We start from the raw sequence: 57,671 nt of genomic DNA, 5'->3' as shown, positions 1-57,671 counted from the left end.
ATTACTTTCACGGTACAACAGACATTACGCGGACTGTACCCCTTGGCGCATTAACCGACGAAGAAATGATAGATTATACGCTGGTCCTTTCCGCGATGATCTCCGGTTCGATGGCTAAGTTTCCTAAAGGTACCCGCGGATACCAGATTGACGGCATTTGCCGGAAACAAATGTGGGAGCATGGCATCAACTACGGGCATGGTACAGGGCATGGGGTAGGTTACTTTCTCAACGTTCATGAAGGCCCACAGAATATCGGACCATCCAACGTACCTGTAGCCATTGAAGTCGGCATGTTAACCTCTATGGAACCCGGGATATATCGTGCGGGAAAACATGGGGTTAGAATTGAAAATCTGATCCTGACTGTTGAAGACCACACCACTGATTTTGGAGAATTCCTAAGCTTCGAAACCCTTACCCTTGCACATATTGATACCTCCTGTATTGTGAGAAGCCTGCTCGACAAAAAACAGATCAGTTGGCTCAATGAATATCATCAGGAAGTGTACCGCCAGTTAAGTCCGCTTTTAAATTCAGAAGAACAAAGCTGGCTTTCAGAGAAGTGTAAGGCAATTTAAGAAAATATCAGCATTCCGTAGCCGCTCCCGCTATCGGCAGTTCAAGTATCTGGTGGTCTGCCCATTGCCTCAACTGATCAATGATCGGAATAAGCGCTGTGCCGGCAGGTTGCAAAGAATACTCTACTTTCGGCGGTACTTCCAGATATACCTCTCTGAAAACCAATCCGTCCTGTTCCAGTTCCCTTAAGGTTTGGGTCAGCATTTTAGTGGTAATGCCTTTCAATAAACGTTTAAGCTCCCCATATCGTAAAACCTTGTGCTCATTCAGATACCATAATATCCTTCCACGGTATTTGCCACCAATGCGTTGAAAAGCAAAATCAACTGCACAGTAGGCTTTAACATCTTCATTTTTCATGACAGACAAAAATTAATTTGCTGATAATCAGCAATAGATTACAAAAGGTATGTAGGTTACAAAAAAGTACATACTTGATGCAAATATACCAATATGCTAGTTTTGAAAGAAAAAAAGATGGACAGAAGAACTGCAATAAAACAATCTGCGCTACTCGCTTTAGTGGCAATGGTTAATACCAAAGTAATTTATGCCATGTCTGAAACAAAGCAGGAGATCAGGGGTTACAGCCGATTTAAGCTTGGCAAGCTTGAAATTACACTAGTTACGGATGGTCACATTCCGATGACCCCGGTTCAACCCAACTTCGCTCCCGGAATTGACGCTAAAAAAGTTAATCAGGCGCTTGAAGCTCATTTTGCTTCGAAAAAAATGGTAGACCTCGGTATAAATATCATGCTCATCAAGTCAGGAAACCGGATGATCATGATCGACAGCGGCTGCGGAAGCAGTTTTGGTGCAAACTCAGGGTGGCTGGTCCCCAATCTTGAAAAGGCAGGCATCAAGGCTTCCGATATTACCGATGTAGTCATCAGCCATGCGCATCCCGATCATATAGGTGGATTGACTAATGAGGCTGGCAAACTGGTGTTTCCGAATGCTGAGATCTATTTATCACAAATCGAACACGACTTCTGGATGGCAGACCAACAGGATTTCTCAAAAAGTAAAATTAAAGATGAAGAATTGAAGCGTATGGTAGTTTCAGTAGCCAAAAAGAATATTACTGCGGCAAAATCCCGATTACATCTGGTCGGAGATGGTGATGAACTTTTCTGCTGCATAAGGGTTCATCTCGCCCCGGGTCATACGCCAGGGCACTGTATTTTGGAGGTGTATACTGGTGGCGACCGGCTTTTTCACCTGGCCGATCTGGTGCATTCCGCAGCTTTGGTTATCGAACATCCGGAATGGGGTTTTGAGGGGGATACTGATTTTGAACTGGCCATCACATCCCGAAAAAAGGTGCTGGGTCAGTTAGCTGCAGAGAAATCCCTGCTATTTTCCTACCATTTGCCGTGGCCGGGCTTAGGACATTTGAAACAGAAGGGCCAGGCCTACGAATGGTTGCCTCAGCAATCCGCGCTCCCAGACTTGCGATGATGGAAAAGGGAAGAGCGACCGTAAAAATCAAAAACGGGGGCAATGTTTAGTCGCAAATTATCCGTGTTTGGTTGCAGAATCTTTGCCCTTTGTCGCTTTTATAAAATAAATTTCCATCTGGTTGGTATTTTTCCGCGGCTTATCATCAGGCAAAGCCTGGGCATAACTTATCACCATGGAAAATATACTTTTTTTAGAACGGGAGGGGGTAGTGCGTGAAACCATCCTTAAAGGAATGCTTGACCGGCAACTTCCCGTTGTTGCTTTTCAAAGATCAGAAGATTTATTAAACAGCGGGGAAAACCTGAAAGCAAAATGGTGTATCCTCGATATGGATGTCCCTGACCACAATCCTTATTACATAGCTGGGAGAGTACGCAGGAAACATCCTGATGCAATTTTGCTTTTTTGGGGAACTATGCCACCAAGTAAAACCGTATTACTTGAACTGGGCATTCTCGGCACGGGTTACATTAAGAAGACGCTCGATCTCGATGAATTTATGCCAAAATTGCTTCACTACCTGAATGACGATCACAAGCGCCTGTGGCAGACCAGTGAGGCCGCATTCAATTTTGGAAACAGCAGGTTAAGCGTTGGCGATCAGCAACTATCAACTCCCGTAGATAATTATCACCTGACTTTAAAAGAAACAGCCTTGCTCGAAATGCTACTGCTACATAAAAATGATGTTCTGCCGAGGGAAAAATCACTCGGTTTGATTTGGGGAAGATTGGATTATTATACGGCCAGAAGCATGGATGTTTGCGTTTCTAAACTAAAACGCAAGCTCTCCGGCGACAGTGCCATTTCAATTGTTAACCTGAGGTCTATTGGGCATAAACTATTGATTTCGGGAAATTAGTATGATGGCCGGTGTCGACCACTAACATAGCGTCACAATAGTCTTCAAAGATCTGAATCAAAAATCGTCAGTTCAACCAATAATAATGGTACAAGTACGACTGCTTAAGCAGTCGTGCCTGTATCCTTTAGTTTTTGGAAACAACAATTGAAGATACATTGTCGTTGAAACCAATGTCTACCAGACATTTTTTGCTCGATGTAAGCACAGTTGATTCACCAGTTAAATCTTCGCTTTTGTAAAGCGTTACCTTAAGGCCATCAGGCACAGTTACAGACGATATCTGGTTTTTAGTTACACCTGCTTTAACCAGTTCAGCTAAAGTATACTTGCCTACGCCAAAGGATGCAGACCAGCCGCCGTTACTGCAGCCCTGGAATACCGTTACTTTGGGTTCCTCTGGTTTTGTAGCCTTCCCCGGGTTTGTTTCCTGGTATGGTTTTACATCTACTCCGGTAACGCTTGCCTTTGGCACTGCATTTTCCATAGTATTGATTACTTTGCCGGCCGCTTTCGCCGCATTCATTTGGGAGTATCCTGCCAAGCCTAGTGCCAGCGATACAATCATCATTTTAGTTTTCATTTTTTGTTTTTTGATTTATCGGTTATTCTCCACTTTTATCAGTGTTGAATAATCTAAATTTAGATACGGACCTTGAGCAAATAGGGCTAATATTCTAACTATTTAGGGGGAAAATTGCTGAAGATAGCTCTGTAAGATCACACATGTATTTCTGCCAGGCAAGGGTTTCCTCCTGTATTCCTTCGACCACAAAGGCACCACGACATATAACCAGTACGTTTCAAAGACATGCCTGAAGCTGAGGTGAAACGTGGCAGGAACATCAAAACACGTAGCAGACACGTTCGAGACACGTTCAAGACACGTACGAAACACGGACAAGTTATACTGTATTTAAGGTGAATTATGCCTTGAATATGCCTTCATACCTAGCCCAGGCCCACAGAATATATCCTGATGAAGTTTTATATCATTTAACCATTTATCACCCTAATTACTTAGGATTTTCTCCCATTGGATTGAAGCGCTCCAGATAAATTTGCTAGTGACAAATCAGCAACAATATGAGTAATCAGAAACCCCCGCGCAGAAGTTTCCTAAAAAAGTTATCCAACCTAGGCTTGGCAGGATTTCTAGGTACCACATTACCTGCATTTTCTCAGGTCAAATCCAGTCAATCCTTAACCAATCACACTGATGGGGATTACCACTTCCTTACGCAACCCTATTTACAATGCTTTTCCCCAAATGAAATCATTATTCGATGGATAACCAATAAACCCGGGAAGAGCTGGGTGGCTTTTGGGGAAGATAAAAATTTGAATAACATCGCTACTCCACAGACTAAACTCGGATTTGTAGAGGCCGATAATACCGTAAATTCAATCATACTGAAAAATCTTAAACCGGGTAAAACTTATTATTATAAGGTTTGCTCCAAAGAGATCAGCAGCTTTAGCTCTTATCCAAAATACGGCATTACAATTGAAAGCCAGGTGTTTTCTTTTACTGCGCCTGATGAGCATGCAAAGGAAGTTTCGATGCTGATCCTGAACGATACGCACGACCGGCCTGAATCTATCCCACATCTGATCACCCTCAATAAAAATAAACCATTCGATTTCACTTTTTTCAATGGTGATATTTTCACCTTTGTGCATAACGAACCGCAGATCATTGATCACTTCATCAACCCGGTTTTACAATCGCTGGGCTCCACAAAGCCTTTCATGTTCGTGCGTGGAAACCACGAAACCAGGGGGCGCTATGCCCGTCAGTTTGACCGGTACTTCCTAACCCAAAACAACAGGTTCTATTTTACGTTCAACTGGGGGCCAGTGCAGTTTATTGTGCTTGATACTGGAGAAGACAAGGCAGATACCCACAATGAATATGCTGGTGTGATAGATTTTGATGATTATAGAATAGAACAGGCCACATGGGCTGAATCGGTGATGAAGACCAAGGCATTCAAAAAAGCCAGATACCGTGTCGTACTGATGCACATTCCGCACTTCAATTCCGACGAAAAACACGGAACCACTCATGTGCGGAAACTGTTTCACCCGCTTTTCGAGAAATATAAAGTCGATATCGTACTCTCCGGGCATACCCATAAGTATGGCATTCACCCGCCCGATGAGCAGCACAGTTATCCGCTGATTATTGGTGGGGGACCTGAAGACGGTAAACGTACGCTGATTCAGCTCCACGCCGATGCCAATGAGTTAAAAGTCAATATGCTCAGGGATGATGGTGTGGAAGTTGGGAATTATATAGTAAAACCCTAAAACCGGATTTTTACCAGTTTTGTAGGATATCTCCCCCTTTTTAAACGGAATTTTCACCCCTTTATCATTTTAAACCACACTAACTTAGTTAATGAATTTAGGGTAAGCCACAACCAAGAAAAAATAACTATGAAAAAATCAATTCTTTTAATCACCCTGGCTATCTACGGTCTGGTGTTTTGTTCCTGTCAGAAAACAGTGCCTGAAACAGTTGAAGAGTTAAAACCTCAGGCCATAAGTGCTACTGCTGGTGATCCTGTATTACTTGCATCAAACGGACTAACAATTGAAAGCCTGAATGGTGCAATCACAGCGAATGAAATTTCAGGTTTTAAAACTTACATGAATAGCCAAACCGTAAATTCATATGGCGGAAACAACATCTGGGTTTTTGGCGGTCCCAGTTCAAATGTTGAAGCCTTCGGAAATATGTACGAAGCCACCGGAGATGTGGCCATCCTGGATCGGATGATCTATTTCTGCGATGGGATTTTATCTACCAGAAATGATAAAGCCACAGCGGCTAACGGAGGGCAAAAAGCCACCTGGACTGGAAACATTGATCCCATCTGGCCATCATCGGCTAAAGATACGGTTATTGCACAGGCGGGGATAGAGCAGGGAAGAGTACTCGCCCACATGGCCTATTGTGCAAAACTTATTCTTGAACATCCGGCGATATGGAATACGAATGTGGGAATCGGAGATTCAAAGGGCTATGGAGCAACTTACAAAGCCAGGGCATTGAAATACATTACCGAATGTAATTATGTGATTGATAACTGGATTATTCCCCGTTTTGTCCGTACTTCGGATAAGTTACTTTATTTTCCAGGTGCACCAAATACCTATATGGCCAACGGCCCTGCGCCATGGAATCAATTGGTGATGGTAACTGATGTGATGATCAGGCTGGTTCAATGCCATGTGTTACTGAATAATGAGGCATCGAGGATAACTCAATATGATGCGATTGTTCAGGCCAATATCAACTGGTTTATTGCAAATTTTACATCGGTTACCTCAGCCCAGGGCAGTGCCTGCTGGAGGTGGATGTATTCGCTTACCAGTGCCTCACTGGAAGATTGTAACCATTTTGCCTACGATGCAGAAGGATTGTGGATGGCATACAATAGCGGCCGTTACAATATACCGCTGCTCACCGTCACTAAAATGGCAAATACCCTTTTCGATATAGTACTTAAAAACCAGAATGCAGATGGTAGTTATGCCGGGCGCGTAAACGGAACTACAGGGATTAATCTCGCCGCGGGCTTTTTCTCATTAAAACATGAGTATTTTTATCTGGCAGATATTCGTCAGGATAAATATTTTACCGCCGCAAATATCAACATTTCATCTGGCGATGCAGCGAGTACAGGCGCTACCACAGCACGTATTCTTTGGCTTAAAAACCGCAGATATCTTGCAGGCGATGGCAATGTTGAGCTTTACCAGGGCTGCGACTATAGCGGGTGGAAAGCCAGCTTCGGTTCAGGCAATTTTTTATTGTCAGCACTGGTTGCCAACGGGGGCGTAAATGATGATGCCTCGGCTATTAAAGTACCCCCTGGTATGCAAGCCGTTCTATACAGCAGCGATAACTATGGCGGAACAGCCGTAACTTTCACCGCAGATGCTGCCTGCTTAAGTGCCAGTGGAATTAATGATGCCGTTTCATCTCTAAAAGTGACTACAATTCCATAACAAAGGAGGTGTTCACACCGTACCTGAATAGTAAATCATAAACCATTTAAACCAATTTTTAAAATTACATGAAAAAAACAACTTCCATTTTTGTACTGCTCCTTTTATGCGGAGTCTTTACTTTTGCCCAAACTGCTAAACCGGATATGACCTGGTTTAAAGATGCCAAATTCGGCCTGTTTTTACATTGGGGTCTATATGCAGAAGCTGCGGGCGACTGGAACGGTCATGCATCTAAAGGCGGTGAACATTTCATGTTGTATGAGCGTATACCCGTAAAAACCTACACAACAATCGCAAAGAAATTCAATCCAAGCCAGTTTAATGCCGAAAAATGGGTAAAGCAGGCAAAGGACGCAGGAATGAAATACATCGTATACACTACAAAACACCATGACGGTTTTGCGATGTACAATTCCGCAGCAAGCGATTATAATATTTACAAGTTGACACCATTTCACCGCGACCCCCTGGCTGAACTGGCCGCAGCCTGTAAAAAATACGATATCAAATTGTGTTTGTATTATTCTTTGGGCAGAGACTGGGAAGATCCCGATGTTCCTACCAACTGGCCTGTAAAAGCCGGAAGGAGCAATACCTGGGATTTTCCTGATGAAGATGCCAAAGTATTTAACAGGTACTTCGAGCGCAAGGTGAAACCTCAGATAAAAGAACTCCTCAGCAATTACGGGCCGATAGCGGTGATGTGGTTTGATACTCCTGAACTCATCAGCAAAAATGAAAGCGCTGAACTGCGCAGTTTGATATCAGGTTTGCAGCCGAACTGCCTCGTGAATAACAGAATTGGGAACGGCTTTGGTGATTTCGATATTTCCGAACAGAAGTTAAACGCCGCTGCTAAGAAAAACTGGGAAGCATGTTTAACCATTGGGAAAAACTGGGGCTACAACAGGCACGACAGTACCTGGAAATCTTCTGAAACCCTTATTCGCAACCTAATTAATGTGGTGGCTAATAATGGAAATTTACTGTTGAATGTAGGGCCTACAGGAAAAGGGATATTTCCGGATTGGGCTGTTGCCAGACTCGATTCTGTGGGTGACTGGATGAAAACAAATGGACAGGCCATAACGGGCACCCATCCTTACACCGTTACAGCTGAGGGAAATGAAAAGGAAAATAATGCAATAAAGAATATCAAAGCCGAAGGTAAGATGATTGATGCAGTTTATGATGGAACACCAAAACTGCTTGACCCGGATATATTTTTTACTGCTAAAGACAAAAATGTGTACGTATTATTGAGAAGCTGGGATAAAAAGCAGTTCGATATTAAAAGTCTGAAAGGCGTTTCTATTTCCAGTGTTGCATTACTCGGGAGTAAAGAAAAAGTAACCTGGAAATCAACTGATAGCGGCGTTTCAGTAACCCTGCCTGCCAATTTTAAAAAGGTCAGCAAAATACCAGTGTATACGCTTAAGGTAAGCTTGAAATAAACATTTTTAAAGAAAATTACTAACGCTGAGCGGGCCTAAGGTAGCCGGCGTTAGTAATTTCATTCGACCATCAGGTCTCAAATCTCGCTTCTCATCTCTCAAATCTCACATCTCAAATTCTACTGCTGCCTCATTCCACTCTGGTATTCCCTCGGGCTCACCCCGAAAAACTTTTTAAACTCCACGCTGAAATACTTTCTATCGTTGAAACCTACAGAATAGGCAATGTCGGTAATACTGCCCGACTTTAAATCCAATAGCTGTGCGGCGCGCTTCAACCGGATGGATTTTATAAAATCATTTACAGAAATGCCGGTAAGTGCCCTAAGCTTTTTATAAAGTACCGGCTGGCTCATGCCCATCTTTTTTGCTAAGAAGGGAACATCAAATTGTTCAACAATATTGTCTTCTATGGTAGCAATCAGTTTATTTAAAAAATCTTCATCAGCCTTTCTGATGACTACATGCGTAGGCTCAAGCACCATTACGTTGCTAAACTTACTCTTGATTTTCTCGCGTGTAGCCAGGAGGTTTTGAAGGTGAACTTTAAGCAAACGGATGTTAAAAGGTTTGGTCATGTACACATCTGCGCCTGTTTCCAATCCGCTGATCTGATGCACATAGGCCGACCTTGCGGTAAGGAGTACAATTGGGATATGACTGGTGCGTTCATCTGTTTTCAGCTTGCTGCACAGGGTCAGTCCATCCATCTCAGGCATCATCACATCACTGATGATAATATCGGGAATCTGCTCAATGGCATATTCCCAGCCCTGACGGCCATTCTCACAAACCACCACATCATAATCCTGACTCAGGTAACTCTTGATAAAGAAACGGATGTCCTGATTGTCTTCAACAAGCAGTATGGTGAAACGCTCTTTAAAGTCTGTATCCGGTTCGCTTTCCTGATCAAAACTTTCCTCGCTAACCGGAACAGGGGAGAAGCTATAGCCCGATAAGGCTTCATATTCGCGGTCATCTTCCACAAGGTCTTCTGCTTTGAAAAAATCCTTACCTGTTTTCAGCAGTACAGTGAAACGGGTGAAGCCCGTTTTTTCAATCGTTTCTGGCGTACTCTCAAAGCTAATCTCACCATGATGAAGTTCAACAATGGTTTTGGAAAATGACAAACCTATTCCTGTGCCAATATTCAATCCGGGATTTACCTGGTAAAAAGTATCAAATAAATTAGATTGTTGATCGAGCGGAATGCCTTTGCCTTCGTTAGACACATTGATGGCTACTGTTCCGTTTTCCGGCTTCAGGCTTACCAATACTTTGCCATTTTCGTGGCCGAATTTAATCGCATTCGATAGCAGGTTGTACAATACCTTCTCCAGTTGTTTCTGATCGAAATATAGTTTTATATCGCTCTCTGCGCACTCAAACTTGTAGTCAATCTTTTTTTCGGCAGCCAGATCCCGGAAGGCGAGATAAATTTCCTTTGTAAACTGAACAATATTACCGGGACTTACTTCCAGCTGCATTTTACCGCTTTCAGCTTTTCTGAAGTCAAGAAGCTCCGTTACCAGGCGCATCAAGCGATCGGCATTATTTTTAATCGGCTGCAATTCCTTATTCCACTGCCACTGATCGCGTGTTTCCTCTATCAGTTTGTCGAGCGGACCTAAAATCAGCGTTAAAGGAGTTCTGATTTCATGCGAAATGTTGGTGAAGAACTCGAGTTTATGTGCGCTGATTTCCTTTTCCTTGAACAAGATGGCTTTGAGGAAAATATAGCGTAGAAGCAATGCAACAATGAGGGCGGCCACCAGCACATAAAACAGGTAAGCCCACCAGGTACTGTAAAAGGGAGGCTTAATCCTGATGTCCATATTGAGCATATTGGAGCTGTAGATGCCATCATTGTTAATGCCTTTAACCAGGAAACGGTAATTTCCGGTGGGCAAATTGGTATAGGTAACCGAGGGGATGTTTCCGCGGTTCCACTTTTTTTCAAAGCCCTCCAGTTTATACAGGTATTGGTTTTTTTCCGGTTTAATGAAGTTCAGTAAGGCAAAGTCGAGGGTAAAAGTATTCTGATCGTTCCCCAAAACCAGTTTTTTGGTCTGAACAATATTTTTCTCCAACAGCAGGTCTTCTCCGTTTATTTTAACCGGTTGATTATCCAGGATCAGATCAGTGAAAGTCATTTCAGATGCCTGAGTGTTGGTTTGAATCTTATCCGGATAAAAACCAACGAAGCCATTATAACCACCAAATAACATTTCACCATCACTTTTTCTGAAAAAAGCGTTGCTGTTAAATTCGTTGCCAGGCAGGCCATCAGAAATGGTGTAGTTTTTAAAGCTCTGGCTTTGCTGATCCAGCATAGAAAGACCATTAGCTGTACCAATCCAGATATTGCCTTTTTCATCCTCCATCAGTCCGAAAACATCATCATTTGGTAACCCGCTTTTTTTGGTGTAACGGATGATGCGGTTATGTAGCTGGTCATATTTTATCATGCCCATATGGTTGGTGCCGATATAAATTTCCCCTTTTTTGGTTTCGAGCAAACAATTAACAAAGAAATTGATCCGCTCTTTGGTTTGCGGATCGTTAATGCTATAAAATTCATTGCGCAATGGATTCAGGATAAAAAGGCCATAGGTGGTTCCGAAATATACCCGGTCATTGATGATCATATATTTCACCTTTGCCGCTTTTGGAAACGCCGCAGGTAAAGCGTAATTTAAAAATGAAGTTTTAGCGGTATTTGATATTTTAATCCCGTTCCGCTGTGTCGCCACCCAAAGTCGCCCGTGTTGATCCTCGTCAATAGATACAATTTCATCAAGGAGATTTGTCTCTGTTTCACTGCCCAGGTCAAAATGCCTGAAGGAAGCCGATTTCGGGTCATAGCAACTTAATCCACCCGAATGTGTACCCACCCATAGGGTGCCATTTCGGTCGTAGAAAATTTTCTTGATCAGGTTTGATCGCAGTGCACCTGAGGCCCCTGTACTCAGGAAGGCGACGTACTGCTGGCTGATGTGGTTATAAAAGTTTAATCCACCACCTTCGGTTCCTATCCAGAGGTTTTTCTGATTGTCTTCTGCGAAACCGCTGATCACATTGTTGTTGATACTTGATTTGCCATTGCTTCGCTGGTAAATTTTAAATGAGGTGTGATAGGGGTAATTGATGTTTACGCCTCCAAAATACGTACCTACCCACATCGAACCGTTTTTATCTTTGTATAACTTGTAAATGGAGTTTTGATTCAGGCTGCTTTTATTGTCGGGCTCGTATTGAAGATTGGTAAAGGAACCCTGCTGATTTAGAATGCTGATGCCATCGAGCGTTCCAACCCATAACCGGCCCTGATCATCAAGCTCCAGGCTTCTGATGGTATTGTTCACCAGCGAATGCGAATCGGCGGCTGAGTGGTTGAATATACTAAAGGTAGCGGTACTGCTGTTCCACAAATTTAAACCATTTCTTTGTGTCCCCACCCAAAGCCTGTTTGTGTGGTCTTCCAGAATGGAGGTAATGTTATTATCGCTGATACTTCCGGCCTTGCCGTTAGCCAGATAACTGACCATACTGAACTTTTGGTCATGGGGAACCAGACAAAACAGGCCACTAGCCGTACCTACCCAGATGTTGCCCAGGTGATCTTCTTTGATTGCCTTTGCATTAATTGCTGGTTTCGGTTGTGATGGATTAAAATACCTCGTCAGGTGGAGTGGATTGCCGTCTTTAAACAGGAACACGCCTTGCTGTGTGCCGATCCAGATATTTCCCTTTCTATCCTCAGTGATGCAATTAATGCTGATTCCCTTTAGCGTATTTGCTTTTTTTGAATCATTAAGTACCTGCTCAAAATGATCGTTCTCCGGGTGATAAATGTTGAGGCCTGAAATGGTACCTATCCAAAGCGTTTTCCGGCTGTCGGTATATAAGGCTGTGATGTAGTTATTGGAAATGGATTCAGGGTCTTTCTCGTCGTGCTGGTATACCTTAAAACGATACCCATCATAACGGTTTAAGCCAAGGCGGGTGCCGAGCCACATGAATCCCTGCTGGTCTTGTGCGATGGAGATCACAGAACTCTGCGACAGTCCTTTTTCCACACCGAGGTGATCAAACGATATGGTTTGTTGGGCAGCACTGTTCAGGCAGAACATTAAGAAAGAAGAGAGCAGACAGGTTAGTAATCTACAATTCATGAATGGTGGTTTTGTTGTTTGGATGTCTTGTTATCCCTACTAAAATAGGGTTAAAATGTATTTTTCACGAGAGATTTAGGATTTTCACCCCTTTTAGTTTGAAAATTACCCCAAGTGGATGGGAAAGTGCCAGTAAGTTTGCTTTTAGATCAGCCATTCTGAACCAGGCTGATTAGGAAAGCAAACAATTTAACCAAACAAAACAAACAAACTATGAGTAAAATTTACTTGATGGCCAAACAGCGGGGACTGATGCATTACTTTGCACATCAGAAAATCCTGATCTGGATAGCCTTGTTATTATTGAACAGTGCCGCGGCTTTCGCGCAGACGAAGAGCATTAGCGGGGTAGTAATCGATGAAGGAAAAACCGGCATTCCGGGGGTGTCTGTATCGGTGAAGGGAACCAAAACAGCCGTGCAAACCGATGCCAATGGAAAGTATAAAATTTCGGCAATGCCAACTGATCAGTTGGTATTTAATTATGTGGGTTATGTATCGCAAAGTATTGTGGTAGGAATTAAAACAGTGATCAATGTAAACCTTGCGTCGAGCTCTACCGGATTGAGTGATGTAGTTGTGGTAGGATATGGAACTACTAAAAGAGCCGACTTAACAGTTTCTGTTGGCTCTGTTAATATGAGGGATTTTGAGAAAGCCCCTGTAAAGTCATTTGATCAGGCATTGGCTGGCCGCGTGGCTGGGGTACAGGTTTCTTTAGGTGATGGACAACCAGGGACTGTAGCGGACATCGTGATCCGTGGAGCAGGGTCTATTACACAAGACAACTCACCATTATTTGTCATTGATGGTTTCCCGTCAGAAAGTTCTGAAGCCAATTCCATCAGTCCATCCGATATTGAAAGTATCGATGTGCTAAAAGATGCATCGGCAACCGCAATTTATGGTTCGAGAGGCTCAAATGGGGTTATACTCATCACAACAAAAAGAGGTGTAACAGGCGCACCAAAAATTACCTACAATAGTTACTATGGTTTAACGAAAAAGCCCAAAACTATGGAGGTGATGAATGCATACGATTATGTAAAGTATATTATCGAACGTGAGCCAACTAATGCTGCTACTTACCTCCCTGTCGGGGTTACATTAGATGATTACAAAAACGTACAAAGTTACGATCTCCAGGATTATATTTATCAGATAGGTAAGAACCAAAATCATGACCTCGCCATCAGGGGAGGTGCAGATAAAACGACCTATGCGCTATCACTGAATTATAATGATCAGAAAGGTAGCGTAAAATTTGGCGGATTTAAGCGTTATCAGGGCCGCCTGGTACTGGATCAGAACATCTCTAAGAAAATAAAGGTTGGAGTGAATACTAATTATTCTTATTCTGAATCAACTGGATTGCAGTTAAACATCAACCAACAATACGCGTCTTCGAATTTTCTTTACTCGGTTTGGGGATACCGTCCCACCACGGCTATAGGAAGTGGACTCAGTGGTGATGACTTGTTAAATATATTGTACGATCCTGAAAATGATGATAACGGTGCTCAGGATTATCGTGTTAACCCACTATTAAACCTGACCAATCAGCAAACGAAAACCAAAAATACAGCCGCACAAACCAATGGCTATGCAGACTATTTCATCACCCCGAAACTGAAATTAAGAATTTCAGCAGGTTTCAACAATAGTAATGTTGAATCTAATATATTCAACAATTCAAATACACAGTCAGGAAGCCGGTACTTCTCAAACGGCCCTAATGGGACAATAGGAAATGTGAAAACCTTTAACCTGGTAAATGATAATACATTAAATTACAAAAATACATTTGCTAAAAAACATAATGTTTCTTTTCTGGTAGGCTACAACACGCAATCCAGCAAAACTTCTACGCGTTCATTTACTGCAAAACAAATTACAGATGAGTCGCTGGGGCTTAATGCACTTGACATGACCGCAGCAGCCAATACTTCCATTACTTCATCATCTTCGACCTGGAAATTGCAGTCATTCCTTGCACGTGCAAATTATGATTACAAAGGACGATACCTGTTTGCCGCCAGTTACCGCGCAGATGGTTCATCTAAATTTGCACCAGGTAACCGTTGGGGTTATTTCCCGTCGGCTTCCGCGGCATGGAAATTTGGAGAGGAAAAATTCCTGAAAAATGCGAAATGGTTATCTGAAGGCAAACTTCGGGTAGGTTATGGTGAATCTGGTAATAACCGCGTTACAGACTTCGCTTACGTGTCTCAGGCAAATCTTACCAATGTAGAATATTGGTATTCATACAATGCGCTTGCACCTCAGGCGGGTTTCTTAATTACTGCAGCAGCTAATCCGGATTTAAAGTGGGAAACAAGCAGGCAAACAGATATTGGACTGGATTTAAGTTTCCTGAAAAAAAGAATCGAAGTTACAGTGGACGTTTATAAAAGAAACACAGACGACCTTTTGTTAAATGCATTATTGCCTTATGCTTCAGGAATACCAAATGCAAGAGGATATAAAAACATCGGTAGCCTGGAAAATAAAGGGCTTGAGTTTGCCATCAGCACCACGAATATCAAAACGAAATCATTCAGCTGGACAAGCAGTTTTAACATTTCATTTAATAAAAATCAAATTGTAGAACTAACTCAAGGTACCAGTGTTCTGACTTCAGGATCAGGAACGTTCTTCGATACAAATTATTCAAGTTTGTCTCCATACATTTCAGTGAAAGGCCGCTCAGTTGGAGATATGTACGGGCTGGTATGGGATGGAAATTACCAATACAGCGACTTTGATCTAACGCCTACAGGTACGTATGTCCTAAAGCCTACTGTTACCACAAATGGCTCGGCTAGGGATAGAATTGCTCCGGGCGACATCAAATACAAAGACTTAAACGGAGATTTGACAGTTAATGCTGACGATTATACTATTATTGGTCGTGGTCTGCCAATTCACACAGGTGGTTTCAGTAATAATTTCACCTACAAAAACTGGGATTTAAACGTGTTTTTGCAATGGAGTTATGGTAATAACATCATCAACGCAAACCGTTATTACTTTGAAGGTGCAACTCCAAATGGTATTTTAAATCAGTACGCCACATTTATTGATCGCTGGACACCGACAAACCCTACTAATGAATATTTCAGGGCTGGTGGGTATGGAACTTTTCAGTATTCATCGAGAGTAATTGAAGATGGGTCTTATCTGAGATTGAAGACAGTGAGATTGGGTTATAATTTTTCTCCGAAGATTACCCGTAAAATAGGGGTATCTGCATTAAATCTAAATATGTCTGCACAAAATATACTGACTTTAACAGGATATTCAGGCATGGATCCTGAAGCTTCAGCGAGGCAAAGTACTTTAACACCAGGTTTCGATTGGGGTACTTACCCTCAGGCCAGGGTGATCACATTCGGCTTAAATGCAACTTTTTAAAAATGATTAAACAGAACATAACATGAAATATATATATAGTTTTATGCTGATAGTGTTGCTGAGCATCACTACTTCTTGTAAAAAGTATCTGGATACAACACCAAACGATTTCTATTCCACTGTGAATTATTATGATACACAGGTTCAATTACAAGCTGCTTTGAATGCGGTTTATAGCACAATGAGCAGTGGTAAAATGTTTGGTTTGATACAGCACTTTAATTTTAACAGTACAACAGATGAAATGCTTACCAACCGATCGTTAGCAGGCGATAACCGTGGTTTGAATTACGCCAACTGGAATGCCGGTCATACCCGTGTGGCAGACATGTGGCAGGGGCCTTATATTGCCATTAATTTGGCGAATAACCTGATCGATAACATCAATAAGCCTACAATGGATGAAGCCCAAAGAGGTTACATTAAAGGACAAGCGTTGTTTTTGAGGGCCTATAACTATTTTCTGCTCACCATCAATTTTGGTGAAGTGCCTTTGATTTTGCATAGCCCAGGTATAGAAGAAGTGAATATAGCATCTGCTTCTCAGTTGACGATTTATCAGCAGATAGAAGCCGATTTGAAAGAGGCCGAAACTTTACTGGCAGGGAGAACCTCAGCTTCACTTGGTTATAATGATGTGGTAACCATCACAGCAGTGCAGACCATGCTGGCAAAAGTTTATTTGTATTGGGCAGGCTACCCAATCAAAGATACGAGCAAATATGAAGATGTAGTGACTTATGCAAACAAGGTGGTTAATTCAGGATTACACCAGTTAAATCCAGATTATAAACAGGTATTCATCAATCTTTTTCAGGATAAGTATGATATCAAAGAAGATATTCTCGAATGGGGTTCATTTGGTGGTGCGGCGGGCGCTAATATCAAAACTGGAAATGACATCGGAAATTTTGTTGGAATTACATCTGCGATATCGACAAATGTTACTCCTTTATATTCCTATAGTTCAGCTGCCTGGGTTTGGGCATCGCGAAAATTATTTGATAGCTATGAAGCCATTCCAACAAGTACACTCCAATTAAAAGCATCATTGGATACCCGACGGGACTGGAACTGTGCTGATTTTACTTACACCTACTCAATCGTAAACGGAGCTGAAGCCAGATCTACCGCGGCAATTATTAATTTATGGCAATTGCGCTGTGGCAAATTTAGGAGGGAATATGCACCATTTGAACAAAGAAATAGTGGGTTTTATGGCGCAAACTGGCCTGCACTTCGGTATGCTGATTTGTTATTAATGCGTGCAGAAGCAAATATCTTAAAGGCAACACCCGATCTGGCAACCGCTAAAGCTGATATCGAAACGGTGCGCAGACGTGCATATGGTACGATGTATGGTAACATTGTTAAAGATATCACAGTAACCAGAGGTGGTACAGGATATTCAGCAACGACTCCTCCGATAGTAACAATTAGCGGCGGTGGAGGAAGTGGTGCTACAGCTACTGCCGTAGTATCCACAGCAGGTGTGGTAACTGGCATTCGACTATCTAGCAGAGGTACACTAACAACTTCAGGTCCATATTATACCAGCGCGCCAACCGTAACGATTGCTGCTCCAACAACCGGTACAGCTGCGCTTGCTACAGCGACGATCACAAACGGTACAGAATATCAGCTTGCCAGCGGCTTAAGTCAGGCAGCCTTACTTGATATGATGAAGTTAGAGCGTATGCGTGAATTGTGCTATGAAGGCCTGCGAAGAAACGACCTGGTTCGTTGGGGAAACTTCTACAATGATATGGTTGACTTTAGGGTGTATGCCACAGCAAATGGGATAGGCGGTAATAGTAATGCGATAAGCGCCCTGGCAGCAGTTGAGCAGAAACATGTTTTGTTGCCAAAACCAACTTACGAAATGAACCTGAATAAATTATTAAAACAGAATCCAGGCTATTAATAAAAATGGATATGAAAAAAATATTATATATAAGCTTTTTGTTGAGCATGATCATAATGGCTTGCAAGAAGGAAATTACTGCAGAGGCCCCAACTGTTGATTTTACGGTAAGAAATATGAGAAGCACTATCGGTGATACGCTGGTATTCAAGTTGGGGGATACATGCAAATTCGATGTATCCGGTTACGCAGATAACATCACGCACTATTCAGGCATTGTTGGAAACAATTACGATAACAGAAACCGGACATCGGCTTTAGGTAAATTAATCTTAACCTTCAGCACAACCATGCAATTCGGGACCCAGGCTAATACTTTCAAAGTACTGGCCATTAAAAACCTTCCAAGCTTAGATTCTGCTACAGTTGTGAACGCAAACTGGACCGACATTACTTCACGTACCACGCTGGCAACAAGTGCTACGGCAGTGAGTACCGGAAATGTAGATGTAACTGATTTAGTAAGCAGTGCTGATGATGTGCTATACCTTGCTTTCAAATATTCTGGTGTAACGGGTTCAACACAACGTACCTGGGTAATCAGCAACTACAGTCTGACCAATATTGGAAGTGATTTCAATTATGTGCTGAGTAACCTGGCTAACGATGCGTCATACTGGACCAGATATGGCAATGTGTGGACGCCAGCTTCAGCCCGTTGGACCGCGACCAGTAGTGCATTAACCATTGTTGGTGGTGCCGCCACAGCAGCGACTAACACAAGCTGGATCGTTACCAAACCCCTTTATGTAGGAAGAATAACGCAGGATATTCCTACTGCAACAGTTAAAAACCTGGTAAGTGCTGCCGTTACTTATTACGAATATAAGTATGCCGCCGTAGGTACTTATAAATCCACCTTTGCCTATTACAGCAATACAAAGGATGATACAAAAGCTGGCAGTAAAAACTTTTATATAAAAATTACCCAATAATTAACGTCCGGCCTCCCTGCAGCGGTTTTTGGCCTCTCTGCAGTGGAGGCTTTTTTAACAGTACTTTAGTTTTTGCAGATTACAATATTAATAATAATGGGGCCTCCGTAATCAGGTTAGTAGTTGATGACGGTTGGCCCTTTTTTACTTAGAATGAATATTCTCTAACTAAATAATTTAAACATGAAATTGACCACAGTTTTGGCAAAATGCTTGCTGATTAGCGGTTTTGTCTTTAGTATTTTAACCTCTTGTAAAAAATCCGAGTTAACAGATGCTAAAGCAGAAGATTTATTTTCTGACTCACTTGCCGGCAACAAGCTCGCTGCTACGGCGGCCGCTGCAGCCTCAGGCATGCTAATTGAAAGTACCGCAGGTCCTGTAACATCAGGCGAAATTACTGCATTCAAGTCTTATATCCAGGCACGATCATTTCCGCTAAATAACTGGACACCCTCAAATGTGTGGGTTTATGGGCAGGGCGGGAAAACGGTTCAGGGAATGGGAGTGATGTTTGAAGTGACGGAAGACCGGGCTATATTAGATCGCCTGCTACAATTTATTGATAAGGCAATTGCTTGTAGAAACGATAATCTGGCGGCAGCAAGTGGTGGGCAACGTGTAATGTGGACAGGGAATATTGAGCCTGTGTGGCCGAATACTTCCACCACTGATCAGGCTGACGCAGCACAGGGCGAAATAGTGGGGCACATTGCCTATGCAGCCAAGCTTATTTTGTCACGTCCGGCATTGTGGAATCTCACAGTAGGCAGTGGAGATGCAAATGGATATGGTGCAACCTATCACGCCCGAGCTCTTACCTATGTGGCCCGGTGTGAAGAAACATCTGACTATATACGCCAATATATGGTTCGCACATCAGACAATAAATTCTATTATCCAACGCTTCCTGGGTGGACTTTTTTTCCGGGCGACCCCCTTCCATGGAATCAGCAAATGATGCTTAATAGTGCATTTCAGCGTTTGGCCGAATGTCACCAGGTTTTGGGAGACGCTCCTGCGAAAATAACCTCTTATGACCAGTTGGTTCAGATTTCTATTAACTGGTTCCTGTCCAGCGCAGTCTCGAAAACATCTGCTGCGGGCACTCCGGTTTATTTTTGGAACTACGCACTCGATTCAAATCCTACTTCGCCAGAGGATACCGGCCATGCGCAATATGATATTGGCGGCTTTTTTCAGGCTTACTTAAGCGGACGTTATTCTATTCCACTGGCAGCCGTTCAGCGTTTTTCCAATACAATTGTTGATGTCATGGCCCATAAAGAATCTCTCGGTTATCCTATTTCTGGCCGAATTGATGGCACGAATAGCACGGCGGGAGGGGATAATTACCTGCGTGAACGCTTTCTACCTATCGCGGTACGTTATAACCAGGATGAATGGGATTACCTTGTAAATCTTGATATCAACTCTGGGGAGTACTCAACAAACGTATGGATGACCGCCCACATCCTTTCAGAAAAAAATTACCGTTATGTAAACGGCATCCCAAGTGGAGTAGTATTTTATCAAAACACGAACTATGCCGGAACGGCAAGTCAATCACTCCCTAAAGGGACTTACACTTTAGCTCAGCTTGCGGCGAAGGGCGTACCAAACGATTGGGCTTCATCGCTTCGCGTTCCCAGCGGATGGAAGGTAACTCTTTACCAGAGTGATAATTTCGCAGGTACTTCCTGGGTGCAAACTGCAGATAATGCGAGCCTGGTAGCTATCGGGGCGAACGACTCCATGAGTTCATGCAAAATAGAATAATGAATAACAGTTAAAACATAAACTTGGGCCTCCGTAATCAGGTTAGTTTTGATAACGGTTGGCCCTTTTTTACTTAGATGAATATTCTCTAACTAAATAATTTACATATGAAATTGAACCTAGTTTTGGCAAAATGCGTGCTGATTAGCGGCTTTGTCTTCAGTATTTTAACCTCTTGTAAGAAGTTCGATTTAACAGATTCTAACGCAGAAAGTGTGTTTTCTGATTCACTTGCAGGTAACAAACTCGCGGCCACGGTCGCTGCTACGGCAGCTGGTATGCAAATAGAAAGTACCGCAGGTCCTGTAACCGCTAGCGAAATTGCCTCTTTTAAGTCGTATATGCTGGCGAGATCTTTTCCTGCCAACAACTGGAGTCCAACAAATGTTTGGGTTTATGGTCAAGGAGGTGGCGCACTTCAAGGGCTTGGTTTGATGTTCGAAGTGACAGAAGACCGGATACTATTAGATCATATGCTGCAATTTGCAGATAAGGCGATCACTTGTCGAAACGACATTCTTCCGGCGGCGAGTGGTGGACAACGTGTGATGTGGAATGGAAATATCGAACCTGTCTGGCCGAATACTTCCAGTACCGACCAGGCTGATGCGGCTCAAGGGGATATTGTGGGTCACATAGCCTACGCAGCTAAACTCATTCTCGCACGTCCGGCACTTTGGAATCTTACCGTAGGAAGTGGAGATCCAAATGCCTACGGAGCAACCTATCGAGCCCGGGCACTTACCTATGTAGCCCGATGTGAAGAAACAGCGGCATATATAAAAAAATATATGGTTGATTCAACAGATAATAAATTTTATTATACTACCCTTACAGGATGGACCTTCTTTCCTGGGGGTGCGCTGCCATGGAATCAACAGATGATGCTGAACAACGCATTTCAACGTCTTGCCGAGTGTCATCAGATTTTAGGGGATGCTCCTTCCAAGGTGACCGATTATGACCAACTCGTTCAAACGTCACTGAACTGGTTTTTAGCCAGTGCGGTATCAAAAACCTCTGCCTCAGGAACTCCGGTATATTTTTGGAACTATGCAATACATTCTGTTTCTACCTCTCCAGAAGACACCCCCCATGGTCGTTACGATGTTGGTGGATTTTTTCAAGCGTACCTAAGTGGAAGATATTCCGTACCACTGGCAGCCGTTCAGCGTTTTTCCAATACTGTTGTTGATGTTATGGCTCATAAAGAATCTCTTGGTTGGCCAATTTCCGGCCGTATTGACGGTACGAATAGCAATGCCGGAGGATATAGTTTTCTCCATGAGCGGTATCTTCCGATAGCCGTACGATACAATACTGATGAATGGGATTATCTCGTGAATGCTGATATTGCCTCTGGCGAGTATTCAACAAACGTGTGGATGACCGCTCACATCCTTTCAGAAAAAAACTACCGTTATTTAAACGGCATCCAAAGTGGAGTAGTATTTTATCAAAACACGAACTATGCCGGAACGGCGAGTCAGTCACTCCCTAAAGGGACTTACACTTTAGCTCAGCTCGCGGCGAAGGGCGTACCAAACGACTGGGCTTCATCGCTTCGCGTTCCCAGCGGATGGAAGGTAACCCTTTACCAGAGTGATAATTTCGCAGGTACTTCCTGGGTGCAAACTGCAGATAATGCCAGCCTGGTAGCTGTCGGTGCGAACGACTCCATGAGCTCCTGCAAAATAGAATAATGAATAACAGTTAGAACATAAACTGGGGCCTCCGTAATCAGGTTAGTTTTGATGACGGTTGGCCCTTTTTAAACATGAAGAAGTTGGGACTACACCAAGGTCCCGATAGCCTGCCTTACGAAATGGATATTTTGTTTAAGACAACTCTACAGGTTTCAAATACATGGGTGAAATTGGAAATCTGGTCTGAAAACAAAAAATAGGGATGAGTCCATTCGTAACAGGTTTGCAGCGCAGCGGTGGATGCCGCTGCGTTTTGCTTAGTTACGAAACATAAAAAACATCAACAATTGGAATACAACAGATTAAATCTTGACAGAGATTTTATGAGGCATTTACAGACTGACAAACTACGCGCCTTCAATCATATCTTCAAATTTTCATGGATGCTGCTTTACAAAAAGGCAGTCTCAAAAGTAGGTTGTCCGGTTATTGCCAAAGATTTAGTACAGGATGCTTTTGTCGTACTCTGGGGTAGAATGGATACGCTGGAGCAACAGCGTAGTGTAATCGCTCTTTTATATGCCATTCTGCGCAATAAAATATTCCATTTATACCAACATGAGCTGGTAAGGTTCAAATACGTCAATCAAACCGATTTTGCCGATAACGAATTAACAGACAGCGTGGAAGAGTTGTTCATCGCAAAAGAGCTGAAAGATTTGATTGAAACCAATATTAAGGGTTTGCCCTTACGCATGCGAATGGTTTATCAGCTAAAGCGGGAGAAAGGACTTACAATATCTGAAATTGCTGAAGACATGTCGATCTCCGAACAAACGGTAAGAAACCAGTTGCATATGGCCTATACACGATTGCGAGGAAGCCTGGAACGCTATAAGCCAGCATAACAACCTCCCGCGCAAATATGCAAATAGAAATTTAAAACTCCTATTTATAATTCTTCATCAATCCATTCAAAACGGTGTTGCTATCGGTAAAGGATTTCGGGGTTTGTTTACCATACCATGAATCTTCCCAGTTGCCATACATCACGTTGGGCAGTACAATGAATTTCTTCCCAAATTGACTTCGGTTTTCTTCTACCCATTCTTTTCGGTCTTGCTCCGCATGATTGTCGAACAAGCCTGAAAAGTCGCCAAGGTTATCGCCTAGAAGCAATCCGATTTCATAACTAGCCGCTATTTTCTCCCGGCGTGCTACTTTTGAGGAAGTCGTCTCCAGCAATAACAAATGTTCTTCATCGGCATTTGGAAAGCCAAATTTCTTCAGGTTTTCAATCGTCGCCGCTTTGTCCTGAAGGATTCTGTTGGTGACATAATAAACGGTAGCCCCTTTTGATGCCGCATACTTAAAGAATGAGGGTGCGCCCGGAACCGAGTCAGCCCGTACCTGCTTGGTCCACTGTACCCATGTTGAATCAGAATAATTTGCTTTAGCAATGGCCTGATGAATGTAGTATGGACTGTTATCCAACACCGTTTCATCAATGTCGGTCACAACAGCAAGTGGTTTTCCGGATGGCTTCCTCTCCAGTGCATCAAAGCTTAACCGGGCAAAGTTATAGGCCTGAAAAGACAGCGCGCGGTATTCTGCCGCCCGTTGTTGCCATAGGGCACCCCAGGCTGGTGCCTCCGGCATGAGCTGCAGCTGATCTTTTTGCTGCTGGGTATTCATTTTGCACGACAACACAGATATTGTGGTCATTGCGAGTAATAGTAGAGTTTTTCTCATTTTTATAATAAAAGTGGTCGATCATCATCTTTAAGGTTTACGCCGCTCAGTTTAAGCTGCAACGAGCGTACAACCAGATCTCTCAGTTTTTCTGCCGCCACATCAGGAGGGAGACCAAGGTCGCGGATATTGGAAATGCAGTTTCTTTTTTCATCAGTATAACCGGGTTGCGGCATATAGGTCATGTATGCGCCCAGGCTGTCGTAAGCACTTAGTCCCGGCCTTTCCCCAATCAGAATCACCGATAAACGGGCATTGAGGTGGTGGGCAATTTCATCCGCAATGGCCACCCTGGCTTGTTTGGCCAGTACAACAGGGGTAAAGGTAAAACCCTTGCTACTGAGCGACTCCATGAACAATGAAGTTACTTTTACGGCATTTTCATTTACAGCGAAGGCCGAAAGTCCGTCGGCAATCACGATACAGATATCTTTCTGAATACTTCTTTTATTTTGAAGTAATGCAGTGGAGTTGGCACTGAGTTTACGGCCGAAATCCGGGCGTTGCAGGTAGGTCGTCCGGTCGGTTGCGCCGCTTTCCACCATTACATGTGTGATGCCCAAACCATCAAGCGCGGTTTCGATAGCATTGACGTCCATATCGGAATACACCGCATCCTGTGCATGCGCATGGGCAAGTTTGAATTTCAGCGATTCGCTTAACGGTAACGACACACCGGTTCTCCCCAGCGCAATGCGGGCTGCCGTGAAAAGCCGCAACTCTTCCCAGAGATCTTTTATGGCAATTTCGTTTGTTTTTTCTAGCATAAACCCAGTATGGTTGAGGTTAATTCCTGGAGTTGCCTGGCTGAAGTGTGGGGCTTCGGACCGTTTGCATCAAAAAGTCCCTGATGTTGCAGCCAACGATCGAATTCAGGAGCGGGACGTTTATTCAGGATTTTACGGATGTACATGGCATCATGAAATGAAGTCGATTGATAATTCAGCATGATATCATCCGCACCCGGAACACCGATAATGAAATTGATTCCCGCAACACCAAGTAAGGTCAGCAGGTTATCCATATCATCCTGGTCTGCTGCCGCATGATTGGTATAGCAAATATCCATGCCCATCGGCAGGCCCATCAGCTTTCCGCAAAAGTGGTCTTCCAGGGCTGCTCTTGTAATCTGCTTTCCGTCAAAAAGGTATTCAGGTCCGATAAAACCGACTACTGAATTGATCAGAAGCGGATCAAAGCGGCGTGCAACGGCATACGACCGCACTTCGCAGGTTTGCTGATCTACGCCAAAATGTGAATTGGCCGAAAGCGCGCTGCCCTGGCCCGATTCAAAATACATTACCTGCTTGCCAACGGTACCGCGGTTTAATGAAAGTGCCGCCTCATGTGCCTCTTCCAGTATCGACAGGTTAATGCCGAAACTCGAATTGGCTTTCTCCGTGCCGGCAATGGACTGAAATACCAGATCAACAGGAACACCCTGTTCAATTAGTTGAATGCTGGTGGTAACGTGCGTAAGCACACAACTTTGCACCGGCATATCAAACTGTAGTCTAAGACGGTCGAGCATGTGAATGATTTCTGCAATTTTATGCGGGTTGTCGGTTGCCGGATTGATGCCAATCACCGCATCTCCGGCACCATACATTAAACCATCAATAACCCCGGCTGCAATGCCCCTTAAATCATCCAGAGGGTGGTTTGGCTGTAGTCGAACGGATAGGTGTCCTTTCAAACCGATAGTATTTCGAAATCGGGTAACCACTTCCAGTTTCTTCGCTGCCAATATCAGGTCCTGGTTTCGCATCAGTTTGGAAACTGCTGAAACCATTTCTGCCGTAAGTCCTTTTGATATCGATTCTATGGCAGCTGCACTCGCCTCGTCACTCAGTAACCAGTCGCGCAGTGCGCCCACGGTAAAGTGTTTAATAGCAGCGAAAGATTGCTGATCTTGCCCGTCGATAATCAACCGCGTGATTTCGTCGCTTTCATAGGGCACAAAATCTTCGTTCAGAAAGTTGACAAGTGGCACATCTGCCAGTGCAATCTGTGCCGCAATACGCTCTTCGGCACTTGCAGCAGCAAGCCCGGCTAATACATCACCCGATCGTAGCGGGCTCGCCTTGGCCAGCAATACCCTGAGATTTTCAAACTCATATACATAATGACCGATGGTAAACTTATAACTCATGTTGATGATGATTTTCTGCTTCTTCTATGCCTATGGAGTTGTTGCCCATTTTCTTTGAGATCAATAATACAGCAAAACAAATTACCAGCCCGATCAGGAATATACCCGAAAGTTCCGGATAACCATAAACCATCGATACCAGTGTTATGGCGGCAAGGGTAAGCGCTATAGCCGGGAAATAAGGGTAGAATGGCGCCCGGAAAGGGCGGTTCATATCCGGCTCGCTTTTCCGCAGCTTAAATAAACTTAGCATACTGATGATGTACACCACAACCGCTCCAATAGTGGAAAGAATCACCAATTTTCCGGTATCGAAAAACATAAGGGCAGAAATACCCAGTGCAGTACCTAGAAACAGCGCCACATATGGAGTTTTGCGTTTCCTGCTTACCCAGCTCAGGGCCTTGGGAAGATAGCCAGACCGGGAGAGGGCGAAAATTTGTCGCGAATAGCTGATGATAATGCCATGGAAAGATGCAATTAGTCCGAACAGTCCCACCCCGGCAAAAAGACGCGTAATTTTGCTGTCCCTGCCCAGTATAATGCCCAAAGATTCGGGTAAAGGATAATCGAGGTTGTCGAGCTCCTGCCATGGCGCAATTCCGCCCACACAAATCATCACTGCAAAAGCCAGGATAATTAAGGTGATCAAAGCGGAAATGTATCCGCGTGCGATGGCTTTGTTCCCATCTTTAACTTCTTCTGCAACCATGGCAATGCCTTCCAGGCAAACGAATAGCCAGATGGCGAAGGGAAGTGCACTGAACACGCCCCCGAGACCGAATGGCAGAGGGTTTTGTAAGAAGGTCTGCATTTTAAAATGCGGTGCGGCAATCACAATGAAAATCAGCAACTCTACAATGGCAAGTACCGTCATTACTAAAGAAAACCAGGCTGCTTCTTTTAAACCCAACAAGTTGATGCCGGTAAATACCAAAAATGAAGCAATGGATATGGCCATTGCAGGACATGACGGATATAGGAAATGAATGTAACTGCCTAAAGCCATGGATATAGCAGGGGCGGCGAACAGAAACTCCACCAGGGTAGCATAACCGGCAATTAATCCGCCTTTAACGCCAAAAGCCCTCAAAGAATAAGAAAACGGTCCGCCGGCAGAAGGAATAGCTGTCGACAGTTCGGTAAAACTGAAAATAAAAGTGATGTAGAGGATACTGATAATCACGGTAGCTAAAAGTAAACCTACCGTGCCGGCCACGCCCCAGCCATAATTCCAGCCAAAATAGTCTCCTGAAATGACCAGTCCAACGCCAATGGCCCAGAGGTGTGTAGCACTAAGTGTCTTTTTTAATGTTTGAGAATCTTTCACAAATGTTTGGTTTTTTGATATTGGTTTTTGGTATTTGTTGTCTCGCCTTTAAGTTAAGGCTTTTAAAATAAATAGTTCGCTAAAATATTTGCTAATTTCATTAATAAGGGGTGGTAATTCTCTCTATTTTGGGTGAAAATTGAGTTGTTTTCAGGAGGAATACTTGTTCTGGAGGATATTTGTTAGCTTTTTTAAGTGCAAACTGAATTGCCGTCAATACGGCTTAGAATTTCCAGTCTTTATCACCTCCATTTCTGAACTGACTGTCGTACCATCTAATTCACCTGCAAGATTATTTCCCTGCTTCCTCATTGTTTGAAATTTGTAATGAATTCTTTGAAATCCGTAATGTTTTCCTAACAATTGCCCTTTACCTTTGTTAAGGTAATTACAACAATCAAAAATATGACAACAACAAAAGGATATGCAGCTCAAAGTCCGGAGACCGATCTGGCGCCCTGGAATTTTGAGAGAAGAGAAGTAGGCCCTCATGATGTACAGTTTGAAATTCTGTTTTGTGGCGTTTGCCACTCCGACCTTCACCAGATTAAAAATGACTGGTTCCCTGGGATCTTCCCGATGGTGCCCGGCCATGAAATTGTTGGCCGCGTAGTAAAGGTAGGCGATCACGTCAAAAACTTTAAAGTGGGCGACCTGGCTGGTACAGGTTGTATGGTAGATTCCTGCCAGGTTTGCGAAAACTGTAAACAGGATCTGGAGCAATACTGCCTGGAAGGGAATACCCAAACGTACAACGGACTGGAAAGAGACGGAAAAACACCAACTTATGGTGGTTATTCGGATAGCATCGTAGTAAGGGAAGAATTTGTATTGAAAATTAAAGAAGGGGTAGATTTAGCTGCGGTTGCACCATTATTGTGTGCCGGAATCACCACTTATTCTCCACTACGCCACTGGAAAGTTGGCAAAGGCCATAAACTTGCCGTATTAGGTTTAGGTGGCTTAGGGCACATGGCTGTTAAATTTGGTGTGGCCTTCGGTGCGGAAGTAACCGTATTGAGCACCTCTCCTAAAAAAGAAGAAGATGCTAAGAAACTGGGTGCCCATCATTTTGTGGTGACCACCGATCCGGCTCAGGTAGAAGCTGCCAAAGGCACTTTCGATTTTATCCTGGATACGGTTTCTGCGGAGCACGATTTTAACATGTACCTTTCACTGTTGAGAACCAACGGAACGCACATTTGCGTAGGCGTACCACCTAAGCCGGCAGAGATCGCTGCATTCAGTTTACTGGGTGGAAGAAAGAGCCTTGCAGGTTCGGGAATCGGCGGCATCAAGGAAACACAGGAAATGTTAGATTTCTGTGCGGAAAACAATATCGTATCGGATATCGAAATGATTGACATGAAAGACATTCATACTGCCTACAAACGTATGGAAAAAGGTGATGTGCGTTACAGATTTGTAATTGACATGGCTACGTTATAAACGTTATTACATTTATAGAAAAGGGCTTCGTTGTAAAAATGGAGCCCTTTTTTTATTGCCTTTTTGAAGACGGAAAGCACTCGTGAATAAAAATCTTTTGCTACCTTCGTTAATCGTCATGATGACGTTTAAACTAACCAGATCATTACACTTATCTTCGATAACGAATAATCAATATACTGATGTGCCATGAATAACACCATAAAAACAGGCATCCTGTTTCTTTTCACGGCTTCGCTTAGCCTGAACGCTGCGGCCCAGAAAAGTATCAGGGCATTTAAGCTTACAGATGTCAGGCTAATGGAGAGTCCTTTTCTTAAAGCCGAACTGACTGATAAAGCCTATATGCTTTCCCTCAATCCCGACCGGTTACTGGCGCCTTATCTGAAAGAATCCGGATTGACGCCCAAAGCCACTTCCTATGGCAATTGGGAAAATACCGGTCTGGATGGCCATATTGGTGGGCATAACGTTTCGGCACTGGCTTTAATGTATGCCGCTACAGGTGATGCAAAAGTGAAAGAGCGGCTGGATTATATGATTGATGAACTGAGAAAGTGCCAGGACAAAAATGGAAATGGATACTTATCAGGTGTACCTGGAGGAAAGGAGATCTGGAAACAGATCAAAGTTGGTCAGATCAAGTCTTCTAGTTTTTCACTCAACGACAAATGGGTGCCACTTTACAACATTCATAAGATTTATGCAGGCCTCTACGATGCTTATGCCGTTGCAGGTAATCAGCAGGCCAAGCAAATGCTGGTTAAACTAACCGACTGGTGCGTGGACCTGGTTTCCAATCTTTCGGACCAGCAGATTCAGGAACTTTTGAAAAGTGAGCACGGGGGATTAAATGAAATATTTGCCGATGTATATATATTCACCGCCGATAAAAAGTATTTAAAGCTGGCCAGACAGTTTTCAGATCAGTCGATCCTGAAACCTTTGTTAAATGGTAAAGATGCATTGAATGGGCTTCATGCCAACACCCAGATCCCGAAGGTAATCGGTTTTGAACAGGTTGCCCTGGCCGATCACGATACCGCCTGGGCCAATGCGGCAGATTTCTTCTGGAAAACGGTGGTACAACATCGCACGGTTGCCATTGGTGGTAACAGCGTAAGGGAACATTTCCATCCGGCAAACGACTTTTCTTCCATGCTCGAATCTCGCGAAGGCCCTGAAACCTGCAACTCTTATAATATGCTGAAGCTGACCAAGCAATTGTTTTTGTCAGCACCCTCGACTCAATACCTCGATTATTACGAGCGGACTCTTTATAACCACATCCTTTCTTCACAGCGGGAAAAAGGAGGTTTTGTTTACTTTACGCCCATGCGTCCCGGGCATTACCGTACCTATTCTGCCCCGCAACAAAGCTTTTGGTGTTGTGTAGGCTCAGGCCTGGAAAACCATGGGAAGTATGGGGAACTGATCTATGCCCACGACGACCAGAATTTATATGTCAACTTATTTATTCCTTCAAAATTAAACTGGAAAGAGAAAGGCATTACGTTGGTACAGGAAACCAGCTTTCCGAATACGGAATTCACCACCTTGAAACTTGCCTTTACAGGCAGAAAAAAGTTTGCCATCCGTTTACGCCATCCGTCATGGCTGGAGAATGGGAAAATGCAGATTACCGTAAACGGAAAGCCGCAGACGGCGAAAGATCTTGGAAATGGTTATGTCAGCATCGACAGGCTTTGGTCGGGCGGTGATGCGATAAAGGTAAACCTGCCGATGCAGACCCGCACGGAGTTCATGCCCGACGGATCAGATTGGGTGGCTTTTGTACATGGTCCCATTGTTCTGGCGGCTGAATTGGATAGTTTGGGACAACCAAACCTGACCGGCGACGACAGTAGAATGGGGCATATTGCTTCAGGACCGCTATTTCCGCTTAGCGAAGCACCACTTGTTTCGGGCAACAAAGCCGATCTGGCTGCCAGCCTTAAAACCAGTGGGAAGGAGCCCCTTACCTTTACCGCCGAAAATGCCATTTATCAGCAGAAATATAAAAATTTAAAACTGGTGCCTTTTTCCAGTCTGGCTGAAAAACGTTACGTCGTGTACTTTCCCTACGCTTCAACAGCGAACTTACCCGAAAGAGCCAAAGCGATTCAGCTGGCAGAAACGGAAAAAATGAAACTGGAAAATGAAACGATCGATGTAATCAATACCGGAGAGCAGCAACCGGAGTCTGACCATGGTTTCAAAGGCGAGAAAACAGAAACGGGTACTTTTCAGGACCGCCATTATAGAAACGGAACCGGATGGTTTGCTTATACACTGAAGAATAAAGACCTAAAAGGCAAAAAGATCAGGCTTACGCTTTATGGAAAGGAAAAGAACCGAAGCTTTTCTTTACTCGTGAATGGTACGGTGATTCAGCGGATTAAGCTCGATGGGAGCAGGGGAAATGTGTTCTACACGCAGGATTTTGAAATCCCTTCAGCTAGTTTAACCAGTAATCTGGAATTGAAATTTCAGGCAGATGAAGGCTCAGCCATTCCGGGAATTTATGAAGTACGGTTAGTGAAGTAAAATTGTCCCTCAGCCAAATCAGCGCTGAGGGACAAAAAATTATTTAACCGCTTTAACTCCTTCACTTGTCATTATAATGCGTTTGATACTGCCATCCTTGTTATAGCACAAATCATCAATACAAACCGATCGGCGGTAGCTTCCGCCATCCGTATTGATCGATCCGTTATGGTAAATGAAATAGGATTTGCCTTTAAAATCAATAATGGCCTGATGGTTGGTATTGGAGTTTCCGGCAACTTCATTTAAAATGCCCTTATAAGTCCATGGGCCGTTTACATTTTTGCTCATTGCATATACAATCTTCTCCGGAAATCCGGAAGCGTAAGAAAGGTAATACCAGCCTTTGCGTTTGTGTATCCATGGGGCCTCCGTAAACTCAGGAACATCCACCACCTGAATCGGGCCATCAAGTTCGATCATGTTCTTTTTCAGTTTGGCATAATAACAGCGCTGGTTGCCCCAGAATAAATAGGCCTGACCATCATCATCAATGATGACAGTAGGATCGATGTCATCCCAGCTGATTTTTACGGCTGTGGTCATATCGTTTGTAATCAGTGCTTTTCCAAGGGCATCTTTAAAAGGACCGCGTGGGTTATCTGCAACCGCCACACCAATCGACTTACCATGGATAGACCCATGCGAAATGGCCACATACCAGTAAAATTTACCATCGCGTTCAATCACCTGCGATGCCCAGGCATCGTCGCTTGCCCATGCAAAGCTTTTTGCATTTAAAGGCGATGGATGTTCTTTCCAGTTCACCATGTCTGCAGAGGAATAGCATAACCATTCATGCATTTCATAGCGTTCTTTGCCTTTCGGTGGAACATCGTGGCCCGTGTATAAATAAACCGAATCACCATATACAAATGCAGCCGGATCGGCAGTGTATTTATCCGTGATGATGGGGTTGCCTTTTGCGGTAATGATTTTCTGCTGGGCCTGCAAAGAAAAGACGCAGCCTGAAATGCCTAAAATCGATAAGATCAGTTTCTTCATATTATTGTGTTTGTAATTTGGCCAGCTCTTTTTTAGTAATGGTCAGGATAGTGCCGTGTCTTAGTCCTTTCGGCAAGGAAATCTGATCCGATACATCTTTCCAGTCTTTTAAATCGGATGAGATGATCGCCCCATACCGGTGATCCCGGTATTTGTCGAAATAAACCATCCAGTCTTTACCTATCCGGAGTGTTGTGGGTCCTTCAGCCCAGTATTGCCCCGTAATGGGTTCGCTGGCTTTGGTATAGGGACCTGTCAACTCATCCGACCAGGCAATTTTCAAATTCTTTTGTGCAGGTTCGCGGGTTTCATCTTTCAGGAACATCACGAACTGTTTGCCGTTCTGTACAATAGTGGCATCAATCACGTTGAAACCGGGATCGTAAAGTAATTTAGTGTCAGAAAAGGTTTTAAAGTCTTTGGTCGTTACATAGTACATCCGGTGGTTATAGCCATCTTCCAGCGCTGAGGCCGTTTCGGCAAATTTGCCGGTAATGGTACTGGCCCAGTAAATCATATACGTTTTGGTTTTGGCGTCGTAAGTAATTTCAGGTGCCCAGGTATTCCGCGCGCCATCCTCTTTTGCCATTACCGGTAAAAACTGTTGTTCGCTCCAGTTGATCAGGTCTTTGGAACTGGCATAGCCAATTCCTTTATCTTTCCAGCTCACGGTCCACACCATGTGAAATAATCCGTCGGCGCCGCGAATGATGCAGGGGTCTCGCATCAGCTTATCCTTGCTTACGGTGGGTTTCAAAAAGGATGAATCGTTTTTGAGTGCTTTCCATTCATAGGCATTGGTACTGTAGGCCAGATGCAGCCCATCCTGTCCGTTGTTTTTAAAGTAGGCAAACAGGTAAACGCTGTTTTTTTGTGCTATAGCGGTCAGGCAAAAGCCAGATAGCAGTAGGAATATGCAGATTAGCTTTTTCATCAATAATGCATTATTTGAGTTCCAATACAACAACAGATTGCGCCGGGAGCTCTACTTTCAGGTTGTTTCCTGATTTTTTCGCGCCGCTGAATTTCGTGATGTGCACTTTATTGGCCTCGGTAAAGGAATTGACATCAGTCAGCTTTGCTGAAGTCAGTATTTGTCCGCTTACGGTTTTCCATTTCAGTTCGCCTAATTCGGTATCCAGGGAAATTTTGTGCTTAGGATCGAGGTTAACCAGCGAAATGTGAACGGCACCAGTCGAATCCTGGGAAGCTGAAACATTAAGGGAAGGAATTTTTTTATCTCCCAAAGTATAATCCGGACTGCTGAAACTAATCGGCAGGTATTTGGCATCCATATGTACTTTGTACAAATCGAAAACGTGGTAAGTAGGGGTAAGCACCATCTTATCTTTTTCAGTTAGAATAACAGCCTGCAAAACATTTACGGTTTGGGCCAGGTTAGCCATCCGAACCCGGTCGGAGTGGTTATTGAAAATGTTCAGGGTAGTGCCTGCAATCAAGGCATCGCGTAAACTGTTCTGCTGATACAGAAATCCCGGATTGGTGCCGGGTTCTACATCAGTCCAGATGCCCCATTCATCCACAATCAAAGCCACTTTCTTTTTTGGATCATATTTATCCATAATGGCCGAATGTTTAGTTACGATTTCTTCCATGCGCAAACAGTTTTTCATGGTGTTGAAATACTGCTCTTCATCAAACTGGGTGGCAGAACCTTTGCTTTTCCAGTTTCCTGTAGGAAGTGTGTAGTAGTGAAGCGTTAAGCCCCACATGCGGCCGGCACCGATGTTTTTCATGCAGGTTTCTGTCCAGCGATAATCATCAGCATTCGCGCCACTCGCAATTCTTTTTAAAGGCGCCCCGGCATAGTCGCGGGCATAAGTGGCATACCTTCGGTATAGATCGCTGTAATATTCGGGTGTCATGTTTCCTCCACATCCCCAGCTTTCGTTTCCTACTCCCCAGAAGGAAACTTTCCAGGGCTTTTCCATCCCGTTTTGTTTCCTGATGGCGGTCATCGGACTGGTACCGTCGAAATTCAGGTATTCTACCCACTTCGCCATTTCTTCTACCGTTCCGCTCCCTACGTTTCCGGCGATATAAGGTTCGCAGTTTAACATTTGGCACAGTTCCAGGAACTCATGAGTACCAAAGCTATTGTCTTCAGTTACGCCTCCCCAGTTGGTATTGATCATCTTCGGGCGTTGATTTCTTGGCCCGATTCCATCCCTCCAGTGGTATTCATCGGCAAAGCAACCACCCGGCCAGCGCAGGTTGGGAACCTTTATTTTTTTCAAGGCCTCTACTACATCCAGTCTGATCCTGCCTTTATTAGGGATAGCCGAATTCTCATCCACCCAGAATCCATCGTAAATGCAACGACCAAGGTGTTCGGAAAAATGCCCGTAAATGTGCTTGCTTACTGTTTGTTCTCCGGCAGGTTTAATGTTCAGCACAGTAGTCTGCGCATCCGCCAGCAATCCACTGCAAAGCAGCGAAAGGGAGAGGACTAATTTTTTTATCATATGGTTTATTGGTGTGTGGTTCGTTTTTTAATTCAACGGTATTCTGATCACATTAAATGAATAAGGCTTCAGGTCCATATTCAGTTTTTTCCCTTTTAAAGCCACTGCTGATAATTTCGGGCTCACCGCCTTGGGCTGATCGAATGAGTTAAGCTGATCAAGATTGGAACTGGCCAGTTCTTCCAGTGTACCTTTGCTTTTCAGTCTGGTTTGGCCATCAAGTGCAAAATCAACCGCTTTATGCTGATTTGAATTATTCGCGATTTTAATGATCAGCTCCTTCTTGTTTTTATCCAGTACAGAGGAGGCATACAAGCCGTCTTGTCCGGTAATGTTTTTGTCATCCAGCGTAATGGAAACCACATCCGTTCCCCGGTTGGTGGAGAATAGCTTCTGAACATAGTAATCGGGTGTACCGTACACATTTAGGTTATCTACCCAGATCATATCCGGAGCCCATTGCCAGCCATCAATATGGGCAAACAAAGGGGCATAGGATGCCATTTGAACCACATCGGCATTGCGCTCTAAGCCCGTCATTAATGAAGCTGCCGCCAGCGCACTTTCCCAGTTGTTGCGGTTGCTACCCACATGGTTTTTATCTGCGTGTACAGCATATTCGCCTACAAATACTTTCGATTCATTTCTTGGATAGTTATCATAACGGCCTGCATTTTTCAAAAACCAGTCGGCCGGACGATAGTAATGTTCATCGATAAAATCAGCCTTGTTTGCTCTTAGTGAGGTGTTCAGCAAGTTGAACCGATCGCCTTCAGGATCGGTGCCGGAGCTATTGATAATTTTAAAATCAGGATATTTTGCTTTGATGGCTTTGGTGAAAATAGCCAGACGCTCCAGGTATTGCACTCCCCAGTTTTCGTTTCCAACACCCATCATTTTCAGGTTGAAGGGTTTTGGGTGCCCAAGCTCAGCACGCTTTTTACCCCAGGTGGTATTCACATCGCCGTTCGCAAACTCAATGAGGTCGAGCGCATCCTGCACATAAGGACCAAGCTCATCGAGTGCAACTACTTCGGCCGTGTTAAACTGGCAGGCCATTCCACAATTTAAAATGGGTAAGGCATCGGCACCAATATCTTCGGAGAGCTGAAAATATTCAAAAAATCCAAGCCCGAATGTCTGGTAATAATCGGGTGCCGAACGGTAAGAGAATTCTGTATTCCACCTGTTGATCATTAGTTTTCGGTCTTCAATAGGGCCAATGGTATTTTTCCACTGATAGCGGTTAGCCAGGTCGGTTCCCTCTACAATACAGCCTCCGGGAAAACGGATAAATCCAGGTTTCATGTCGGCAAGTAGCTGAACCATATCTGCCCGTAAACCCTGTGGACGGTTTTTCCAGGTATCGCCGGGGAATAAAGAAATCATATCCAGATCAACTTTTCCTTTCCCCTGAAACAGGATGGAGAACTTAGCCTTCGGATTGGTTTCGGTTGCCACAAAGCTGGCCGTTTGTTTTTGCCAGTCCTTTCCCTGCCCGGTAAAGGTAACTGCACCCTGACCGATAATTTTCTGGTCTGGATCTTTAAGCAAAAGCACCATCTTTACTCCAGGCTCCAGCTGACGGTACATAACAGAAAAATCGTAACGCACACCCTTTTTCACGCCAATCCCTTTAAAGCCCTCGTTAATCAGTTCAAAATCGTCGGTAAGCTTGCTAACCTGTAAATAGCGTGGATTGGTGGTGTTTTCTTCCTTACGGTTCACCACCAGCACTTCACCTTCCTGCGGTCTCTTTCTCGAAACCGTCCAGCCCATTAAAGGTTTAGCAAATTCAAAGGATCTGTTTTTGATCAGTTCGGCATAAATCCCGCCGTCAGCGCCAAAGTTAATGTCTTCAAAAAATACACCCCACATGTTGGGTTGAACTTTGGCAATTGGCTGATCCAGCTTAATTTTGATGATTTTTGCTTCCTGAGCCTGGAGAAGGGAAGGGAATGGAAGCACGCTCAAACTGCAGGCCAGGCCTGTAAACAGCACACTTTTGAATGGTCGGTTTAATTTCATTAAGTTTTAATATTTGGTCGATACTATTTGTAAAAGTAAAATATTTAAGAGAATAAACGTCATCTGTACGATTATTTATTTGTAATAAATTTATATACAATATTATCCTGCGCCAGCTCCTCTTTCAGGATACCACAGGACGCCAATTGTTGTTTTTTTACTAAGTTAGCAGGCTGGCAGGTATTAAACGAGAAATATTATGCCTGTTAGTAACCAGATATTATCCACGAGCATGAAAGTTAAGATTAGTTTTTTTCTATTGGTACTGTTATACAATATTGCGGCAATGGCGCAAACCAAAACCCCGGATTGGGTAGCAAAAGTTGGCAACAGAAATACAAAGTATAAAAGCACCACCTTCCAGGTCGGCAAGTACGGTGCTTTGGGTGATGGAAAAACCCTGAATACCCTAGCCATACAAAAGGCGATCGACGATTGTGCCGCCAAAGGTGGAGGAATCGTAACTTTTAAACCTGGCAAATACCTTACCGGATCGCTGTTTATAAAAAAGGGGGTAAACCTGAATATCGGAACAGGTGTGGAAATACTGGGCAGCCAGGATATTAAAGATTACCCTGAAATTGATACCAGGGTGGCGGGAATTGAAATGAAGTGGCCGGCTGCATTGATTAATATTATCGGTCAGCAAAGCGCATCCATTTCAGGTAGCGGCCTGATTAATGCACAGGGAAAAGTTTTCTGGGATTACTACTGGAACCTGAGAAAAGAATATGAACCCAAAGGCCTGCGCTGGATAGTGGACTACGATGCCAAACGCCCCAGAACAATTCTGATTGCAGAATCTTCAGATATCGTGTTAAAGGAGGTAAATATTCAACAGGCCGGATTCTGGACGGTTCAGGTAATGTATTCATCTTATGTAACGGTCGATAAAGTCACCATCAGAAATAATGTAGACGGGCACGGACCAAGTACCGATGGGATTGACATAGATTCTTCCACATGGGTGTTGGTTCAGAATTGCGACATTGATTGTAATGACGACAATTTCTGCTTAAAAGCGGGCCGCGACTGGGATGGTCTGCGAGTGAATAAGCCAACAGAATATGTGGTGATCAGAAATAGTATTGCCCGAAAAGGCGCCGGATTGCTTACCCTCGGCAGCGAAACTTCAGGTGGCATCCGCCATGTATGGGCAACAGATTTAACAGGTTATGATACCGGAAATGCACTGAATATTAAGTCGGCCACCATCAGGGGCGGCACCGTGGAAGATGTTTATTTCCGCAACATCACCATGCATGGCGTTGGAAATGTATTGCAGGTCAACCCAAACTGGAATCCCGCTTACAGCTATTCTACCTTACCGCCCGCTTACAACATCAATGAAGTTCCTTTACACTGGAAAAAGATGCTTACCCATGTCGAACCTAAAGAGAAAGGCATTCCTAAAATCCAGAACATCAATTTGTTCAACATCAAGGCAACAGGTGCAAAGAAGGCCATCAATGCCATTGGCTTAGCTGAATCTACGCTTAAAAACTTCAGCTTATCGCAGCTGGCAATAGAAACCGCAAACGCCGGAGCACTTGATTATTGCGCAGGGTGGAAATTCTACGATGTTAACATCAAAGCAGCAGATGGTAAAGCATTAAGCGTAACGAATTCAACGGACATAAAACTCCCTTAATGGTAACTTTTACATAGATGTTCGGTCACTGTACATGCACCAGGCGGGTTATAATTGAACTGTATGATCTTAACCTTCCAATTGCAGGATACCACAGGATGCGCGTTAAAAATTTACTCTCTAAATTGGCCATTGATCAATCCTTTTCCCAAAAGTAAGATCAAACTAACCAATTAAATTTATGAGATCCATTGTTATTCATCAATTTTTGTTGATGATCAGCTTATATATAGCAATATACCGGCCTGAAAAAACTGGACTTTTAAAAGCAATTCAGTTTAAAACCAAAACCGAACGCAATGAAGATGAATAAACTATGTCTTTTTGCTTTGATGATGCAGTGTGCGCTTTATGCTGTTGCACAACAGAACCCTAAACCGGCAACTGCTGCACCACAAACCATGAAATTGTTTTTTGAGAAGGTTTACCTGCAAACCGACCGGAGTTATTACAACACGGGTGAAGACCTGTGGTTTAGTGCTTACCTTAGCAATGCCAAAAGTACCAGTTTAACCTCAACCAGTAACAACTTGTACGTAGAGCTGATCTCGGCAAAAGCCGGCATGATCGACAACAAGATCATCCGGCTCGATAAGGGGCTGGGTAAAGGGGACTTCAAATTAAAGGATTCTATCCCATCAGGATGGTATAACATCCGTGCTTATACCAACTGGATGAGGAACTTCGGTGATGACTTTATCTTTCAAAAACGCATTTACATCAGCAACAACCTGGCTGAAAACGCCAGCTATACTACCCGAACGGCCGGTCAGACCGCCACTACTGAAAAACCAGGCAAATCAATAGCCTTTTTCCCTGAAGGCGGTGCACTGGTAGAAGGGCTTACCAGTATCGTTGCGTTTAAAACCAACGACCAGTCGGGTAATGGAATAAAAGCCAAAGGGAGTGTAATTTCCTTAAAAGGAGATACCATCACCAGTTTTCAGTGTACTGATGCCGGCCTCGGGATATTTGCATTCGTACCAAAAGCAGGTGAAACTTATCAGGTATCAGGATATTATGGTACAGAGAAATTCAGCTCAGCATTGCCTGCGATCTTAAAAAAAGGTATGGTGTTGCATGTTGTAAGCGACTCCACCAGCATCAAAGCCTCCATCGGTACCAGCGAGGAATCATTTAAAGAATTAGCTGGGAAATCTGTATCCATCCTCATCAAACATGGGGGTGATAATATATATACCGGTGCATTCAATATCACCAAACCAACGGTTTCCGTTACGATACCTACAAAAGATTTCACTCAGGGCGTTGCCATTATCACCTTGGTTGATCAGCTGGGAAGGCCCAATTGCGAGCGCCTGGTTTTTATCAATGGCGACAATAAAGCCATGCTTTCCATTAAACCCGACAAAACTGCTTATAAACCGAGGGAAAAAGTAACCTTAAATATCAAAGCTACAGATGCAATTGGTTTGCCGGCCAGAACCTCATTGTCGCTGGCTGCGGCAGATGCCCTTTTGCCGGATGACGGCGGCAACCTGATCTCTTATCTGTTGCTCCAGTCGGAAGTGAAAGGGGACATCAAAAATGCAGCACAGTATTTTGACCCGAACAACCCCTCGCGTTTAAAACAGCTCGATCTTTTATTGTTAACCCAGGGCTGGAGGGATTATTTGTGGCGGAGAATAGCAGATTCAACCGTACATGTGAGTTACCTGCCTGAAGCAGGCTTAGTAATAAAAGGTACCGTAAGAGAAAAGGTGGGCAGTAAAATGCTTCCTGATATGAATATTACCTTGTTTGGCTCAAACTTTAGCGGCGACAAATTATTCAGCACCAAAACCGATCAGAATGGGCAATTCTTTCTCGACGGACTGAAATGGTATGGCAATCAGGCTATCAAACTGTCTTCGAAAGATGCTAAAGGTAAAAAGGGGGGATGGTTGCAAATCGATACCGTGGCTAAACCTCCGGTATCAGCATTTTTAAAAGGCGACCAGGTGGTGCAACCCGCCATACAGGCAGAAATGAGCAAAAGATTCGACTATAACCGTAAATATAAATTTGGGGATTCTATCACGCTAAAGGATGTAGATATTAAAGCCAATAAAAGTAGAAATGTACAAATGTTCGACCAGACACTGATGACCTTTGGCTATCCGGAGCAAATATTGGATGTCAAACCGGCAGACTACAGCTATCAGAGCCTGGAACATTTCCTACTCACTAAAGTGAACGGGGCGCAACCTGTTGATGATTCCGATTCCATAGGAAACGAGGGAGTTACTTTTATTTCCAATGGAAAGAAAATCCGTCCGAGAATTAAGGTGAATAACCGCGAAGAACTCGTGGCTGAACGTCTGGATTACTACAGCTTAACGATGGATCAGATCACTCAGGTAAAAGTACAGCACCTGGTTGATATGTATTCGAAAGATGTCTTTGTCATTAGTCTGAATGTTAAAGACGGTGCACTGGCGGGAGGAGCCAACCTCAACCTGATCAATACAAACTTAACCGGCTATTACACCGCCAGAGATTTTTATTCTCCTAACTACAGCACAGCTGCCAGTCCAAACAAAGATTTACGCACCACCATTTTCTGGTCGCCATTAATCAAAACTAACGAAAAAGGGGAGGCACAGGTCAGCTTTTACAACGGTGATAACCCGACCAGAATCAATATTAAAACAGATGGTATCACCGATAAAGGAACAGCCTTATCTGCAAAAGCAACCTATACCGTTCAATAACGAAAACATGACTAAAGGATTCCGCTATTTATTGATAATATACATCGCTGTGGCCACTCAGGCTGCCTTTGGCCAACGGCAAATGGAAAAACTTGACCGCGGCCTGGTAGCGGTACGGTATGCACCAGATTCCGTTTTTCTCAGCTGGCGCATATCCGGAACCGAACCCGACGATATTGCTTTTAATCTTTACCGTATAGCAGCTGGTGAACCGGTTAAAAAGTTAAATACAATTCCTTTAGTGAAAGGGACAAACTTTGTAGATGTTACTGCAACAAGTGTTCATGACAATCATTACGAAGTAAAAGCCATCCTGAATGGGAAAGAAGAGTCAGCCGGCAAACCCTTTACGCTTAAAGCCAATACAGCGGTTCAGCAATACCTGAACATTCCCCTTCGCACCCCAGCCGGATACACGCCTAACGATGCGTCTGCAGGCGACCTGGATGGCGACGGTGAATACGAAATTATTCTCCACCAAACGGGAAGAAGCCGGGATAATTCTTCAAATGGCATTACCGATCCGCCCATATTTCAGGCTTACAAAATCAACGGAACCTTTTTATGGGAAATCAATCTGGGCAAGAACATCAGGGAAGGGGCACATTATACCCAGTTTATAGTGTACGACCTCGACGGGGATGGTATTGCTGAATTTGCCTGCAAAACTGCCGATGGTACCATCGATGGAAAAGGAAAGGTGATCGGCGATTCGACAAAAGATTACCGGAATAACAACGGCAAGATATTGAGCGGCCCCGAATTCTTCACCATCTTCAGCGGGAGAACCGGTGAAGCCCTGGCGACGACAGATTATATCCCTTCACGTGGTGATCTGGGTGCATGGGGTGGAAAAGGAGGGAATGGCAAAAATGACAATACCGGTAACCGCGCCGACCGCTTTAACGCCTGCGTGGCCTACCTGGATGGCCTACACCCCAGTGTGGTGATGTGCCGCGGTTATTATGGACGTACAGTGCTGGCGGCTTGGGACTGGCAAAACGGGAAACTCACTTCACGCTGGGTATTTGATTCTAAAGACGGTAAGAATCCGTTCTCAGGTCAGGGAAACCATAACCTTACCGTAGCAGATGTAGATGGCGACGGCAAAGATGAAATCATATACGGTTCAATGTGTGTGGATGATAATGGAAAAGGTTTATATACCACTGGCTTAAGACATGGTGATGCGCTTCACGTGTCGGATCTGGATCCTGAACGCCCGGGTCTCGAAGTTTTTGGTGTTCATGAAATAGAAGAAGGGACCAAGGGGCCGGGTGCCGCAGTTTATGATGCCCGTACCGGAGAAATTCTATGGCATGGTTCTGAAGATGAAGATGTAGGCAGGGGTGTAGCAGATAATATTGATCACACCCGATATGGTGCACAAATGTGGTGGTCGGGCTCAAATGGACTATTCGACATCAAAGGAAACAGAATTGGCGAACAACCACGCTCCACCAATTTCCTGATTTACTGGGATGGTGATTTATCACGCGAATTGCTGGATGGTAACCACATCGATAAATACAACGGCGGAAGGTTACTCACCGCCAACGGCGCCATCGCCAACAACTGGACAAAATCTACACCTGCCCTGAGTGCCGATATTTTCGGCGACTGGCGCGAAGAGCTTATCCTCAGGTCTTACGATAACCAGAGTTTACGAATTTACACCACCACCATTCCAACAGATCACCGCAATTATACATTAATGCACGATCCACAATATCGCTTGAGCATTGCCTGGCAGAACGACGGCTATAACCAGCCGCCACATACGGGCTTTTATTTTGGCCATGGCATGAAGAAAGCACCGAAACCAAATATCAAACTTGTTGAACCTCAGAAATAAAATCGATGAAAAGACTAAAAATAAACCTGCTGATTAGCCTGCTGTTCCTGCAGTTTTTTGCCGCTGCGCAGGCCATTAAACAGGAAAGAATCACTAATAATTTTGATCGGGACTGGGCATTTATACAACAGGATGTGAGCGGTGCAGAAAAGCCCGGTTTTGATGACAAAGCCTGGAGGAAACTTAATGTGCCGCACGACTGGAGCATTGAAGGTGCTTATGATAAAACCAATCTTACTGCCCGGGGTGGTGGGTACCTGCCTTCAGGAACGGGCTGGTACCGCAAGAGTTTTAGTCTGGACGAAAGTTTAGCCAATAAAAAGATCACGATCGAATTTGATGGCGTAATGGCAAACAGTGATGTCTGGATCAATGGTTTTCATTTAGGCAAACGCCCTTATGGGTACATCAGTTTTAATTACGACTTAACTAAACACCTTAATTTCGGTAAAGGAAAAACAAATGTCATCGCGGTGAAGGCCGATAATACCGTGCAGCCTGCATCCCGGTATTATACCGGAGCCGGTATTTACAGGAATGTACGCCTGGTGGCTACGGATCTGGTACACATTAACGATTGGGGCGTATTTATCACCACCCCTGAGGCCACTATTCAGAAAGCAACCGTAAAAGTTCAAACATCCTTGTCTAATGAATCGGCAAATGCCGCTCAGGTGACCATAGAAACGACAGTGCTGGATGCAGCAGGCAAAGTGCTTAAAACCATCCAGAGCAAACAAAATATTGCTGCCAGTCAGTCGGCTAAAATAGAACAGGATATCGTTTTGTCCAATCCGAAGTTGTGGAATCCCGAAACGCCTGTGTTGTACAAAACGCTTACTAAAGTGATTCTGGGTGCAAAGGTGGTCGACGATCAGGTGAATAGCTTCGGTATCCGCAGTTTTAAATTTGATGCCGCAACCGGATTCTGGATGAACGGAAAAAACTTCAAACTTAAAGGAGCCTGCCTGCACCACGATGGTGGCGCGGTAGGTGCTGCGGTACCGCTTAGTGTATGGGCATTCCGTTTAAATAAACTGAAGGAAGCAGGAGTGAATGCCATCCGTACGGCGCACAATCCTGTTGCGCCGGAGTTTCTGGACCTTTGCGATCAGATGGGCTTCCTGGTGATGGATGAAACTTTTGATACCTGGACAGCGGCAAAAAACAACGGGGAGAAAGGCTATAACCGCTTCTGGAAAGATTGGTGGGAACGTGATACCCGCGATATGGTGATGAGGGACCGCAACCACCCATCCATTGTGATTTACAGTGTGGGTAATGAAATTCATGATGACTTAAACAGTCCGGAAGGCTTTAAAAAATATAAAGATCAGCAGGACCTGGTGCATCAGCTCGACCCGAGCCGGCCGGTTACCATGGCCTTGTTTCGTCCTGCCAATTCAAAAGTATATACCAATGGCTTTGCCGAAACAATGGATGTAGTAGGACAAAACTACCGGGAAAATGAGCTGGTTGCGTTGCATAACCAAAAACCCAGTTTAAAAGTTATTGGTACCGAGAATACCCATGTCATCCAGCAGTATCTGGCTTTAAGGGATAACCCCTTTATGGCGGGTCAGTTTTTATGGACTGGATTTGATTACCTCGGCGAATCCGACTGGCCACAGATTACCAACGGGCAAGGCTTGTTCGACCGGATAGGCGAGTGGAAACAGCAGAGCCTGCAACGACAGAGCTGGTGGTCAGAAAAACCAACAGTCCATATCGTGAGAAAAGAAGACAATGCAGGGGCGGGCGACTGGATCAATAACTGGACGCCTACCGATTTCGATACCTATGATGATGCCAAAGTTGCGGTTTACAGCAATTGCGACGAAGTGGAGTTGTTCCTGAACGGGAAATCTTTAGGAAGCAAACCTAAACCAGCCGACGATTCGCCACGACTCTGGGATGTCACTTTTGAGAAAGGATCGATCAAAGCAGTGGGCAAAAACAAAGGCAAAGTGGTTTCAGAGGAAACGTTAAAAACCGCAGGACCTCCGGCTAAACTTGTCCTTTCGGTTGATCAAAACAAGATCTCAACTGCCTGGGATGATGTAGCCTTTCTTAAAGTAACCATTTACGATGAGCAGGGAAATATTTGCCCTAATGCCGATAATCTCATTAAATTTACCGTTTCTGATGCAGGGATAATTGATGTTGTCGACAATGGTAATATCATCAGTCACGAACCCTATAAAGCGCAGCAACGACATGCATACCATGGTGTAGCCATGGCAAATATAAAAGCCAGAACTGCCGGCAACATCGAAATCAAAGTGAGTGCTGAAGGACTGGAAGGGGCATCTTTAAAATTAACAGCTACAGAAAACGCACAGACAAAATAAAACCATGATCAACAGGTCAATCAACATCACAATCATGAAATCAATATCTTTTAAAGTACTTGCGGCGGCAGGAATCGCGATACTCGCTACTGCATTCATTAAACCAGGCAAGCCTGCCCTTCATACCATTGGCGATTCTACCGTACGTAATTCAAATAAAGAAACCTGGGGCTGGGGAACACCCATTGCCGAGCTCTTTGATACCACCAGAATTCACGTGGAAAATAATGCGATGGCAGGAAGAAGTACCAGAACTTATCTTTCTGAAGGGCGTTGGGATAAGGTATTGGAAACGCTTAAAAAAGGCGACTTTGTGACCATGCAGTTTGGTCATAATGACGGCAGCGAACCCGATACCACCAAAGCCGGAAGAAGAGGTGTGCTCAAAGGTACGGGTGAAGAAACAAAGGTGTTAACCTGGCCGGATGGAAAAGTAGAAACCGTACATACCTACGGCTGGTACGTCCGCAAGTTTGTGCGCGAAGCCAAAGCAAAAGGTGCCACGCCGATAGTGGTTTCCATGATCCCGAGAAATGAATTCAGGAATGGAAAGGTGCTCCGTGCAGATAAAGATTTTGGCAAGTGGGCCGCTGAAGTAGCGCAACAGGAAAATGCATTTTTTGTCGACCTCAATAAAATTACCGGCGATAAATATGATGCCATGGGGCCTGAGAAAGTGAAAGCATTTTTTCCCGGCGACCATACCCATACCAATCTGGAAGGTGCAAAAGTAAATGCAGAATCTGTAGCAGAAGGAATTAAGGCCCTGAAAGGCTGTGAACTCAAAAAATATTTACTTTAGTTATTTATAAATGAATCCCGCAGGTGTTTAAATCTTACGGGATTTAAAATTTTCAAGCCATGAAATCAAACAAAACATATTTAGGCCTAATTTTAAGTGCCGCATTCATCATTTTTTCCTCCTGCGTGCTATTAAAGCAAAAGGATAAACCCACTTTATTTTTGATTGGCGATTCGACTGTGAAAAACGGCAAGGGCAAAGGCGACGGCAGTTTGTGGGGTTGGGGAAGTTTCATCGGTGAGTTCTTCGATACCGGGAAAATCAATGTGGAAAATGATGCCCTGGGTGGTACAAGCAGCCGTACTTTCCAAACCAATGGTTTATGGGATGCGGTGTTGGCCAAAGTAAAAAAAGGAGATTTTGTGATGATGCAGTTTGGACATAATGATGGAAGTCCACTGGATGACACAGCACGCGCCCGCGGTACCATTAAAGGAATTGGCATGGAAAGTAAGGAAACCTACAACCCGATTAAGAAAAAGCAGGAAGTGGTATACACCTATGGCTGGTACATGCGCAAGTTTATAAACGACATTAAAGCAAAAGGTGCTACGGCAATCATCTGCTCGCCCGTTCCACGTAACCCGGTTAGAAACAACAAAATTACCCTGGTTGATGATAGTTACGCAACCTGGGCTCAGGAACTGGCCAGGACCGAAAAAGTTGATTTTATTCCGCTCAATCAGTTGATCAAGGATAAATATGCCACCTTAACTGCGGATGAGGTAAACGCTTATTTTACGGAGAAAGACCATACACATACCAATGAAGCTGGCGCAAAGGTAAATGCCGCCGCGGTTGTAGAAGGGTTAAAAGCATTGAAATCAAGCAAGCTTAAAACTTATCTGAAAAAGTAATGTGATGTGGTAGTACAGGACACTACAGGTTGCCCCTTATGGATTTAAACCTTATAATAGTGGCCTTAACCAGATATATTTGTGCTTCGGCACGCTTTTCTTTTAAAAATATGCAGATAAAGGTATTGTCGTTTGCCAGATGGATAGTTGCAACTATTTGTTTGATTTCTATATTTTCCGCTGGTGTTTCAGCTCAAACCATCTCATTAAAAGGGAAATGGCGTTTTAAAACCGATGCCGGCGATGAAGGAATTAAAGGCAAATGGTATTCCACTGTGCTTCCCGAAACGGTTAACCTTCCCGGCTCTATGGCTGAGAACCTGAAAGGGGATGATATTACCCTGAAAACAAAATGGACAGGTAGTATTTACGACAGCTCCTACTTTTTTCATCCACGCCTGGAAAAATACCGTAAGCCCGGAAACCTTAAAATACCTTTCTGGTTAACACCTGCCAAACACTATACCGGTGCCGCCTGGTATCAGAAAGATATCGAAATTCCCGCCAACTGGAAAGATAAACGCGTGGTATTATCACTCGAATACCCTCACTCCGAAACACGCGTGTGGGTAGATGACATAGAAGCAGGAACGCAGTTTACATTCGTGGTCGCACAAAACTTTGAACTGCCTTCGAATCTGAAGGCCGGGAAACATACCATCACGCTCCTGATCGATAACCGGATCAAAGCCATCAATGTGGGTCAGGACTCGCACAGTTTAACCGACCATACACAGGGAAACTGGAACGGCGTAGTGGGAAAGATGTTCCTGCAGGCCGGTTCCCCCGTTTATTTCGAAGACATTCAAATTTATCCCAACCTCAGCAAAAAATCGGCAAAGGTTAAAATTCAGCTTAAAGCACTGCTGGGTACAGCTTCTGCGGGAAAAATCACTTTATCAGCAAAGAGTTTCAATACCAAAAATATACTCAGCGTAAAACCGGTAACTGTTCCCTATCAGATTAAAAACGGAACCGCCAGTGTAGAAGTTGAGTTGCCCATGGGCGGTAAGATAGCCACCTGGGATGAGTTTGATCCGGCTTTATACCGTTTGACAGCATCATTACTGGCTAAAGATGGCAAGAAAGATGATAGACAGGTTCAGTTCGGGATGCGCGAATTTAAAGCCGCAGGTCGGAATTTTACCATTAACGGCCGTCCTGTATTCCTTAGAGGCACAGTGAATAACTGCGAATTCCCACTTACCGGATATCCGGCAATGGATGTAGCGGCCTGGGAGCGTATTTTCAAAATCTCTAAAGCCCACGGTTTAAACCACATGCGTTTCCACTCCTGGTGTCCGCCCGAAGCGGCTTTCATTGCTGCTGATTTAACCGGTTTTTACATACAGCCCGAGGGTCCGAGCTGGGCCAACCATGGTACTTCAATAGGTGATGGTAAGGCCATCGACCAGTTTATTTATGATGAAACCAACCGCATGACGAAAAGCTACGGAAACTATGCTTCTTTTTGCATGATGGCATACGGTAACGAACCACGCGGCAGACAGGTAGAGTATTTAACTAAATTCAATAATTACTGGAAAGCCAAAGATTCACGCCGGCTTTATACCGGAGCATCGGTAGGTGGCAGCTGGCCGGTCATTCCCAATAACGAATACATGGTGCGCGCAGGCGCCAGGGGGTTGGACTGGGGCAAACGGCCGGAGAGCATATCAACCTATGCCAAACAGATTGAGCAGTTTAATGTTCCTTTCGTGGCGCATGAAATGGGGCAGTATTGTGCCTTTCCGAATTTTGAGGAAATTAAGAAATACACAGGCGTGTACCGTGCAAAAAACTTTGAAATGTTTCAGGAAGACCTGGCCGATCATGATATGGCGGCTCAGGCGAAAGATTTCCTGATGGCCTCCGGTAAATTACAGGCTCTTTGTTATAAAAATGAAATTGAAAAAGCCTTAAGAACACCAAATTATAACGGTTACCAGTTATTGTCGCTAAACGATTATCCCGGTCAGGGTACCGCTCTGGTTGGGGTGCTCGATGCCTTCTGGGAGGAGAAAGGATATATTTCTGCAAAAGAATTCAGGCGCTTCTCCAACAGTACTGTACCTTTACTCGAAGTGCCAAAGTTTGTTTATACTAATAATGAAAAATTCACTGCAGGTGTAAAAGTCGCCCATTGGGGAAACAAAGCATTTAAAAATGCGACTATCTTTTGTGTATTAAAAGATGAAGCAGGTAAAGTAGTCTATAACACACAATTTAAAAATGTCGACATCCCTGTTGGCGGTGCGGCCAGTATTGGCGACATCAGTACCAGCTTAAATGAGGTTACAAGAGCTTCAAAACTCAACCTCAAAGTTAAAATCGAGGGAACTGAATTTGCTAACGACTGGGACATCTGGGTGTATCCTGCCGAATTACCCGAGTTTAAAACAAGCTTTTATTATACCGATAAACTGGATGATCAGGCAAAGAAAATACTGGAAGAGGGTGGCAATGTTTTTCTGAATGCCGCAGGTAAGGTGATAAAAGGTAAGGAAGTGGTGCAAACTTTTTTACCTGTATTCTGGAACACTTCCTGGTTCAAAATGCGTCCGCCACATACTATGGGCATACTTTGCGATCCTAAACACCCGGCATTGGCCAACTTTCCAACCGATAACCATAGCGATATGCAGTGGTGGGAAATTGTAAATAAGGCCCAGGTGATGAATCTGGAAGATTTCCCTTTAGGGTTTAAACCCCTTGTCCAACCCATCGATACCTGGTTCATGAACCGGAAGCTGGCCCTCGTTTTAGAAGCCCGCGTTGCTAAAGGAAAACTCATTATTTCCAGTGCCGCTTTGTCGCCTGATTTAAAGAATTCACCCGCGGCTCAGCAACTTTTCTTTAGCTTACAGCAATACATGATGTCGGATCAGTTCAGTCCGAAATATGAAGTAGCCTATAATACCATCAAAGATATCTTCGAAAGCCCCTCAAAAATTCAGTTCGATACTTTTACTAAAGACAGTCCTGATGAATTGAAACCTAAACCAAATTCGAACTAAAAATACCATTGAAATATGAATACACCAACCATGAATAAGTTCCTTTCCACTTCCGTTTGTTTCCTGCTGATCACTACCCAACTCTTTGCCCAAAAACTACCCAACAAAAAAGAGGTTTTAAAAGCATTGAAGCTTACGAATGCCTACTTTATGGACAAATGGCCCGATGCAGGTAAATCAATCATTACGAACAGAGAGCGGCCAAGTAACATCTGGACCCGGGCGGTTTATTATGAAGGCTTAATGGGCTTATATTCGATTCATCCGGATAAAGCCTACTATGATTATGCCGTTCAATGGGGTGAAAAACATAAGTGGGGCTTAAGAAATGGCATCCAGACCCGCAATGGCGATGACCAGGCCTGCGGACAAACCTACATTGATCTATATAACATCGATAAAAAGCCCGAACGCATTAAAGACATTAAAGCCTCAATGGACCTGATGGTTCAATCAGGAAAGGTGAACGACTGGACCTGGATCGACGCCTTGCAGATGGCTATGCCTGTATTTGCTAAACTGGGCAAGTTGTATAATGATCATACCTATTACGATTATATGTACAAGATGTACCTGCACAGCAAAAATGTAGAAGGTGGTGGCTTATACAATGCGAAAGATGGCTTGTGGTGGAGAGACAAAGATTTTGTGCCTCCTTATAAAGAGCCTAATGGAGAAGATTGTTACTGGGCACGCGGAAATGGCTGGGTAATCGCTGCATTTGTCCGTGTTCTGGAAACTATGCCTAAAGATGCTGCGGGACACGATGAATACCTGAAAACTTATCACGAAATGATCAAAGCTTTAGTGCCGCTCCAACGTGCAGATGGCTTTTGGAACGTGAGTTTACATGATCCCGATCACTTTGGCGGTAAAGAAACTTCTGGTACTGCACTATTTGTTTACGGCATGGCCTGGGGCGTAAACCAGGGTATCCTTGACAAGGCCACCTATCTGCCGGTAATCATCAAGGCATGGAACGGAATGGCCAAGGAATCGGTTCAGAAAAATGGATTCCTTGGATTTTTGCAGGGGACCGGTAAAGAGCCGAAAGATGGTCAGCCGGTAACCTATAACAGTGTGCCCGATTTTGAAGACTATGGTTTAGGTTGTTTCCTTCTGGCTGGAACCGAAGTGTACAAACTGAAAAAATAATACCAATATCCCGGGAATTCCGATTCACAAGACACATATGTTAAAAAGATATTTAGCGTTTGCCCTGATCCTGTCTGCAACCGCTGCATTTTCGCAAAGCATTGGCGATTACAAAGCCGGTTTCAAACGACAGGGAAATGCCATTTCATTTTCCACCACCAAAGGCGAAATAAAACTGGATTTCTGCACGCCGGAAATGTTCAGGTTACGCAGCAGCTGGAATCATACCTTTGAAAAAGATGAAGATTTAATGGTCATCAGGTACGATTGGCCGGCGGTTGCTGCTACCGTAGTGGAGAAGAAAGACCAGTTTATTCTGACTACCGGAAAGATAGTGGTTAAGCTCAATAAGTCGCCATTCAGGATAGATGTTTACGATTTAAAAGGAAAGCTGCTCAGTTCGGAAGTGAATGGTGCCACTGTAAAAGAAAATAGCAGGGTGGGGGTAACCAAAAAGCTTCAGGCCGACGAACATTTCTTTGGTTTTGGTGAGCGCATGGATTTCATGGACCGCCGCTTTAAAAAAGTAACCTTAAATGTCGGCCGCGGAAAAGGCCTGCCTCATGCCATTGGTGCTTACAATATTCTGGAGGCTAATTATTGTCCGGTGCCATTTTTTATGAGTACCAAAGGTTATGGTATTTTTCTGCATAATTCATTTGCCACAGAATGGGATATGGGTTCATCCAATAAAAACGAATATAGCTTTAAGGCTGCCGACGGGGAACTGGATTACTATTTCATCTATGGGCCCACCTTCCCATCCATCTTAAATTCCTACACTGCGGTTACAGGTAAATCGCCCCTGCTGCCTCAGTTTGCCCTCGGTTTACATGCCGGTACTTACAGTGGCGGCACCTGGGGTTATGAAGAGAAAACTTCGGATCAGTATGTGGTGGAACTGGCCAGAAAATACCGGGAACTGGGCATTCCGGTTGATTTGCTCTGGCTGGATTCTACCTGGCGCTTATTTGGCGAAATCGGTGGCAAGGGTGCTACTTCCTTCGAGTGGAGAGAAACTTTTAAAAACCCTAAAGGCATGTTTGATAGCATTTATGCCATGAACTATAAAATGGTGGGACTGCATCTCCGCCCGAGATTTGACAATGCAAAAAAGCTTAACCTGCTTGATCAGGCACAGGCCAAAGGGTATACCTATCCAGAGAATGGTAAGCCAGGAGAGTTTGTCAACTTCTTCGACCAGAAGGCCACGCAATGGTGGTGGGACAATGGGGTAATGCGTGTAGCTAAACTGGGCGCCAAATTCCTCAAAACAGATGAAGGAAGTGCTTTTGGAGCTCTCGCAAATGAAAGTGAAAAAGTAGGCCCCACAGGTAAGGATGCAGAGCGCTTACACAATGTGTTTCCTGTGGCCTATGCAAAGGCGCCTTTTCTGGAATTTGAAAAGTTTAACGGTTTCAGAGGGTTGAACCAAACCCGTGAAGGGTATTCCGGTATCCAGCGTTACCCTTATATTTTTGCCGGCGACTGGCCCAGCGAGTGGCAATACTTTGCTCCGGTAATTAAGGCCGGACTAAATATTGGTATTTCAGGGGTAGGTTCCTGGGCACACTGCATGGGCGGCTTCGAACATCAGACCGATCCTGAGCTCTATATCCGCTGGGTGCAGTTTGGTATGTTCAGCCCCATTGCCCTGGTTTTCGGGATGGACCATCCCGGGTATAAAGAACCCTGGAAATACGGTGAAGATGCTTTAAGAAATTTCAAAAAATACGATCTACTGAGGTACAGGCTGTTTCCTTATCTCTATACCACCATGCATCAGCAATATGCAACAGGTATGCCGATGATGAGGGCACTGGTTTTGAATCATCAGGATGATGAAAATGTGTATGAAATCGGCGATCAGTACCTGTTTGGCGATAACCTGATGGTGGCTCCGGTGACCACAAAAGGAGCCATTACGCGCTCGGTTTACCTGCCTGAAGGAACCTGGTTTAACTACTGGACCAATGAAAAATATGACGGTAAAAGCTATCATCATGTGGTGGCTCCCTTAGATACCATTCCGCTTTTTGTAAAGGCGGGGAGCATTATCCCGATGCAGCCGGAAATGAATTATAGCGGCGAAAAAGCGGTAGATGTAATTACACTGGATGTATTTCCTTTTGGCGATTCCAGGTATGACCTTTACGAAGATGATAACCTGAGCTCGGATTACAAAACCGGTAAATTTGCCACAACCCGCATTAGTTCATCGCTGAAAGTAAGCACACTGGTATTAAAAATAGAAAAGCCTGTCGGATCGTTCCAGCCCGGCAGACATCAGTACATGGCTAAAATCCACTGGAATAGTAAAACGGCACCGAAGCAGGTAACCGAAAATAATGCAAAGTTGAATGTAGTTAACCATGCCGGAAAACTGGATAAAATTGCAGGCTGGTTCTATGACGAAAAAACCAGAACGCTCTGGATAAAGTCAAAAGGAAATAACAGTACAGACATCAACTTCCAAATCAATTAAAATCTGCGTCATCCGCGTCATCCGCGGGAACAATGTTATAAGATAAGAAAAAAAGTCTTTTAAATCCGCGTCATCCGCGGGAACAAAAAGCATGCGTTAAAAAACAAACAATGAAAATTGCCTTCAAAATGAAACTCAAGTCCGGATCCGCGGCAGAATATAAAACCCGTCACGATCAGATCTGGCCGGAATTATTGGCTTTGCTCAAAGCCAACGGCATCAGCGACTATTCCATTTTCCTCGACGAAGAAACCAATACCTTGTTTGCGGTACAACAGCAAAGCGGTAACTCATCTCAGGATCTGGGCAGCACCGAAATTGTACAAAAGTGGTGGGCCTACATGGCCGACATCATGGAAACCAACCCTGATCATTCGCCTGTAAGCGTTCCCCTCGATATGGTCTTTCACCTTGATTAAGCTATCATGTTAAAAAAAAGAATTCTGCTTTTCCTCGCCCTTAGTGCTGCTGCACAATTACACGCACAGCAAGCGGCAAAAGTCGTTGCCTGGCCTAAAATAGAACAGCAAATGAAACCCTGGACCCGCTGGTGGTGGATGGGCAATGCGGTTGATGAAAAGAACCTGGGTATTGTATTGCAGAAATACAAATATGCGGGTTTAGGCGGGGTGGAAATCACCCCGATCTACGGGGCAGTGGGTTACGAAAAACAATACCTGCAATTCCTTTCCCCCCAATGGATGGACGTCCTGCATTTCACGGTGAAGAAAGCCAATGCATTGGGTGTGGGCGTAGATATGAATACCGGTACAGGCTGGCCCTTTGGCGGTCCGCAGGTTAAACCTGAAAACGCGGCTACTAAACTCATTATTCAGGACTACGAGCTAAAAGCCGGCGAGAAGTTAAATGAGGGAATAAAAGTTAAAGAAGCTAAGCAGGATTTTGCACGGCTACAGGCATTAACGGCATACGGGCCAAACGGGGAAACCGAAAATATACTGGCAGCTGTACAGCAGGATGGTACCTTGAACTGGTCGCCCAAATCAGGCACATGGAAAATATATGCTGCCTTCGCAGGCAAAACCCGCCAGATGGTAAAACGAGCAGCACCGGGAGGGGAGGGCTTTACGCTCGATCACCTCGACCGGCAATCGGTAAATGTTTACCTCAAAAGATTTACCGATGCTTTTGGAAATCAACCTCAGGGGATCCGTTCATTTTTTAATGACAGCTATGAGGTTTATGGTGCCACGTGGACGCCCACTTTTTTCGAAACATTCAAGAAAAACAGGGGATATGATCTCGCAAAGCACATCAAAGACCTTGCAGGCAAGGATTCCACCAGCGGCCAGGTTGCCCGCCTAAAGTCCGACTATCGCGAAACGATGGACGAACTTCTGCTGGATAACTTTACCAAAAACTGGACAGACTGGGCCCATGGCCTGCATTCACTGACCAAAAACCAGTCGCATGGATCACCGGGGAACCTGCTTGATTTATACGGAACAGTAGATATTCCTGAAACCGAGATTTTCGGTTCAAGTGCTTTCGGTATTCCCGGACTGCGCCGGAATAAGGAGGACATCAGGAATGTTGATCCTGATCCGATCATGAGTATGTTTGCTTCATCGGCGGCACATACCAACGGAAAGAACCTGGTTTCGTCCGAAACCTTTACCTGGCTCACCGAACATTTTAAAACATCATACTCGCAATGCAAGCCCGAAGCCGAGAAGCTGTTCCTTTCTGGAATAAACCATATTTTCTATCATGGCACCACCAATTCACCCGAAAATGTATCCTGGCCGGGCTGGTTGTTTTATGCTTCGGTAGAGATGAATCCCAATAACAGCCTATGGCCGCACGCCAAAGGTTTAAATGACTATATCGCCCGCTGCCAGTCGATATTACAAGCCGGAAAGCCCGACAATGAAATCTTAATTTACTGGCCGGTTTATGATGTATGGAATCAGGCAAAAGGGTTGGATATGGCATTGAAAGTTCACGACGTAGACGAATGGTTACATCCTTCGGCGTTCTATCAATTGGCTACCCAGCTTTCTAAATCCGGTTACGCCTATGATTTTGCATCCGATCGCTTGCTCGGCCGGACAAAAGTGCTGAACAAAGCTTTACAAACTGCAGAAAATGCGTCGTCTTACCAGGTGCTCATCGTGCCCTCCAGCCAAATGATGCGTACTGAAACTTTAGATAATATTGTACAATTGGCGGAAAACGGTGCAACGGTTATTTTCCAGGAATTACCTCAGGATGTTCCCGGTTTAAATGATCTTGAAAACAGACGCGCTAAACTTACATCTACGCTCGCCAGACTTGCCTTTAGAAAAGGTGCAGACGGCATAGGGGTTTATCCTGCAGGCAAAGGAAAAATACTCCTGAGCAAAGATGTCCGGGTGGCGTTAAGCAGTATCGGCATCAACAGGGAAGCCTTAACAGATACAGGCCTGCAGATGATTAAGCGTAAGGTTAATAATGCCACATATTATTATACTGTTAACCATACGGCGAAAGATATCGATACTTACCTGCCGCTCAATACGCCGGGGAACGTGACCTTGCTTGACCCGCAGAGCGGCGCAATAGGTGCAGCAGCGATGAAGGATCAGAAAGTACATGTGCAGATTAAATCCGGCGAAGCACTGTTTCTGCTGGTTGCGCAACAACAGCCACATAATGCGGCATGGCGTTATCTGAATAAAGCCGGAAATACACTTACCCTTAACCAGCCATGGCACCTCCATTTTACCAGTGGCGGACCTGAGCTTCCTGCTGATCAGCAACTGGATCAACTGGTTTCATGGACGGATTTAAAAGACCCGAAACTGGAAGCCTTTTCAGGTACTGGTGTGTATACATCTGAGTTTAACCTGCCAACCAAAAACGCCAGCGAATATGTATTAAACCTCCACCAGGTTGATGAAAGCGCAAAGGTATGGATCAATGGACAGGAACTGGGTATTTTATGGAGTATCCCATTTGAGGCCCGCATTGGAAAATATTTGAAACCCGGGAAAAATACCATCAAAATTGAGGTGGTAAACCTGATGGCCAACCGGATCCGCGATATGGACCGGAAGAAAATTCAATGGAGAAATTACCATGAAATCAACTTTGTTAACATCGATTACAAGCCATTTGATGCGTCAAACTGGGAAGTACAGCCTTCCGGACTTGTCGGACCGGTAACAATCACCCCATTTTTTTAACAGTAATTCCGGTTTAAATACTTAAAAAGTGCCTTTTGGCACTTTTTTTTTAAAATAAAAATCAGACGTAAATCGATTTATAAGCATCAGACCGGATGTATTCCTTTTTATGCTAAGATTTTATAATAACCGACAGGATAGTACAGGATGGGAGAAGCTGCCGATGTCTCTATATTTAAATCAATTATTTTACTAACCAAATAACCGAAAACCAAATATTAAAATTAACGATCGTTAAGCCTGATTTATGCAATAAAAATCTACTCTTATTCCCTAGCCGCTCAACTCATTAACCCTAACCGATCCTCATAGATTCTTGTTCGCAATTTAGCTTAAGACCGTCATGTCTAATAAAATTGCTATGAGTAAAATTTTACAACAATCATTATTTGTCTTACTGACATTTGTCATCGTGCTGAGCAGTTGCCGGAAAAAGGAATTCGATGAGTTTTATGGCAGGCCAGAAACACTTGCCGATCCCATTTACCAACAGCTTCAGGCAAAAGGAAACTTTACCAAATTTCTCGAGTGTATCGATAAATCAGGTTATAAGGAAACTTTAAGCGCGGCCGGCTCCTGGACC

At 44.2% G+C, this 57,671-nt stretch carries 37 protein-coding genes (2 of these 37 running past the window's edge); 26 read left to right on the top strand and 11 right to left on the bottom strand.

Going from position 1 to position 57,671, the window contains the following annotated elements:
- Positions 1-581 carry the 3' portion of an aminopeptidase P family protein gene (locus AB669_RS01760; protein WP_047797537.1) on the top strand. Its footprint begins 1,195 nt before the window's first position, so only the last 581 of its 1,776 coding nucleotides appear in the window; its start codon lies beyond the left edge, outside the window; it ends in the stop codon at positions 579-581.
- 7 nt (positions 582-588) lie between these two features.
- On the opposite strand, the gene AB669_RS01755 is transcribed toward AB669_RS01760, so the two are convergent.
- Positions 589-942, bottom strand: a complete 354-nt coding sequence (locus AB669_RS01755; RefSeq protein ID WP_047797536.1) for a helix-turn-helix domain-containing protein — start codon at positions 940-942, stop codon at positions 589-591.
- A 117-nt stretch (positions 943-1,059) separates the two neighbouring features.
- Between AB669_RS01755 and AB669_RS01750 the strand changes: the two genes are divergently transcribed.
- Both AB669_RS01750 and AB669_RS01745 read left to right on the top strand, forming a co-directional pair.
- Positions 1,060-2,046, top strand: a complete 987-nt coding sequence (locus AB669_RS01750; protein ID WP_197082305.1) for an MBL fold metallo-hydrolase — start codon at positions 1,060-1,062, stop codon at positions 2,044-2,046.
- 175 nt (positions 2,047-2,221) lie between these two features.
- The gene (locus tag AB669_RS01745; protein ID WP_047797535.1) at positions 2,222-2,911 is read left to right on the top strand and encodes a winged helix-turn-helix domain-containing protein; all 690 of its coding nucleotides are present in this window, start codon (positions 2,222-2,224) and stop codon (positions 2,909-2,911) included.
- A 127-nt stretch (positions 2,912-3,038) separates the two neighbouring features.
- Here AB669_RS01745 and AB669_RS01740 read toward each other — a convergent pair whose 3' ends face one another.
- Complete coding sequence (locus AB669_RS01740) at positions 3,039-3,494, bottom strand: hypothetical protein (RefSeq protein WP_047797534.1); 456 nt, start codon at positions 3,492-3,494, stop codon at positions 3,039-3,041.
- A gap of 503 nt (positions 3,495-3,997) precedes the next feature.
- Between AB669_RS01740 and AB669_RS01735 the strand changes: the two genes are divergently transcribed.
- The 3 genes from AB669_RS01735 (at position 3,998) to AB669_RS01725 (ending at position 8,388) form a co-directional block, all read left to right on the top strand.
- Positions 3,998-5,224 carry a metallophosphoesterase family protein gene (locus AB669_RS01735; RefSeq protein WP_047797533.1) on the top strand — a complete coding sequence of 409 codons (1,227 nt, stop codon included), beginning with the start codon at positions 3,998-4,000 and terminating at the stop codon, positions 5,222-5,224.
- A 129-nt stretch (positions 5,225-5,353) separates the two neighbouring features.
- Entirely contained in the window at positions 5,354-6,931 is a 1,578-nt protein-coding gene (locus AB669_RS01730; protein ID WP_047797532.1) for a hypothetical protein, read from the top strand.
- A 68-nt stretch (positions 6,932-6,999) separates the two neighbouring features.
- Entirely contained in the window at positions 7,000-8,388 is a 1,389-nt protein-coding gene (locus tag AB669_RS01725) for an alpha-L-fucosidase (RefSeq protein WP_047797531.1), read from the top strand.
- Between the two features lie 119 nt (positions 8,389-8,507).
- Here the strand turns inward: AB669_RS01725 and AB669_RS01720 are convergent, their stop codons facing one another.
- Positions 8,508-12,566, bottom strand: a complete 4,059-nt coding sequence (locus AB669_RS01720) for a hybrid sensor histidine kinase/response regulator transcription factor (RefSeq protein ID WP_047797530.1) — start codon at positions 12,564-12,566, stop codon at positions 8,508-8,510.
- A gap of 213 nt (positions 12,567-12,779) precedes the next feature.
- Here AB669_RS01720 and AB669_RS01715 point away from each other — a divergent pair, with 213 nt between their 5' ends.
- From AB669_RS01715 to AB669_RS01690, 6 genes are all read left to right on the top strand, one after another.
- Positions 12,780-15,980: a TonB-dependent receptor gene (locus AB669_RS01715; RefSeq protein WP_231582615.1), complete on the top strand. Its 3,201-nt coding sequence runs from the start codon at positions 12,780-12,782 to the stop codon at positions 15,978-15,980.
- Between the two features lie 22 nt (positions 15,981-16,002).
- On the top strand, positions 16,003-17,904 hold the full coding sequence (locus AB669_RS01710) for a RagB/SusD family nutrient uptake outer membrane protein (protein ID WP_047797529.1): 1,902 nt from the start codon (positions 16,003-16,005) through the stop codon (positions 17,902-17,904).
- 11 nt (positions 17,905-17,915) lie between these two features.
- Positions 17,916-18,839 (top strand): DUF5017 domain-containing protein, encoded by a 924-nt coding sequence (locus AB669_RS01705; protein ID WP_197082304.1) that lies wholly within the window; start codon positions 17,916-17,918, stop codon positions 18,837-18,839.
- 183 nt (positions 18,840-19,022) lie between these two features.
- Positions 19,023-20,618: a hypothetical protein gene (locus tag AB669_RS01700; RefSeq protein ID WP_047797527.1), complete on the top strand. Its 1,596-nt coding sequence runs from the start codon at positions 19,023-19,025 to the stop codon at positions 20,616-20,618.
- A gap of 107 nt (positions 20,619-20,725) precedes the next feature.
- On the top strand, positions 20,726-22,321 hold the full coding sequence (locus AB669_RS01695; protein WP_047797526.1) for a hypothetical protein: 1,596 nt from the start codon (positions 20,726-20,728) through the stop codon (positions 22,319-22,321).
- 326 nt (positions 22,322-22,647) lie between these two features.
- Entirely contained in the window at positions 22,648-23,172 is a 525-nt protein-coding gene (locus AB669_RS01690) for an RNA polymerase sigma factor (RefSeq protein ID WP_156166625.1), read from the top strand.
- A 40-nt stretch (positions 23,173-23,212) separates the two neighbouring features.
- Here AB669_RS01690 and AB669_RS01685 read toward each other — a convergent pair whose 3' ends face one another.
- The 4 genes from AB669_RS01685 to eat are packed head-to-tail and all read right to left on the bottom strand — an operon-like array spanning position 23,213 to position 27,498.
- Positions 23,213-24,016 carry a 5'-nucleotidase, lipoprotein e(P4) family gene (locus AB669_RS01685; RefSeq protein ID WP_047797524.1) on the bottom strand — a complete coding sequence of 268 codons (804 nt, stop codon included), beginning with the start codon at positions 24,014-24,016 and terminating at the stop codon, positions 23,213-23,215.
- Between the two features lie 2 nt (positions 24,017-24,018).
- Positions 24,019-24,783, bottom strand: a complete 765-nt coding sequence (eutC, locus tag AB669_RS01680) for an ethanolamine ammonia-lyase subunit EutC (RefSeq protein ID WP_047797523.1) — start codon at positions 24,781-24,783, stop codon at positions 24,019-24,021.
- On the bottom strand, positions 24,777-26,168 hold the full coding sequence (locus tag AB669_RS01675; protein ID WP_047797522.1) for an ethanolamine ammonia-lyase subunit EutB: 1,392 nt from the start codon (positions 26,166-26,168) through the stop codon (positions 24,777-24,779). The genes eutC and AB669_RS01675 overlap by 7 nt, the downstream gene beginning before the upstream one ends.
- Positions 26,158-27,498, bottom strand: coding sequence for an ethanolamine permease (gene eat, locus AB669_RS01670; protein ID WP_047797521.1), 1,341 nt, complete (start codon positions 27,496-27,498; stop codon positions 26,158-26,160). The genes AB669_RS01675 and eat overlap by 11 nt, the downstream gene beginning before the upstream one ends.
- A 405-nt stretch (positions 27,499-27,903) precedes the next feature.
- Between eat and AB669_RS01665 the strand changes: the two genes are divergently transcribed.
- Both AB669_RS01665 and AB669_RS01660 read left to right on the top strand, forming a co-directional pair.
- Complete coding sequence (locus AB669_RS01665) at positions 27,904-28,947, top strand: NAD(P)-dependent alcohol dehydrogenase (RefSeq protein ID WP_047797718.1); 1,044 nt, start codon at positions 27,904-27,906, stop codon at positions 28,945-28,947.
- Positions 28,948-29,136: 189 nt separating this feature from the next.
- A complete protein-coding gene (locus AB669_RS01660; RefSeq protein ID WP_053058208.1) occupies positions 29,137-31,494 on the top strand; it encodes a glycoside hydrolase family 127 protein in 2,358 nt (785 codons plus the stop codon).
- Positions 31,495-31,533: 39 nt separating this feature from the next.
- On the opposite strand, the gene AB669_RS01655 is transcribed toward AB669_RS01660, so the two are convergent.
- Genes AB669_RS01655 through AB669_RS01640 form a run of 4 tightly spaced genes read right to left on the bottom strand, consistent with a single transcriptional unit; the run spans position 31,534 to position 37,013 of the window.
- The gene (locus AB669_RS01655) at positions 31,534-32,499 is read right to left on the bottom strand and encodes a glycoside hydrolase family 43 protein (protein WP_047797520.1); all 966 of its coding nucleotides are present in this window, start codon (positions 32,497-32,499) and stop codon (positions 31,534-31,536) included.
- 1 nt (position 32,500) lies between these two features.
- A complete protein-coding gene (locus AB669_RS01650) occupies positions 32,501-33,433 on the bottom strand; it encodes a glycoside hydrolase family 43 protein (protein ID WP_047797519.1) in 933 nt (310 codons plus the stop codon).
- A 10-nt stretch (positions 33,434-33,443) separates the two neighbouring features.
- The gene (locus AB669_RS01645; RefSeq protein WP_047797518.1) at positions 33,444-34,985 is read right to left on the bottom strand and encodes an alpha-N-arabinofuranosidase; all 1,542 of its coding nucleotides are present in this window, start codon (positions 34,983-34,985) and stop codon (positions 33,444-33,446) included.
- A 27-nt stretch (positions 34,986-35,012) separates the two neighbouring features.
- Positions 35,013-37,013 (bottom strand): alpha-L-arabinofuranosidase C-terminal domain-containing protein, encoded by a 2,001-nt coding sequence (locus tag AB669_RS01640; protein WP_082120557.1) that lies wholly within the window; start codon positions 37,011-37,013, stop codon positions 35,013-35,015.
- 232 nt (positions 37,014-37,245) lie between these two features.
- Here AB669_RS01640 and AB669_RS01635 point away from each other — a divergent pair, with 232 nt between their 5' ends.
- The 12 genes from AB669_RS01635 to AB669_RS01580 all read left to right on the top strand — a co-directional run.
- Positions 37,246-38,664: a glycoside hydrolase family 28 protein gene (locus tag AB669_RS01635; RefSeq protein WP_047797517.1), complete on the top strand. Its 1,419-nt coding sequence runs from the start codon at positions 37,246-37,248 to the stop codon at positions 38,662-38,664.
- Between the two features lie 305 nt (positions 38,665-38,969).
- Positions 38,970-41,378: a hypothetical protein gene (locus AB669_RS01630; RefSeq protein ID WP_047797516.1), complete on the top strand. Its 2,409-nt coding sequence runs from the start codon at positions 38,970-38,972 to the stop codon at positions 41,376-41,378.
- The gene (locus AB669_RS01625) at positions 41,320-43,233 is read left to right on the top strand and encodes a rhamnogalacturonan lyase (RefSeq protein WP_304413468.1); all 1,914 of its coding nucleotides are present in this window, start codon (positions 41,320-41,322) and stop codon (positions 43,231-43,233) included. The genes AB669_RS01630 and AB669_RS01625 overlap by 59 nt, the downstream gene beginning before the upstream one ends.
- Before the next feature lie 5 nt (positions 43,234-43,238).
- On the top strand, positions 43,239-45,584 hold the full coding sequence (locus AB669_RS01620; RefSeq protein WP_047797515.1) for a glycoside hydrolase family 2 TIM barrel-domain containing protein: 2,346 nt from the start codon (positions 43,239-43,241) through the stop codon (positions 45,582-45,584).
- A 34-nt stretch (positions 45,585-45,618) separates the two neighbouring features.
- The gene (locus tag AB669_RS01615; protein WP_047797714.1) at positions 45,619-46,386 is read left to right on the top strand and encodes a rhamnogalacturonan acetylesterase; all 768 of its coding nucleotides are present in this window, start codon (positions 45,619-45,621) and stop codon (positions 46,384-46,386) included.
- 59 nt (positions 46,387-46,445) lie between these two features.
- Positions 46,446-47,243, top strand: a complete 798-nt coding sequence (locus AB669_RS01610; RefSeq protein ID WP_047797514.1) for a rhamnogalacturonan acetylesterase — start codon at positions 46,446-46,448, stop codon at positions 47,241-47,243.
- Between the two features lie 110 nt (positions 47,244-47,353).
- Positions 47,354-50,260, top strand: coding sequence for a sugar-binding domain-containing protein (locus tag AB669_RS01605; protein ID WP_082120569.1), 2,907 nt, complete (start codon positions 47,354-47,356; stop codon positions 50,258-50,260).
- Between the two features lie 15 nt (positions 50,261-50,275).
- Positions 50,276-51,415 (top strand): glycoside hydrolase family 88 protein, encoded by a 1,140-nt coding sequence (locus tag AB669_RS01600; RefSeq protein ID WP_047797513.1) that lies wholly within the window; start codon positions 50,276-50,278, stop codon positions 51,413-51,415.
- Between the two features lie 37 nt (positions 51,416-51,452).
- Positions 51,453-53,900, top strand: coding sequence for a glycoside hydrolase family 31 protein (locus AB669_RS01595; protein WP_047797512.1), 2,448 nt, complete (start codon positions 51,453-51,455; stop codon positions 53,898-53,900).
- A gap of 110 nt (positions 53,901-54,010) precedes the next feature.
- The gene (rhaM, locus tag AB669_RS01590) at positions 54,011-54,319 is read left to right on the top strand and encodes an L-rhamnose mutarotase (protein ID WP_047797511.1); all 309 of its coding nucleotides are present in this window, start codon (positions 54,011-54,013) and stop codon (positions 54,317-54,319) included.
- 6 nt (positions 54,320-54,325) lie between these two features.
- Complete coding sequence (locus AB669_RS01585; protein ID WP_047797510.1) at positions 54,326-57,088, top strand: glycosyl hydrolase; 2,763 nt, start codon at positions 54,326-54,328, stop codon at positions 57,086-57,088.
- A gap of 361 nt (positions 57,089-57,449) precedes the next feature.
- Positions 57,450-57,671, top strand: the beginning of a protein-coding gene (locus tag AB669_RS01580) for a fasciclin domain-containing protein (protein ID WP_197082303.1). Its footprint extends 2,004 nt past the window's final position; 222 of the gene's 2,226 nt are visible here — the first part of the coding sequence; its start codon is at positions 57,450-57,452; its stop codon lies off the right edge, out of view.

The organism is Pedobacter sp. BMA (assembly GCF_001027745.1).
Classification (GTDB): Bacteria; Bacteroidota; Bacteroidia; order Sphingobacteriales; family Sphingobacteriaceae; genus Pedobacter.
Note: the sequence above shows the minus strand (reverse complement) of the source record. Positions and strands in the feature narration are given on the sequence as shown.

What these genes read in the sequence shown, in the direction of transcription:
- AB669_RS01735 (WP_047797533.1), top strand. Translation starts at nt 3,998, where the DNA reads ATGAGTAATCAGAAACCCCCGCGCAGAAGTTTCCTAAAAAAGTTATCC.
- AB669_RS01710 (WP_047797529.1), top strand. Translation starts at nt 16,003, where the DNA reads ATGAAATATATATATAGTTTTATGCTGATAGTGTTGCTGAGCATCACT.
- AB669_RS01740 (WP_047797534.1), bottom strand. Translation starts at nt 3,494, where the DNA reads ATGAAAACTAAAATGATGATTGTATCGCTGGCACTAGGCTTGGCAGGA.
- AB669_RS01655 (WP_047797520.1), bottom strand. Translation starts at nt 32,499, where the DNA reads ATGAAGAAACTGATCTTATCGATTTTAGGCATTTCAGGCTGCGTCTTT.
- eutC (WP_047797523.1), bottom strand. Translation starts at nt 24,783, where the DNA reads ATGCTAGAAAAAACAAACGAAATTGCCATAAAAGATCTCTGGGAAGAG.
- AB669_RS01730 (WP_047797532.1), top strand. Translation starts at nt 5,354, where the DNA reads ATGAAAAAATCAATTCTTTTAATCACCCTGGCTATCTACGGTCTGGTG.
- AB669_RS01715 (WP_231582615.1), top strand. Translation starts at nt 12,780, where the DNA reads ATGAGTAAAATTTACTTGATGGCCAAACAGCGGGGACTGATGCATTAC.
- AB669_RS01620 (WP_047797515.1), top strand. Translation starts at nt 43,239, where the DNA reads ATGAAAAGACTAAAAATAAACCTGCTGATTAGCCTGCTGTTCCTGCAG.
- AB669_RS01660 (WP_053058208.1), top strand. Translation starts at nt 29,137, where the DNA reads ATGAATAACACCATAAAAACAGGCATCCTGTTTCTTTTCACGGCTTCG.
- AB669_RS01705 (WP_197082304.1), top strand. Translation starts at nt 17,916, where the DNA reads ATGAAAAAAATATTATATATAAGCTTTTTGTTGAGCATGATCATAATG.
- AB669_RS01645 (WP_047797518.1), bottom strand. Translation starts at nt 34,985, where the DNA reads ATGATAAAAAAATTAGTCCTCTCCCTTTCGCTGCTTTGCAGTGGATTG.
- AB669_RS01585 (WP_047797510.1), top strand. Translation starts at nt 54,326, where the DNA reads ATGTTAAAAAAAAGAATTCTGCTTTTCCTCGCCCTTAGTGCTGCTGCA.
- AB669_RS01725 (WP_047797531.1), top strand. Translation starts at nt 7,000, where the DNA reads ATGAAAAAAACAACTTCCATTTTTGTACTGCTCCTTTTATGCGGAGTC.
- AB669_RS01750 (WP_197082305.1), top strand. Translation starts at nt 1,060, where the DNA reads ATGGACAGAAGAACTGCAATAAAACAATCTGCGCTACTCGCTTTAGTG.
- AB669_RS01745 (WP_047797535.1), top strand. Translation starts at nt 2,222, where the DNA reads ATGGAAAATATACTTTTTTTAGAACGGGAGGGGGTAGTGCGTGAAACC.
- AB669_RS01650 (WP_047797519.1), bottom strand. Translation starts at nt 33,433, where the DNA reads ATGAAAAAGCTAATCTGCATATTCCTACTGCTATCTGGCTTTTGCCTG.
- AB669_RS01690 (WP_156166625.1), top strand. Translation starts at nt 22,648, where the DNA reads ATGAGGCATTTACAGACTGACAAACTACGCGCCTTCAATCATATCTTC.
- AB669_RS01695 (WP_047797526.1), top strand. Translation starts at nt 20,726, where the DNA reads ATGAAATTGAACCTAGTTTTGGCAAAATGCGTGCTGATTAGCGGCTTT.
- AB669_RS01640 (WP_082120557.1), bottom strand. Translation starts at nt 37,013, where the DNA reads ATGAAATTAAACCGACCATTCAAAAGTGTGCTGTTTACAGGCCTGGCC.
- AB669_RS01610 (WP_047797514.1), top strand. Translation starts at nt 46,446, where the DNA reads ATGAAATCAAACAAAACATATTTAGGCCTAATTTTAAGTGCCGCATTC.
- AB669_RS01685 (WP_047797524.1), bottom strand. Translation starts at nt 24,016, where the DNA reads ATGAGAAAAACTCTACTATTACTCGCAATGACCACAATATCTGTGTTG.
- AB669_RS01635 (WP_047797517.1), top strand. Translation starts at nt 37,246, where the DNA reads ATGAAAGTTAAGATTAGTTTTTTTCTATTGGTACTGTTATACAATATT.
- AB669_RS01600 (WP_047797513.1), top strand. Translation starts at nt 50,276, where the DNA reads ATGAATACACCAACCATGAATAAGTTCCTTTCCACTTCCGTTTGTTTC.
- AB669_RS01630 (WP_047797516.1), top strand. Translation starts at nt 38,970, where the DNA reads ATGAATAAACTATGTCTTTTTGCTTTGATGATGCAGTGTGCGCTTTAT.
- AB669_RS01615 (WP_047797714.1), top strand. Translation starts at nt 45,619, where the DNA reads ATGAAATCAATATCTTTTAAAGTACTTGCGGCGGCAGGAATCGCGATA.
- AB669_RS01700 (WP_047797527.1), top strand. Translation starts at nt 19,023, where the DNA reads ATGAAATTGACCACAGTTTTGGCAAAATGCTTGCTGATTAGCGGTTTT.
- AB669_RS01605 (WP_082120569.1), top strand. Translation starts at nt 47,354, where the DNA reads ATGCAGATAAAGGTATTGTCGTTTGCCAGATGGATAGTTGCAACTATT.
- AB669_RS01755 (WP_047797536.1), bottom strand. Translation starts at nt 942, where the DNA reads ATGAAAAATGAAGATGTTAAAGCCTACTGTGCAGTTGATTTTGCTTTT.
- rhaM (WP_047797511.1), top strand. Translation starts at nt 54,011, where the DNA reads ATGAAAATTGCCTTCAAAATGAAACTCAAGTCCGGATCCGCGGCAGAA.
- AB669_RS01675 (WP_047797522.1), bottom strand. Translation starts at nt 26,168, where the DNA reads ATGAGTTATAAGTTTACCATCGGTCATTATGTATATGAGTTTGAAAAT.
- AB669_RS01595 (WP_047797512.1), top strand. Translation starts at nt 51,453, where the DNA reads ATGTTAAAAAGATATTTAGCGTTTGCCCTGATCCTGTCTGCAACCGCT.
- AB669_RS01665 (WP_047797718.1), top strand. Translation starts at nt 27,904, where the DNA reads ATGACAACAACAAAAGGATATGCAGCTCAAAGTCCGGAGACCGATCTG.
- AB669_RS01625 (WP_304413468.1), top strand. Translation starts at nt 41,320, where the DNA reads ATGGTATCACCGATAAAGGAACAGCCTTATCTGCAAAAGCAACCTATA.
- AB669_RS01720 (WP_047797530.1), bottom strand. Translation starts at nt 12,566, where the DNA reads ATGAATTGTAGATTACTAACCTGTCTGCTCTCTTCTTTCTTAATGTTC.